This is a genomic window from Pseudomonas sp. C6002, from assembly GCF_013385805.1.
In the GTDB taxonomy this organism is placed as follows: Bacteria; Pseudomonadota; Gammaproteobacteria; order Pseudomonadales; family Pseudomonadaceae; genus Aquipseudomonas.
In genome coordinates, this window is the sequence record NZ_JACAPH010000027.1 from 1 (window position 1) to 57,671 (window position 57,671).

Below are 57,671 nucleotides of genomic sequence, written 5' to 3' on the forward strand. Positions count from 1 at the left end.
TATGCAGTCAGGGGTTTTGTTTATGTAGAAGTCCATGATTTTCACCAGCACGTTGCGAACGCAACGGTCTGGTACACAGAATTTCTTGACGACCATAGAGCATTGGAACCACCTGATCCCATCCCGAACTCAGCAGTGAAACGATGCATCGCCGATGGTAGTGTGGGGTTTCCCCATGTGAGAGTAGGTCATCGTCAAGATTGAATTCCGAAACCCCTGTCTGCTAGCGCAGACAGGGGTTTTGTCGTTTAAGGGCTGGGCAAACAACTGGAATCGACTCACCCTTTGCGTGCCTTGCTGCTTCGCCTGGCCATTAACTTGCGCCACCATATATAGATCCCGGTAGCAGACAACATCGCGATCACAGCTCCCAGCAGCGCAATCAGCACCTGACCCGCCACCCCGATGATCCTGCCCCCATGGATCGGCAGTTGCAGCCGATAAAAGCGCTCTCCCAACGTACCTTGCCCTGCTATTTCCTGCCCCAGTAAACGCCCATCCGTCCCGTGGAAAAACAACCAGGATTTCCCATGGGCCTCGGTATCATGTTGTCCAAAACCCGCCCCATAAAAGTTGTACTCAAAGCTGTAGTAAAGCTCTCCAATCACCGCCGTCAGTCCCAGCCGCTTGCCTTCCTCCAGCGCCCGCTCATAGGCCTGTTGATAACTCAGTTGTGTCACGCCCAATTGCTCGGCGGGTAACCCGCCACGGGCCTCATAGACGCTAGGCTCAACCGGTGAGAACAGCGAGACAGCAGGCTTGAACACCTGGCTCGGCAAATTCATCGCGACGCTGCTGACTGCAATCGGCAGCAACAACAGCCAAAGCCATAACCCGCCTGCACGATGCAGGTCGAAGTTCAGCCGGTAAGCGTGGCCGCCCTTGATCTTCCACGCCGTGGACCACTTCTTCCAGAACGGTTTACCTCTCGGCAGGGTCAGCCACAGCGCGATAAAACAATCGAACACCCATGCGATCGCCACCAGTCCCATCAGCCACAAACCCCAATTACCCGGCAGTGTCAGGTTGTAGTGAAATTCCAGAATGAACGGAATGAAGTTCTCGCGCTGAAAGCAGCAAGCCCCCCAAACACGCCGGCCCATTTCTTCGCCGCTGACCGGATCCAGGTAAAAGACCTGGTTGGGCTCCTCAAAGGGTTTGCCCGTCGCCGGATCGTTTCTCGCAACTGCCGCCAGCATCGCGGTATGACCGGCCTCTTGTGGATACTCCATGTACCAGACTTGCAGTTTGGGATGCTGCCCCTGCAACGTGTCCACCAGTTCACCTGGCGGCAATGCCGAACCTTTGGCCGTTGCTCCATAAAAGCCGGGATTGAGCCATTCATCCAACTCATGGTTAAACGCCAGAAGGCTGCCCGTGAGTCCCGCCATCATCAGAAACAACGCCGTTGCCAACCCGATGTAGCGATGAAGTAAAACCAGCAATGCGCGCATAAAAATTTCCTGCAAAGACGACAAAGCCAGCGCCTGGAATCAGGAACTGGCTTTGTATGAATCGAGAGGGATCAGAACTGGTAGCTCACCGTCGCACTGACGTTGCGCTCTTCACCCAGGTAGCAGAAGTTCAAACTGGCACACGACGCCACGTACGACTCGTTCGTCAGGTTGTTGGCATTCAGGCGTACATCCACACCCTTCAGTCCAACCTTGCCAAGGTCATAACCCATCGAGGCATCAAACAGCGTGTAGGCGGGCACCTTCATGGTGTTCTCCGCATCTGCCCAGCTGTAGCCGACATAACGAACACCACCACCGAGTCGCAGGCCATCCAGTGCGCCGCTATCGAACTTGTAGTCTGCCCATACCGACGCCATATGACGCGGCGCCTGCGTCGGCGAGTTCCCCTTGTTCTCGATCACGTTGTCCGCAGTACTCAGCGTGCTGACCATCGACTTCGAATACTCGATATCGGTGAAGGTATAGCTGCCCAACAATTTGAGATGGTCGGTCAACTGCATATGCGCCTCCAGCTCCAGGCCCTGGGAGCGCACAGCGCCGACCGCGCGATAGAAGTTTTCCTGCGGCAGTTTGGTCGCCAGGCTTTCCTGGTCGATGCGGAACAGCGAGGCCGTGAACAAATTGTCGGTACCCGGCGGCTGATACTTCAAGCCGACTTCCCACTGGGTGCCGTCGGTAGGTGCAAGGGGATTGCCGGCACTGTCCGAATAGGAGTTCGGGTTGAAGGATTCGGAATAGCTGACGTAGGGCGCGAGACCGTTATCAAACAAGTAGAGCGCTCCGGCCCGGCCGGTCAGTTTGGTACGTTTATCACTGATCTCTGTGCCCAGCGGTCGTCCCGCTTCGGCAATGCGATTTTCATCGGAGGTCTCAACCCAGTCCTGACGCAGCCCGAGGGAGAACCGCCACTTGTCCATCTCAATCAGGTCTTGCAGGTAAACGCCGGTCTGCTCGAGCCGGCGCAGATAACTGGTTGGGCTGTAATAGCTGATCTCGGAATTGCCATACACCGGGTTGAACGCATTGATTGGCGCAAGAGAGCCGCTGCTCCAGTCCACGACGGTTTTGCGCCGCTGATAGTCCGCCCCCATCAACACCGTATGCTTGGTCGCGCCGGTAAAAAATTCAGCCTGCAGCATGTTGTCGATGATGAACGCATGCAGCTTTTCGTCACCGCCTGAGTAGTAGCGATTCAGCTCATTACTGGTGGGCGTGGTCCAGCCATAGGCATACACCTGGTCCAGCCGGACCTTGGAGTCCAGATACCGAAAGTTCTGCCGCGCCGTGAAAACATCATTGAAGCGATGCTCGAACTGATAGCCGAACGACTGTTGATCACGCTTGTACCCATCAATGCCCGGCTCGCCTTCGAAGAAGTGATTGGAGATCCGCTGGCCGTTGCGCTGGTGCAACGCGCCATCTGCCGGCATGCCCCCGTGGTAGCCACCGTCGGGGTCATGCTGCAGGTAAGCCTGGAGTGTGAGGGACGTGTCATCGGTAAAGTCGATGCTCAAGGTGGGTGCCAGCGCGTAGCGTTTTTCCTTGGCATGGTCGAATTGCGTGTCGGACTTGTCTGCAAGCCCGGTCAGTCGGTAAGCAATGCGCTTGTCGTCATCCACCGGGCCGCTGAAGTCGAAACCCATGCCTCGCTGCCCTTGGGAACCTATCGTGGCCTGGACCTGATGGTATGGCTCAAACAATGGCTTCTTGCTGGTCAACGCCACCAGCCCACCCGGCGAGCTGCGCCCGTAGAGCACCGATGACGGTCCTTTGAGGATATCTACGCGCTCGAGGAAATACGGGTCCACCTGCATGGTGCTGTAGGTTCCGCTGTCACCCATGGATTTCAAACCGTCCAGGTAGATGTTATCCACCGAACCGTCGTTGAAACCACGCATCGCCACATAGTCATAGCGGTGAGTGGCGCCATAAGGGTTGGTCAGCACGCCAGGGGTGTAACGCATGGCCTGGGCAACGGTTTGCGAGCCTTGGTCGTCCATCTGCTCGCGGGTCACCACTGAAACCGTCTGAGACGTTTCCAGCAGCGCGGTACTGGTCTTGGTGGCGATCTGGCTGTGGGTCGCGTTGTAGCCTTCCATGCTGCCCAGGGCATTACCCAGGGCGAAGCCTTTGATGTCGGTGGTCGGCAAGGTCAGCGCCTCGCTCTCGGGCTGGACCTGCAACACGAAACTCACGTCGTCCTGGGCCTGCGCCTGCAAGCCTGAGCCGTTGAGCAATTGGCTCAGGCCCTGTTCGGCCGAGTACTCCCCGTGCAGTCCGGGAGACTGGCGGCCCTGAGTCTGCGCAGGCGTGCTGGAAAGGGTGATGCCTGCCTGACGGGCAAACTGATTGAGCACATCGTTCAGCGCGCCTGCCGGGATGTCATAGCGCTGGCTGATACGTTCGACCCCGCTATCAGCCGCGACACCGGCCACTGGCAGCAAGCCGATGCCCATCGTGGTCGACAGCAATGCTGCGCGTACGGCTTTGCCGAGCAAAGGGTAGGAAGAGGGAGAGTTGCTGAAAAAACGCACAGTCATTATCGAGATCCGTAGAGGTCGCTGAAGGCAGATTGAATTGCTTACTGTCTAAGCCGGACTCACGGAAAAAAGCCGCCAAAAATAAATCAGGCACGCCAAAAATAATCAGGCCTGACGCTCCAGGCTCACCCACCAGCGGGTGCGATAGCGCAGGCGCACAGGCAGCGTCTGCGGAAGGATCGCCAATAGTTTCTCGGTGTCCTCCAGGCGAAAAACACCAGACAAGCGCAAATCTGCGATATCGCTCGAGCAGCCCAGATAACCATGGCGATAGCGCCCCACCTCCGCCAGGAAATCGGCAAGACGCATGTTGCGGGTGACGATCAATCCGTCGGCCCAGGCCCCTGTATCCATATCCGAAGGCGGTGCCAGAGCGGCCGCATTCTGACGCACCAGGTAGCTTTCTCCTGCATGCACTTGAGTAAAAAGCCCGTCGGCGGTATGCGGTGAATGAATCGCCACGTTGCCTGACGCGACGCTCAGGCGTGTGCAATCGCTGTCCTGGCGCACCACAAATCGCCCGTCTATTCCTTCGAACAAACCATGGCGGGTGCGAACCAGCAGGGGGGCGGTCGCCGTGGCGCCGCAGGTCACCAGGATTTCCCCACGCACCAATGTGATCAAGCGTTGTTGCGGGTTGAAGTCGAGGTCCACTGCGCTATCGGTATTGAGCTGCAGGCGCGTGCCATTCGGTAGTTGCACGCTACGGCGTTCGCCAGTGGTGGTAGCCAGGTCAGAGGTCCAACGCTGCCAGCCGGTGAGGTCTCGGCTGACCCAGGCCGCTGAACCCATCAACAGCACGCCGGACAATACCTTCAATGCCTGCCGGCGCCCAAGGCGCTGGGCACTGTTCTCCAGCGCCACATGGGCCCCGGGAATCGCCGCCAACTGGCTGCTTAATTCATGCTGCAGTGCCTGCACGCGTTGCCAGGCCAACTCGTGTTCATGATGAGCCTCGCGCCAGTGCTCGCACTGCGCCTTCAGGCGGACATTGGCGCGATTGTTACGCAGACGCAGCATCCAGCTGATGGCCTGCTTGACCACCTGCGGGTCGATTCCTGCGCGCGCTGTGTTATCCATCGAGGTCATGCCTCATACCGCAGCACATAACAGTGATAAAGCGCCTCGGCGACATAGCGCTCCACCGAACGCAGTGATACACCCATCTGCTGCGCAATCTGCTTGTAAGTCAGGCCGTCGCATTGAGCCAGTAGAAACGCCTTGCGTACCTTGGGCTTGAGTCCGTCCAGAAGCCGGGCGATGGACTCCAGCAATTCCAGAATCAACGCACGTTCTTCAGCACTCGGCGCCAAGGCTTCGGGCAAATGCGCGATGGACTCCAGGTAGGCGCGCTCGATTTCTTCGCGACGCCAATGATCGATCACCAGGCCCCGCGCGATAGTGCGCAGGAAAGCGCGAGGGGCCTTGAGTTCGAAACGTTCGGTTTTTTGCAGCAGCCGCACGAACGTGTCCTGGGCCAGGTCCGCCGCATCCGCTGCGTTACCCAGTCGGCTGCGCAGCCAAGTGTTCAGCCAGCCATGATGGTTGCTGTAAAGCGTCTGTACTGCGTACTCGGATGAGGGCATTCACACGGCCTGGCAAAGCGTCACAAATGATAATTAGTCGCATTGTCGGCAAGCCTGAAAAATTTTGCAACTCCTGACGTTAGAGCGCTACCACTGGTCGGTTTCTGACATTAAAAGCAGATGCTTCTCACAAATTCCTAAGATTTATCCTGCCTTGGCCGAAAGCCTGACGAGCCATGCGTGCACCGAAATAGAGCAGTCGCAGAGTCTGCCTATACCGTTACATGGAATGTTGCATCCGGCACGCTCACCCCCTTTTGGCAAAAAGAAGTCAATGAAATGAATCTCAAGTTCAGTCATAAAATTCTGTTGGCCGCGTCAGGCGTAGTGGTTCTGGCCTTCGCGTTATTCACGTTCTACAACGACTACTTGCAGCGCAATACCATCCGGCAAAACCTGGAGTCGTCCATTCAGCAATCCGGTGAACTCACCGCCAGCAGCGTGCAGAATTGGCTCAGCGGGCGGGTGCTGGTACTGGAAAGCCTCGCGCAAAACGTGGCCCATCAAGGCAGCTCTGCCGATCTTCCGGGGTTGGTCGACCAGTCGGCATTTACCTCCAACTTCCAGTTCACCTACGTCGGTTCCACCAACGGCGTGTTCACCCAGCGTCCCGACGCCAAAATGCCCGATGGCTACGATCCGCGTCAGCGTCCCTGGTACAAGCAAGCTGTCGCAGCCGACAAGACCATGCTTACACCGCCCTACATGGCTGCGGTAGGCGGGCTGATCGTGACCATCGCGATGCCGGTGAAAAAGAATGGCGAACTGCTTGGCGTGGTCGGCGGTGACCTGAGCCTGCAAACCCTGGTGAAGATCATCAACTCGGTGGATTTCGGCGGCATCGGCCATGCATTCCTGGTCAGCGGTGATGGTCAGGTGATTGTCAGCCCGGACCAGGACCAGGTGATGAAGAACCTCAAGGACATCTATCCCGGCACCAACGTGCGCATCGAGAAGCTCAGCCAGGAAGTGGTCTTGAATGGCCAGGAACGGATTTTGTCCTTCACCCCTATCAGCGGGTTGCCGAATGCCGACTGGTACATCGGCCTGTCGATCGACAAAGACAAAGCCTACGCACCGCTGGGTAAGTTCCGTACCTCGGCATTGATCGCCATGTTCATTGCGGTTGCCGCCATTGCCGTGTTCCTGAGCGTCCTGATCCAGGTCTTGATGCGCCCGCTGACCACCATGGGCCGCGCCATGCAGGACATCGCCCAGGGCGAGGGTGACCTCACCCGCCGCCTGACAGTGGAAAGCAAGGACGAGTTCGGTGACTTGGGCAGTGCCTTCAACCAATTCGTCGAGCGTATTCACGCGTCAATTTCCGAAGTTTCCTCGGCGACGCGCCAGGTGCACGACCTGTCCCAGCGAGTAATGGCCTCGTCCAACGCGTCGATCATCGGTTCCGACGAACAAAGCGCGCGCACCAACAGCGTGGCCGCAGCGATCAACGAACTGGGGGCCGCCACGCAGGAAATCGCGCGCAACGCTGCTGATGCTTCGCAACACGCCAGCGGTGCCAGTGAGCAGGCCGATGATGGGCGCAAGGTGGTTGAGAAAACCATCCTGGCGATGTCGGAGCTTTCGCAAAAAATCAGCCTGTCCTGCACGCAGATTGAAACCCTGAACGCCAGCACCGACAACATCGGCCACATCCTGGACGTGATCAAAGGCATCTCCCAGCAAACCAACCTGTTGGCCCTCAACGCCGCGATTGAAGCGGCACGTGCCGGTGAGGCCGGGCGTGGGTTTGCCGTGGTGGCGGATGAAGTACGCAACCTGGCGCACCGCACCCAGGAGTCGGCAGAAGAGATCCACAAAATGATCACCTCGCTGCAGATTGGCTCGCGTGAGGCCGTGACCACGATGAACGCCAGCCAGACCTCCAGCGAAGAAAGCGTCGAGGTCGCCAACCAGGCCGGTGAGCGCCTGGTCAGCGTGACGCAACGGATCGTCGAGATCGACGGGATGAACCAGTCGGTAGCGGCCGCCACCGAGGAACAGACCGCCGTGGTGGAAACCCTCAACGTCGACATCAACCAGATCAACCTGCTGAACCAGCAGGGCGTGGCCAACCTCAACGAAACCTTGAAGGATTGCGACGCCTTGTCTCAACAGGCCAACCGCCTGAAGCAGTTGGTCGACAGTTTCAAAATCTGATCGATGAACACACAGGAGCGAGCCTGCTCGCTCCTGTCTCCTTTAGCCAAACATCGCTCGCACATTCGCCAGCGCACCGTCGGCGAATGCCTGCACAAACGGCTCAAATCCCTCCACGCCAGGTTCAACCGGCTCGGCGATGATCGTCCAGGTCACCCGTGAGGATCCTGCTCCCAACGGTTCGACATCCATGGCGGCCCACAACCGTGCTACGCCCAAGGTGTTGTAGATCGTGGTCCAGGTCATGCGCATGGCCTGCTCGTCGCGGCTGTTGAGTTGCTCCACCACCAGGTGTCCATCGTGGAAGAACTTCTTGCGCAGCGATCCCGCGCCCGCACCAGTGATTTCGATGTGGGACAAGGCGGGGATGAATCGATCAAATCCGCCAAAGTCACCGACCACCGCCCACGCACCGGCGGCATCACAGGCAACCACAACTGAGGACACCACAGGTTTGGCGCAAGGGTTGCGAATCAACGTATCGGGTTTCATAAGGTCTTCCTTCAATTGAGAGCCTGGTCACAGGAAACCGGTGCTGCGCAGGTACTCGCAGCCCTTGCGTAACAGCGCCGGATTTTTTTCGGGGTAGCGTCCGCCCATCTGCTCGACGCCGCGTCGTGCGTTGTCATGGCGGATCATCGAGGTATCGCCGATGTCCTCGCCCACCCCGTTGAGGTAGAAGCCCAGTACGCCGAACAGCGCATTGCGGCTGTCCACTGTGTGCAGGTGACGTTGCCAGTGAGCCACGCTCACCAGCTCGAATGCGTGGCCTGCCTGGCGAAAGGCGTCGACGTAGGTTTCCCAGCTCAGGGGCTGCGGGTTATGCAGGTTGAACACCGTCCCTCCAGCACGGCAGCGGCTGCTGTGGAACGCAATAAACCGGGCGAGAAAGTCCACCGGCATCAGGTCGAAATTCAACTCAAGGTGCGGCACCAGGCCCAGTTGGAGTGAACCTTTGAGCATCAACATCAGGCGATTCTTCTGTGGCTCGCAGACTCCGCTGCGGCTGTTGAAGCTGATGTTCCCCGGGCGATGGATATTGACCCAGGCACCTTGCGCTGCGGCGCGTCCCAGCAAGCGTTCGGCAACCCATTTGGACAGGTTGTAGCCATTCTGGATGTAGAGCGGCGGGGTGGCCGCGGCGGGGTTTTCGAGTACCTGGCCATGTGCGTCGATAGTGCTGGCGGCAGACAGCGTCGAGATAAAATTGAAGACCTTCTTGCACCGGGTTTCACACAGGCGCAGGCATTCCAGCACCGGTTCGACGTTGTCCTTGGCCAGGGTGGCGTAATCCATCACATGATTGACGTGGGCGGCGTTGTGCACCAACACGCCGAACTCCCCGGCGAGGTAGTCATACACCTCACTCGACAGGCCAAGACGCGGCTGGCTGATGTCGGCGGCATACACCTGCACCCGGCTCAGGTCCAGGTGTTCCAGACGGTACTCTCGCAGGGCCTCGGCAAACCTCGCGGTCGCCGAATGTCCGGGCCGTTCGCGCACCAGGCACGCCACTTCAAGTGCACCCTCGGCCAACAGTGCCTCGACGATATGCACCCCGAGAAAACTGTTGGCCCCGGTCACGATCACCCGGCGACGTTCGCCCGCCTGTTCAGCCGGCAATGTCTGCACATGCAGCTCACGCAGCGCATCCCGGGTAGCCTGGCCGGTCGGTGCTTCGGGTGGTGCGTCGTCCCCCATCAGCGTAGCGAGGGTACGAACCGTGGGGGTTTCAAAAAACCGACTTAGGGATAGGCTGCGCCCGAACTGCTCGCGGATACGCAGCAGCATCGTCGACAGCAGGATGGAATGGCCGCCAAGATTGAAGAAGCTCTCGTCGGCCGACAGCTGCGTGACCGGCATGCCCAGCAACTCGCTCCACAGGTTGAGCAACTGCACTTGCATGGGCGTGTGCGGTTCGCCGTGAATGATGGCCGGCAGCGTTGGAGTCGGTAACGCCAGCAATGCCTGGCGGTCGACCTTTCCGTTGGGGGTGCACGGCATGCTCGCAAGTTCCGTGCACAGGGTTGGGCGCAAATAGTCCGGCAGTGTTTGCCGGGCATGCTGCGTCAGTGCAGGCAGGGCGTCTTGTGTTTCGGGCTGAGCAACAAAAGCCAGGATTCGCCGCTCACGGTCAATCACCACCGCCACTTGGCGAAACAGCTGACTGCTGCGCAGGCAATGTTCGATCTCTTGCGGTTCGACCCGGAACCCACGGATCTTCACCTGCTGATCCCGGCGCCCGGCCAACTCGATGCCGGCAGCGGTCCACTTCGCCAGGTCGCCTGTGCGGTAGGCCCGCAAGGTCTGGCCGTCGGGCAACTCCAGGGGGACGAAATGCTCGGCGGTCTGACGCGGCTGGTTGAGGTAACCCAGGCTGACGCCGGGACCGGCGATGTACAGTTCGCCCAACACCTGCTCATCCACCGGTTGCAGGTGCTCGTCGAGGATCAGTACCTGGCTGTTGGCGATGGGCGTGCCGAGGTTGCGATTGCTGTCGCCCGGCTGCAACGTGTGGCTGGTCACCAGCACGGTGGCTTCGGTGGGCCCGTAGAAATTGTGCAGGCGGCACTGGCCTGCCAACTGCTCGATGACATAGGGCTCGCACACGTCGCCTCCGGTCATCAGGTGCGCCAGGCCCAGGGGTTGATCCAGCGGCAGGATGCTCAGCAGCGCCGGCGGCAGGAAGGCGTGGGTGACGCGCTGTTGTCGGATCAACTCCACCAGTTGCTGCGGGTCGCGTCGCTGGTCCTCACTGGGCACGATCAGCTCGGCGCCCGCGATCAGGCTCGGGAAGATATCGATCAGGGACGAGTCAAAACTCAAGGGCGAAAACTGCAAGACCCGGCTGTGTTCGCTCAGCTGCACATGACCCCCGAACCAGGCGCTGAAATGGGCCAGGTTGTGCTGGCTGAGCAGCACGCCCTTGGGGTGGCCGGTAGTGCCCGAGGTGTGGAACACCATGCAAGGGTCGTCCATGGCGGGGCGCTGGCGCATTGGCAGCGAGGTGTCGGGAGTGTCGACGGCACTCACATCCAATGCACAAAACCCGTCCCGCAGTGGATGTTTGCCATCATCCAGCAGCACCGAGACGCCGGCGTTTTCCAGCATCGCTTGCTGGCGTTGCAGCGGGTGGCCCGGCTCCAGGGGCAGGTACACCGCACCGCAGGCGAGTACCGCGAGAATGCTGGCGTACAGCTCCAGGGATTTGCCCAGGCAGACGCCGATTACCGGCGGTGTGTCGTGGGGCCCAAGCAGAGGTCGCAGACGGTGCTGGATAGCCAGGCTCTGGCGATGCAACTGTCGGTAAGTCAGCCCGCTGCCGGCAATGTTCAACGCTGGCCGGTCGGCGAAGGTTTGCAGACTGTTTTCCAATCGTTCGATCAGGGGTACCTGGGCTTGCTGCTGCAGAGCCAAATCGGCCGTCAGGTTAAAACGATGCAGGTACGCCAGGGATGCGAGCGCTTGCAGGCCGTGTTCCGGATCATCAGAGGCGACGGCCGCCTGCGAGAAATAGCCCGGGTCCCGGGAGAACCCACTCACCTGTTGGGCTACCCACTCCACCAGGCTGCGTACTGCGTGTTGACGCAGCCGTTGACCATTGCCACAGGCTTCTCCGGCAACCTCCAGGGTTGTCAGGAGTCGCCGTGAGTGGGCGTAACACCTGAGCTGCAGGGCCGGCAATCCACAGTCGGTCAACGCTCCCATACCCACGCGCAGGCTCATCAAGGCTGTGCACGTCACGCCGGGCGGAACCTCCTCGCTACCGTCATCAATCAGCAGGTCTACTAGGTGGGTGACATCCTGTGCTCGCACCACCCCATGACCGTATTGCGCCAATGTCTCACCCAGTTCATTCAGCGCCGCGCTGAAGCCCGCCAGCCCAATCTTCAGGTGCCTCATGGGTGCCCTCCTGGCGCCGCAAGAAAGGCATCCAGCGCCCCAACCACACTCGGCGTTTGCAGCAGGCCGCTGTGGTTCAGGAAGCCCATGATATTGCCGATCAACGGGTGCTGGCGGGTAATGGGAAAGCCCATCGCCTGCACTTCAGTGCGCAGCGCAGAGCGCGTGCCGTCACTGACATCCAGGTGCTCGATCAAGTGCAGGTCGAAGTTTTTCTGCAGGTCGTGGGTCAGGTAATGCTGGAGAAAAACCGGCAGGATCCGGGCGATACAGTCGCGGTCCGCGGCGTCTGCAGACTGCCAATAAATACGCACCAGGCGCGTCCAGAAAAGCGCGTGGCGGCCCTCGTCAAACAGGTGGTCGGCCATCAACCCACGGATGGACTGCTTGACACTGTCGTCCTTGGAAAACGCTGCCACGTCATGGGTCACGGTGTTCTCGGCGATGGCCACGGCAATCAGTTCCACGGCATCGCGCAGGTGTTCGGGCGCCAGCGCCAGTGCGGCAGGCAAGGCGCGGCTCAGCTCGATTTGCGCGGGTAGTTCAAGGGGTGGGATCCCGGTCATCTCGATGGTCTGTTGCATGAAATCGAGGGCGACGAGGGCGTGGTAATCCTCGTCCACCACCACGGTCATGGCGTCGTAGCGACAGGCAAGCGGGAAGGGCACCGAAAAGCGATTCTTGGCGATGCTGCGGGCGGTCTTGTCGACGATCTCGGTTTCAAAGATCACCACGTCGTTGATGAACTTGTAGAACGTCTGCAGCAAGACAACATCACGGCACTGCGGGCATTGGTCGATAAAGGTCGCGCTCAGCACCAGGGGCTGTCGGCTCAGGGGGTAGATCAGTTTCTGATCGTTTTCCAGCCGCCGCCGCGGGCGTGTGCGGATGGTCGCGCGGCGCTCCCAGTCGTCGGCAAATGAGCGGTAGTCGGCAGGGTTCATGCGCTCATCTCCGGCAGGCACCTATGCAACCCATCCCATAAGGCCAGGCGGCTTTCCACGGCGCCGAGGGCGCAACTGTCGGCTTGCTGCTCGCGGCTTGGGTCGCCGAGGGTAAGGCGTTGCAGCAATTGCGTTGCCGCCGGTCCATGCTCCTGGGCGTCGATCTCCATGTGGCGCTTGAGGTAGTAGCAGAAGGTGGGCGCCTGGCGATGGAGCACCTCGCACTCCTCCAGGATGCGCTTGAACATCGCCGGGATGACGCTCTCGCGCCCGTGGAGAAAGGCAGCCGCCACGCAGTGCGTCGGGGCGTCCAGGGCAACCTGCAGGGTACTTCTGACGAACCGGGCCACGGACGGGTGGATATCGATTTTTTGCAGGGCCGTTTCTGCATCGTTGCCGTCACGCTGCAGGCTGACGAACCGCTCGATGTTCGCCGTGCTCGCGCCGACTTCACGCATGGCTTCCAGGTACAACTCGAAGTGGCTGCCGTGCCCATGGCCGGGATACGCGTCCGACTCTTCGCCCAATACGATCTCATTGATCAGGCGAGCCGCTTGCGGGTCCGTTGGCGGTAACCAGGGCAGGCGCATACCGGTGAGGTCATGTTGCAGGCGTTTGGTGAGTGTCATGAAGTCCCACACGGCGAATACGTGGTTTTCCATAAAGTACTGCAACTTTGGAAGAGTATTTATTTGTTTGAATATTGGATGGAGATGTAACTTCTGCTTTTTTTGTTTAAGCAGGTGTGAGTGCTGGAACATGTTGATGCCTATAAGTCGTTGTCTCTTCCCTGATAAAAGCGTTGTGCTTTAGCGACAAATAAACATTGGTTTTCACGGATGCGCGGGTGCCTTGATAACAGGCAGCCCTGTACGAGGCTGACACTGTTACTGGCGAGCAGCATGCTGTGACAAAATACCAAGGCTTTATTTAAAGGAACGCCACGCGCAGTGACGCACCGAGCATGGATTCACGCTGTCGATTGGGAGAATTGGAGTGTTGGTAATAATCTGATTAAGTATTCAGGTGTTTTTAGTTTTATAAGTTTTTCGAGTTGGAATATTGCGGTAGTTGGATCGCTCTGCGGAGTGTGTGAAGTTTTCTTTGGGCTTAATGGTTTAACGGGAGTAATGGTGGTGCGCTGGCCTCCGTCGGCCAGCGTCACTTTGCAGCGCTTTGTGGTCGAGGGAGGCGTTTCAGTTCCACGCGGAATTTACAGCGCAGCGTTCTGTTCAGTCTCTTCAAGAGTTTTGAGGTAACCCGTAATCACCTCCATGCCGCGGGTAAGGTGGTTACGCAGGGTCAGGATGCTTTCGTCGACCTTCTTTTGCGCCACGAGGTCGAGCAGTTCGCGGTGATCTTCCTGGGACGTCTTGCCCAGGCCCATGGCCTCGAGGTTGAAGCGCAGGAAACGTTCCTCTTCGTTCAAGCCGTGTTCAACCAGCTTGAGCAACCGCTGATTGCCCGCCTTGCCATATAGCGCCATGTGGAACAGGCGGTTGAGGCGGCCGATTTCGGTGTAGTCGCTTTCCCGTTCCAGCGCGTCGATAAAGGCGCCAGCCTGGGTGATGTCATCGGGCGTGAGCAGGGGAATCGACAAGCGCAGCGCTTCGGATTCGAGGAGTATGCGCAGGGCGTAGGTTTCCGCCGAGTGGTCCTCGATCAGTGGCGCCACCACCGCGCCTTTGTGGGTGACCACATGCAGCAGCGATTGGGCTTCCAGTTGACGCAATGCCTCGCGCACCGGCATCCGGCTGACCCCGAACAAGCTGGCCAGCTCCTGTTGACGCATGGCGGTGCCACAGGGCAAGCGGCCATCCAGGATGGCGTTGCGCAATGTTTCTTCAATCACGGAGCGGGCGAGATGGGCGGGGATAGGCCCGCTGATCTGGATGCTGCTCAAAGGGTTCGGCTTCTGCGTCACGACTACGCTATCCTCCTTTTCAAGGTGAGGTGGCTAATTGGATCCAATGCACACTAGAGATTGTCCACAAGCTTGTCAAACGGGCAAGGTTTCGGCTTGTAAGCGACTCAACAGCGTGTTCTTCGGGCCCACAGCTCCCATTTGTCAGGTCTTACAGGCTAAAGGTCCGTCGTGCACATTTTATTCCCGGGAGTCGGGCCAACAGCGGTATTGCTGCATATCGATATTCACTAACGGTATTTAAAATGCGGTTCTTATGACTATAAAGTCACTCTCCTGACTGCACGGGAGTGAACTCATGTCTGCCACCTCTACTGTTCCAACAGCGACCGACACCACACAAACCTTCGAGATCCGTCCATTTCCCGGCAGCGTCGGCGCCGAAATCATAGGCCTGGACCTGGCCCGCCCGTTCAGCGACCAGGACTTCGCACGCATTCACCGCGCGCATCTGGACCATCACGTCGTGGTCTTCCGCGACCAACGTATCACCCCCGAGCAACAGATCGCCTTCAGCCGCCGTTTCGGCGTGCTGCAAATCCATGTGCTCAAACAATTCCTGCTGGCCAACCACCCGGAAATCCTGATCGTCTCCAACATCATCGAAAACGGCCAATCCATCGGCCTGGGAGACGCCGGCAAGTTCTGGCACTCGGACCTCTCCTATAAGGAGCTGCCGAGCCTGGGCTCGATGCTCCATGCCCAGGAGCTGCCGTCCGAGGGTGGCGACACATTGTTCGCCGACATGCATAAAGCCTGGGACAACCTGCCCGAGCCCTTGCGCAAGGCGGTCGAAGGCCGCAGCGCCGCGCATTCCTACACCGCACGCTACAGCGAAACCAAATTCGAAGGCAATTGGCGCCCGACCCTCACGCCCGAGCAACTCGCTCAAGTGGCGCAAGTGGTACACCCGATTGTGCGCACCCACCCGGAAAACGGCCGCAAGGCGCTGTTCGTCAGCGAGGGCTTCACCACCCGTATCGTCGGCCTGCCTGAGGATGAAAGCCGCGACCTGCTGGCCCAGCTGTACGCCCACAGCGTGCTGCCGGAAAACATCTACCGCCATCAGTGGCAGCCCCACGACATGGTGTTCTGGGACAACCGCTCGCTGATCCACCTGGCGGCCGGCTGCCCCAGCCACCTGCGGCGCAAGCTGTACCGCACCACCATCCAGGGCGACGCGCCTTTCTGACCCGGAGCATGACCATGTCCAAGAAAACCCCATTTGCGCGCCTGGCCGCGACGGTTGGCCTGGGCGTCAGCCTGCTGGCCGGCAGTCTTGTGGCGCCTGCCGCCGCCCAGGCCGAAGGCGAGATTCGCATCGCCGAGCAGTTTGGCATCGTCTACCTGTTGCTCAACGTGGTGCGCGACCAGAACCTGATCGAAAAATACGGCAAGCAGGAAGGCATCGACATCAAGGTCGACTGGACACAATTGTCCGGCGGCGCAGCCGTCAATGATGCGCTGCTCTCCGGTTCCATCGACATCGCCGGGGCCGGCGTTGGCCCGCTGCTGACTATCTGGGACCGCACCCACGGCAAGCAGAACGTGAAAGCCGTCGCCTCCCTGGGCAACTTCCCCTACTACCTGGTGAGCAACAATCCCAAGGTCAAGACCATTGCCGACTTCACCGAAAAAGACCGCATTGCCGTACCGGCAGTGGGCGTTTCCGTGCAGTCGCGCTTCCTGCAATACGCTGCCGCCAAGCAATGGGGCGACAAGGAATTCAATCGCCTCGACAAGTACACCGTCGCCGTCCCGCACCCGGATGCCACGGCTGCGCTGATTGCCGGTGGCACCGAGCTGACCGGGCACTTCTCCAACCCGCCGTTCCAGGAGCAGGCCCTGACCAACCCGAACGTGCATGTGGTGCTCAACTCCTATGACATCCTCGGGCCTAACTCGCCGACCGTGCTGTTCGCCACCGAGAAATTCCGCAACGACAACCCGAAAACCTACAAGGCGTTCGTCGAGGCACTGACCGAAGCGGCGCAGTTCGCCCAGAACGACAAAGGTGCCGCAGCCGATACCTACATCCGCGTGACCAAGGCCAAGATCGACCGCGCCGAGCTGCTGAAAATCATCGAAAACCCGCAGTTCGAATTCAGCGTCACACCGAAAAACACCTACCCGCTGGCGGAATTCCTCTACCGCGTCGGCGCGATCAAAAACAAACCCGAATCGTGGAAGGATTACTTCTTCCAGGACGCCAAGCCGCTGCAAGGGAGCTGACATGAACGCGCCCTTGCAAGGCCACACGGCCAGCAACCCGACCACCACCGAAGCACTGCTTTCGGTGGATAAAGTCAGCCTTGAATACCGCACGCCCGAACGGGTGGTGCGGGCCACTCACCAGGTCAGCTTCGCGATCGATCCGGCAGACCGCTTTGTATTGCTGGGGCCTTCGGGCTGCGGCAAATCCACACTGTTGAAATCCATCGCCGGCTTTATCAAGCCGTGTGAGGGCGAGATCCGTCTGCTCGGGCAAAAAGTCGAGCAGCCAGGGCCGGACCGTATCGTGGTGTTCCAGGAGTTCGACCAACTGCCGCCGTGGAAAACCGTCAAGCAGAACGTCATGTTCCCGCTGCTGGCGTCCAAAACCCTCAAGCGTCGCGAGGCCGAAGAGCGCGCGCTGTACTACCTGGAAAAAGTCGGCCTTACGGCCTTTGCCGATGCCTACCCGCACACCCTGTCCGGCGGCATGAAAGCCCGCGTGGCAATCGCCCGGGCGTTGGCCATGCAGCCGAAAATCCTGCTGATGGATGAACCCTTCGCCGCCCTCGACGCCCTGACCCGGCGCAAGATGCAGGAAGAACTATTGCTGCTCTGGGAAGAGGTGCGTTTCACCCTGCTGTTCGTCACCCACTCCATCGAGGAAGCGCTGGTGGTGGGCAACCGCATCCTGTTGCTGTCGCCGCACCCGGGGCGGGTGCGGGCGGAAATCCACAGCCATCAATACGACCTGCACAGCCTCGGCGGTGTGGAGTTCCAGGCTTCGGCGCGGCGCATTCATCGGCTGTTGTTTGATGAAGCGCCCGAGGCGGAAACCGAACTGGGTTTCGCCGATATCCGCATCGCTTATTGAAGGGTTTGCACCATGCGCCAGGAATATGAAATCACTCTCGAACCGTTGCCCGGTGTTCGCGTAGAGCGCGAGTTGCCGTGGCGCCAGCGCCTGTGGCAACAAGGCTGGCTGCGTAAAAGCCTGATCCTGATCGTGCTTGCGATCCTCTGGGAAGCGGCTGCCCGTTATCAGAACAATGACCTGCTGCTGCCGAGCTTCCTGCAGACACTGAGCGCGTTCTACGACGGCATGGCCAGTGGCGAGTTGTTGAGCAAGGTCAGCATCTCGCTGGTGGTGCTGATCAAGGGTTACCTGATCGGCATTGTGCTGGCGTTTGCCCTGACCACGCTTGCGGTGTCGACCCAACTGGGGCGTGACCTGCTGAGCACCCTGACCTCGATGTTCAACCCGTTGCCGGCGATTGCCCTGCTGCCGCTGGCGCTGTTGTGGTTTGGCCTGGGGCAGAACAGCCTGATCTTCGTGCTGGTGCATTCAGTGTTGTGGGCGCTGGCGCTCAACACCTATTCAGGGTTCCTCGGTGTCTCCGAAACCCTGCGCATGGCCGGTCGAAATTATGGCCTCAAGGGTATGCGCTTCGTGTTGTTCATCCTGATCCCGGCTGCGCTGCCGTCGATTCTCGCCGGGTTGAAAATCGGCTGGGCGTTCGCCTGGCGCACGCTGATCGCTGCCGAGTTGGTGTTCGGTGCTACCAGCGGCAAAGGCGGTTTGGGTTGGTACATCTTCCAGAACCGCAACGAACTGTACACCGACAAAGTGTTTGCCGGCCTGGCGGTGGTGATCCTGATCGGGCTGCTGGTGGAGAACCTGGTGTTCGACACCCTGGAGCGGGTCACCGTGAAGCGCTGGGGCATGCAACGCTGACTGAAACACCAACCCTGTGGCGAGGGAGCTTGCTCCCGCTGGGCCGCGAAGCGGCCCCAATAACATCACCGCGTTCTTTCAGAAAAGTCTCGATTGCAAATTTTGGGGCTGCTTCGCAGCCCAGCGGGAGCAAGCTCCCTCACCACAGTCTGCTACGATTGCGCCAAGTTCACTCCCAACCCATCACGAGTGCTTGGCATGCAATTACCGGACATGAACCTGCTGGTCGCCCTCGACGCCTTGCTGGACGAGGGCAGTGTGGTAGGTGCCGCGCGGCGGATGAACCTGAGCCCGGCCGCCATGAGTCGCACCCTCACGCGCATCCGCGAGGCAGTGGGCGATCCGATCCTGGTGCGCGCCGGTCGCGGCCTGGTACCGACGCCCAAGGCCCTGGAGTTGCAAGGCCAGGTGCGCAGCGTGGTGGAACAGGCGGCGCTGCTGTTCCGCTCGGCGGACGAAGTGGACCTGCGCACCCTGCGCCGGCGCTTCAGCGTGCGGGCCAATGACTTTTTTGTCGGAGTGTATGGCGGTCGGCTGTTCGACACCATGGAACGCATGGCACCGCTGTGCGAACTGCGCTTCGTGCCGGAAGGCGACACCGATGACGAGGCCCTGCGTGAAGGCCGTCTCGACCTGCGGGTGGGCAACACCATGCCGATCACCCCGGAAGTGAAGGTGCAGAACCTGTTCACCACCACCTTCGTCGGCCTGGCACGGGAAGGGCACCCGTTGTTCGATGGAGAAATCACCGCCGAACGGTTTGCCAGCTATTCCCATATCAGCATCTCCCGCCGCGGCATTGCCCGGGGGCCCATCGACACCGCCCTCAACGCCCAGGGGCTGGAACGCCGAGTCGCGATGATCGCCCCGGGGTTTCACGGCGCGATGTTCATGCTGCCGGACTCCGACCTGATCCTGCCGGTGCCCAAGGAAGCGCTCTACAGCGCCAATCGCCTGAAGCTGCCGTTGCGAGCCTTCACCCTGCCGATCTCCCTGCCGACCCTGGTGCTGACCCAGGCCTGGCACCCGCGCTTCGACAAAGACCCGGCCCATAAGTGGCTGCGCGAGACCATGCGCGAATGCTGCGAGGCGACGTGGCGGGAAGCGCAGCCCAAGTGAGTCGCAAGTGAGCCCGGTCAATGTGGGAGCTGGCTTGCCTGCGATGCGGGCGACACGGTTTTTCAGGCATAGCGAGGTGATGCAATCGCGGGCAAGCCCGGCTCCCACAGAGATCGCCTACATTTTGATCATTGCGTCTGGTGCACTTATAAGCTTCCGATAAGTCACTTTTTGTCATGTCTAAGCCTTATTAAACTGCTCGGGTATTTCCTATTCCGAGTTGTAGTTCATGACGTCCCTCGCTGCTCCCGCACCCCTGGCCGCAGCCAAACCGACCGCTATTACCCCGCCCGTTTTCGGCCCGCGCATCATCATCGGCCTGGTGGGCGTATTGCTTGCGGTACTGGTGTCCGGCCTCAACGAGATGGTGACCAAAGTCGCTCTCGCCGATATTCGTGGTGCGATGTACATCGGCTTCGACGAAGGCACCTGGCTGGTGGCTGCCTACACCGCCACCTCTGTCTCGGCGATGGCCTTTGCACCCTGGTGTTCGGTGACGTTCTCTCTGCGCCGTTTCACCCTCTGCGCCATCGGCCTGTTCACCATACTTGGCGTGCTGTGCCCGTTCGCACCGAACTACGAAAGCCTGCTGATCCTGCGCACCGTGCAAGGCCTGGCCGGTGGCGCCTTGCCGCCGATGCTGATGACCGTGGCCCTGCGGTTCCTGCCGGCCAACGTCAAGCTGTACGGCCTGGCCGGCTATGCCCTCACGGCCACTTTCGGCCCTAGCCTCGGCACACCGCTGGCGGCCATGTGGACCGAATACGTCGGCTGGCAATGGGCGTTCTGGCAGATTGTCGGGCCGTGCCTGCTGGCCATGGCGGCCGTGGCCTACGGCTTGCCCCAGGACCCGCTGCGCCTGGAGCGCTTCAAGCAGTTCAACTGGCGCGGCTTGCTGTTGGGCTTCCCGGCGATCTGCATGCTGGTGATCGGCCTGTTGCAGGGCAATCGGCTGGACTGGTTCGAGTCGCCGCTGATTACCTCATTGTTGATCGGCGGCCTGGTGTTGCTGGTGCTGTTCATGATCAACGAGTGGTCGCACCCGATGCCGTTTTTCAAGTTGCAGATGCTTGGGCTACGCAATCTGTCGTTCGCGCTGATTGTGCTCGCCGGGGTGCTGATCGTGCTGCTGGCGGTGACGATCATTCCGTCCAGCTACCTGGCCCAGGTCCAAGGCTACCGCCCGCTGCAAACTGCACCGGTGATGCTGATCATGGCGCTGCCGCAGTTGATCGCACTGCCGTTGGTGGCGGCGTTGTGCAACTTGCGCTGGGTCGATTGCCGCTGGGTATTGGGCATTGGCTTGAGCATGTTGATCCTGTCCTGCGTGGGCGGGGCGCAACTTACGTCGGCATGGATTCGCGATGATTTCTACGTGCTGCAACTGCTGCAAATCTTCGGGCAACCGATGGCGGTGTTGCCGCTGCTGATGCTCTCCACCGGCAGCATCACGCCCCAGGACGGGCCGTTCGCCTCGGCGTGGTTCAACACCGTCAAAGGCCTGGCCGCCGTGGTCGCCACCGGCGTGCTCGATGCCCTGACCACACACCGCCTGCATTTCCACTCGACCATGCTGGTGGACAGCCTGGGCAACTCGCCCCTGGCCGACAGCGATGCCGCCGGCCTTGCCCATCGGCTGCACGAGCAGGCCGTGGTGCTCACCTCTTCGGATCTCTACTACGTCATGGCCGGTGTCGCGGCGGCGTTGATCCTGCTGATTTTCTGGATGCCGACGCGGATTTATCCGCCCCGCGCGCCGACTTGATTGCTCACTGAGCCAAAGGGATTGTTATGAAACGCAAAGACAAAATCGCTGTAACCGTCATCACCGTGTTTGCCGTAGGTGTGCTGGTTTACCTGCTGGCGCCGGGTGTGTTCGGCAGCAAACGCCAGAGCACCAACGACGCCTTCGTCGCCGCTGACTACACCCTGGTGGCGCCGCGTGTGGCCGGCTTCATCAAGGAAGTGCTGGTGGAAGACAACCAGCGGGTCAAGGCCGGGCAGTTGCTGGCGCTGATTGATGACCGTGACTTCCGCGCCGCTGCCCAGGCGGCCGATGCCGATACGCTGGTGGCCCAGGCGCAGCTGAAAAATGCCACGGCAACCCTGGAGCGCCAAAGCTCGGTGATCGCCCAGGCCCAGGCGACTGTGGCGGCGGATCGCGCCGAAGTGGCGTTTGCCGAACACGAACTGAACCGCTATAACCACCTCGCGGGTGTAGGCGCCGGCACCGTACAGAACGCCCAGCAAGCCAAGACGCGTATTGACCAGGCCACCGCACGCCTGGCGAATGCCACGGCGGTGCTGGCCGCTGAACGCAAGCAGGTGGAAATTCTCAGCGCCCAGCGTGATGCGGCAGAGGGCGGCCTGAAACGTGCCCAGGCCGCGCTGGAAATGGCCAGCTATCAGCTGTCGTACACCCGCATCGTCGCGCCGGTGGACGGCATGGTCGGCGAGCGCGCGGTGCGGGTCGGCGCCTATGTGACGCCGGGCAGCAAGATCCTCGCCGTGGTACCGCTGGCCGAGGCCTACGTGGTGGCCAATTTCCAGGAGACCCAGTTATCCCACATGCACGCTGGCCAAACGGTGGACGTGAAGGTCGACAGCCTCGACGGCGAAGTGCTCAAGGGCCACCTCGAAAGCCTGGCGCCAGCTACCGGCGTGACATTTGCCTCGGTCAAACCCGACAACGCCACCGGCAACTTCACCAAGGTGGTGCAGCGTATTCCGGTAAAAATCATCCTGGAGCCCGGCCAGGCGTTGACCGAGCGCCTGCGGGTCGGCATGTCGGTGGAAGCCAGCGTCGACACCCACGCCGCCGCCCAGCAACGTGAGGTGGCGCAGCAATGAGACGTCTTGCCTGGTTAACCTTGAGCCTGCTCACCCTGAGTGCCTGCACCGTCGGCCCGGACTTCCAGCGCCCGCAGAATCCCGTCGGCCAATGGACCGAGCCCCATGGCCGACAAGCCGCCAGCCACGCGGTCAACGACCCGCTGGAAGAGCGCTGGTGGGAAGTGTTCCACGACGCGCAGCTCACCGCGCTTACCCATCGCGCGCTGACCGATAACCTTGACCTGAAACTCGCCAGCAGCCGCCTGCAACAAAGCCGCGCAGCGCGCCAGGTGATCACCGCCGAGCGCTACCCGACCGTCAACGCCACCGGCGATTACCTGCGTCAGCGTAACAGCGCCGATGGCTTGAGCGATGCCTCGGGCAAGAACGGCCGCTCGGCGTTCAACCAGTGGGACATGGGTTTCTCCGCCGCCTGGGAACTGGACTTCTGGGGTCGGGTAAAACGCGAAACCGAAGCCGCCGACGCCACCCTGCAAGTCGCCGAAAACGACCGCCGCGCGGTGCTGTTGTCGGTGCTGGCGGAAACCGCCCAGGACTACATCCAGCTGCGCGGCGTGCAAAACACCCGCGCCGTCACCGAGCAAAACCTCGAGGTGGCGCGCCACAGCCTGAAGCTCTCGCAACTGCGCCTGGCCGACGGTGTCGCCACTGACCTGGACGTAGCCGAAGCCGCTGCTCAAGTGGCCGCCATCGAGGCGCGCCTGCCGGATTTGCAGCAACGCCAGGACCAGTTGATCAACGCCCTGAGCCTGCTGATGGGCGAGCCGCCACAAGCCTTGTACGCCGAACTGTCCAAGGACGCTGCGGTGCCGCAAACCCAACGCCAGGTCGCCATCGGCCTGCCGTCGCAACTGGCTGAGCGCCGCCCGGATATCCGCCAGGCCGAAGCTCGCTTGCATGCGGCCACCGCCTCCATTGGTGTGGCCAAGGGCGACTTCTACCCGCGCATCACCCTGTCTGGCAGCGTGGGCTCCCAGGCGTTGCAGCTGGCGGATTTCGGCTCGTGGAGTTCGCGTGCATTCGCCTTCGGCCCGCAACTGAGCTTGCCGATTTTCAACGGTGGCCGGTTGCAAGGCATGCTCGATCTGCGCGAAGCCCAGCAACAGGAGGCGGCCCTGGCCTACCAGCAGACCGTGCTGCGGGCCTGGCATGAAATCGACGATCAACTGACCCGCTACAACGCCAGCCAACTGCGGCGCGACAGCCTCGCCGAAGCCGTGCGGCAGAACCAGATCGCCCTCAGCACCGCGCAGCATCAATACGTCGAAGGCGTGGTGGATTTCGTCAACGTACTGACCGTGCAAAGTGCGTTGCTGGCGACCCAGGAGCAGTGGGTGGAAAGCTCCACCGGCGTGTCCCTGGCCATGGTCGGGTTGTACAAGGCATTGGGCGGGGGCTGGGAATCGGTGTACCCGTTGCAGACCGCCGGACGCTGAATGACAAAGAACTTTGCCAGCCACGCAACAAGGTGTAATGATAATTGCTCTCAATAACGTATCCGAGCTTTTCATGGACACCGCGACTGACGGCCGGCAACAGCTTCATCTCCTGTATCGCGACCATCATGGCTGGCTGCAAGGCTGGCTGCGCAAACGCCTGGGGGATCGCGAACACGCCGCCGATGTGGCGCAGGACACCTTCCTGCGCTTACTGGTATCGGGGCGCTTTCCCGGTGACAAGGAAAGCCGCAGCTACCTGACGCAGATCGCCCGCAACCTGGTGATTGATCAATGGCGACGCCTGCGCATCGAGCGTGCCTACCTGGAAAGCATTGCCCACCTGCCGGAGCCCGAATCCCCGTCCCTGGAAACCCGCGCACTGATCCTCGAAACCCTGATGCAGATCGACGCCATGCTCGACCGCATGCCCGACAACGTGCGCCGCGCATTTCTGTTGTCGCAGTTCGAAGGGCTGAGCTACGCACAGATTGCCGAGCGCCTGGAGGTCACTGTCAGCTCGGTGCAGAAGTACATGACCCGGGCGATTCTCGCCTGCTACCAGGTCGTCTACGAAGAATGAGAACCCGGCACGAAGCGCCGATTGCCCCGGCCATTGTCGAGCAGGCCAGCGAGTGGTTGATGCTGCAATGGGGCGGCGAGATGGACGGCGATCAGCGCCAGGCCTTCGCGCGCTGGCAGGAGGCCGATCCGGAACACCGGCGCGCCTGGAAGCGCTTGCAGCAGTTACAGCAAACCCTCGGCGGTGTGCCTGTCGACAGTGCCCGTGCGGTGTTACGCGATACACCGGACACCCAACGCCGCGCCGCATTGAAACTGCTCGGGCTGTTGCTGGTGGCCGGTGGCAGCGGCTATCTGGTGCAAAGCAGCCAGCCCTGGCAGGCGGCGTTTGCCGAATACCGCACCGCCACCGGCGAGATTCGTCACCTGACCTTGAGCGATGGCACGCGCCTGGACCTCAACAGCAACAGCGCGGTCGACTTGCGCTTCAGCGCCAGTGAGCGGCGTATCCGCCTGATACGCGGCGAGATCCTGCTGACCAGCGGCCACGATCCGTCCCGGCCATTGATCGTCGAAACCCCGGCCGGAGATGTGCAGGCCTTGGGCACCCGGTTTGCCGTGCGTGAAGTGGACGATGGCAGCCGCGTCGACCTGTATGAAGGACGTGTGCAGGTACGTCCGGTGCGCGGTGCGGCGGTGCAGATGAATGCCGGGGACAGCCTGTGGTTCAGCGCCAGCCGGACTTCGACGCTGGTGCCGGTGGATGCCAATGCCAGCAGTTGGACCGAGAACCGCTTGATCGCCGAGCGCCAGCCGCTGGGGCAGTTCGTTGCCGAGTTGAGCCGTTATCGCCCGGGGCTGTTGCGCTGCGATGCGGCAGTGGCCGGCTTGCTGTTGACCGGCGTGTTTCCGCTGAATGACACCGACGCAATTCTCCACGCGCTTGAGCGTTCGTTGCCGGTACAGGTACAGGCGGTGACGCGCTATTGGGTCACGATCAAGGCGCGGGGCTAAAAAAATTTTTTGCCTGCGGCTTGTCGGTTTTCCAACCCCGTCCGGGATACCTCTTGAAAGCCAATCAAGAAGCGTTCTCACGGGGAGCCCTGCAATGTCGCACCACCCAATCCAACCCCTGGCCCGCGCCCTGCGCCGTGGCCTGTTTGTCAGTCTGCTGGCGACGGCGCCTGTGGTGCCGAGCGTGGTCCAGGCCCAGGAGAGTGCTGAAGCCCTGCGCCAATACAACATTGCGGCGGGCAACCTCGACCAGGCCTTGAACCAGTTCGCCAGCGCCTCGGGGATTCTGTTGTCGGTGGACGCCTTGCTGACCCAAGGCAAGCGCAGCGCCGGCTTGCAGGGCCGCTACGCCACCGGGCCAGGGTTGGAGCGTTTGTTGGCCGGCAGCGGATTGGTCGCGGTGCAATCCCAGGGCGGCTGGTCATTGCAGGCCCTGCCCGCGAGCGGCGCGCTGCAACTCGGTGCGACGCAGATCAGTGGTCAACAGGATCAGGAAACGGCCTGGGGCCCGGTCGACGGCATCGTTGCCAAGCGCAGCGCCACCGGGAGCAAGACCGATTCGGCGCTGGTGGAAATCCCCCAGACCATCAACGTCATCACCGCCGCCGAGATCAAGGCGCGGGGCGCGCAAAGCGTTACCCAGGCGTTGCTCTATACACCGGGCATGACGGCCGGCGGTTTTTCCGATCGGGTCAAACTGTTTGATGAGCCTACTTCCCGTGGCTTTACGCCGACGCCGCTGTACCTCGACGGTTTGCACTTGCCCTACGGCGGCGGCAGCACCGGCGGTGCTTTGCAGATCGAGCCCTATTCCCTGGAGCGCATCGAAGTGCTCAAGGGGCCGGCCTCGGTCTTGTACGGGCAGAACCAACCGGGTGGCATCGTCAACATGGTCAGTAAGCGCCCCAGCGAAACCCCGGTGCATCAAGTGGTGCTGGAGGCCGGCACCTACGAGCACAAAAGCGCCGCCATCGACCTCGGAGGACCGCTGGATGAGCAGGGCGAGTTTCTCTATCGCCTCACCGGCCTGGCCAAGGACGAACAGGGCGAGATCAACTACGTCGAGAACAAACGCCAGTTCATCGCTCCCAGCCTGACCTGGCAGCCCAATGACGACACGCGCCTGACCGTGTTCGCCCAGTACCAGAAAGACAAAGGCGTGCCCGAGGCCCAGGGGTTGCCCGCGTCCGGGACGATCTGGGACAACCCCAACGGCAAGATCAAGCGTGATGTGTTCATCGGTGAGCCAGGCGTCAACCAGTACAACCGCGAGCAGTACGTGTTGGGCTATGAGGTGTCCCATCGCCTGAACGACACCTGGACCCTCAAGCAAAACGCTCGCTACGCCGAAGTGGACGACCGCTACACCGCACCGTTGCACGGCTACAGATTTGTGCCCAACCCGGTAACTGGCGTGCAAGACCAACGCTATCTGCAACGCTTCGGTGTGGACTGGTCGCAGCACAACAAAGTATTCGGTGTGGATAGCATCGCCCAGGCGGAGTTCGACACCGGCGCCCTGTCCCACACGTTGATCGTTGGCCTGGATTACTACCACTTCAACTCGCAATTCCACGGCCTGTACGATCGTAATCCGCCGGTGATCGACCTGTTCAAGCCGGTCTATGGCCAGCGGCTGAATTTCGGCCAGCCTTATCGCTGGGACCGCACCGTGACCCAGACCGGCTTGTACGTGCAGGACCAGATCAAGTTGGACAAGTGGGCGCTGGTCCTTGGCGGGCGCTACGACTGGGCCAACGTGGTCAACAAGGAGCCACTGGCCGACACCCGCACCAGCAGCAAAGACCAGGCGTTCACCGGCCGGGCCGGTCTGGTGTACCTGTTCGATAATGGCCTGGCGCCGTTTATCAGCTACTCCGAATCCTTCCTGCCGCTGTCGGGCACCGATATCAGCGGCAAACCGTTCGATCCTTCTACCGGCAACCAGTACGAAGTCGGCCTGAAATACCAGCCGCCGGGCCAGAAGAGTTTTGTGCAGGTTTCGGTCTATCAACTGGATCAGAAAAACGTGCTGACCACCAACCCGGTAGACACCACCTTCAGCACCCAGAGCGGTGCCATGCGCTCACGTGGCGTGGAGCTGGAAGCCAAGGCCTCCCTCAGCGATGCCTGGGACGTGGTCGCCTCGGCAGCGCGCAACGACATCAAATACACCAAGGACAACGACGGCCGCCAAGGCCGACACCCGGCAGGCATCTCACCGCTTACCGCTTCGGTGTGGGTCAATTACACCGTCCTCGGCGACACACCCCTGGCCGGTGTTGGCGCAGGCTTGGGCGCGCGTTACGTTCGCAGCAGCTTTGGTGATTACTACGCAGGGGCGTTCAGCATTCCGTCCTATACCGTCTACGACGCCAGCCTGAGCTACGACCTGGGCCGCTCGGCGTTCAAGCTCAAAGGCGTGAAGCTGGCAATGAACGTGCAGAACCTCACCAACAAGACCTACGTGTCGCAATGCACCAGTGACCTGGATTGTTACTACGGGGAAGGGCGCACGGTGGTGTCGAGCTTGACTTATGACTGGTAGATAGCGGTCATTCGCGGGCGTTTTTTAGCCCTGAGTGCCCACAGTCCAAGGACCGTGGGCACTCAGGGATTCTGCAAAAACACCACATACCCGCGAAACCACTCACTCCCCTTCAAATACCCCGGCTCCTCCCATGCCCCACCCTGAATCAACCCAATCTTGAACGGCACCCCCAACCGGTTCATCCGTGGCAGATACGCCGCGTAGTCCGGGATGCTGTGGCGGCCCTGGTAGGTCTGCACCACCACTTCATCAATCACGCCCTTGAGTTGTGCGATGGCGGCCGGGTCGGCATTGCTGCTCCAGTCCATCAGCCCGGTGATGCTCAGGCGTAGATCCTTGGGCAAGCGTTGGCGCAGGTCGCGCAGGAAATCCGCGTATTCGTCGAGGTATTGCGTGCGCGCATCGAAGTCGATCTGGATGCCCACCACCGGGTTGCCCGCATCCCGCCAGCGTTGCACCTGGCCGAGCATCTGGCTGTACACCGACTCGGGCCAGTGCAGGGTGTGGGCGCGGTACACCACCCAGATTTCACCCTGGGTGATGCGCGGCACACTCATGCCCTGGGCGATGAATTGCACGCCACGCCGGGGCGCGCGGCGGGTCGAGTTGATCTGGCCCTGGAGGATGTACAGGGTTTTCGCCTGCTTGAGCACCGGCTGCGGCGCGACGCCGCTCCACAGCCAGAATGCATCATGGTCGCGGGCGTCCACCGCGCCGAAGGCCGGGCTTGCCAGCAGGAGCAGGGCGAGCCAGAAACGCTTCACGGCTTACCAGTAGTACTGCAGCGACTTGCCCCACTGGGTGTCGGCGAACCCGGTTTTCAACTGGCGGAACCAGCCTTTGCGCACGTTCTTGTCGACGTCTTCGCCGCCGCAACTGTTGTAGCCCGAAGGTCCGTAGCAGTTGATGGCACGAAACAGCGCGTAGGCCTTGTCGTTTCGCGGTGCCTTGGGATTACCGATTACCCGCTTGTAGCCCTCCAGTCGCGAGAAGGTTTCACCCTTGAAGGGCGAGGCAGTGCTGCCCAGGCTGCCGGCGGAGCGCGCCTGTTCCAGGGGCATGCCGTCCAGGCCGTTACGCAGGACGAATTCCCCCAGGCAGTTCAGGCCCTGCGGGTTTTTCGGATCGGCCTGCAAGGTGCTGGCGATTTGCGCGATGCTCGGGCAGGTGTAGCCGGACTCGGCCTTGTCACCGTTCCACTGGAACAGTCTCAACGACTGGCCGCCGCTGTAGACGTAGCCCAGGCTGGTGCCGAGCTTGTCATCGGGAACCGAGGCGGGCAGTTGCTTGAGGTCCTCGGCAAAGGTCTCGAACTGGCCGCGCAGCAGGTCTTTATAGAGCAGCGTGAATTGCGCAGTCTGGCGCTCTACCGGGTCTTCGGCATGGGCAAGCTGTTGGCGCAGCAGGTCGGGACCGGCGACGTTGCGCAGCAGGATATAGCGCACCTGCTTGGCACTGATCGGCGAATCGGCGGCGAATACCTTGGCCAGCTGGCCGCTGCGTTCGTAGTTCATCGCCAAGGCCAGCTCCAGCTGGTCACGTTGCAACGGTTGCTTGGCCAGCGGCAGCAGTTGCAGCCACAGCGCCTCGGCGGCTTTCCAGTCTTCCTTGGCTTCCAGCGCGAGGCCACGCAGGGTCTGTTGGCTGAAAGCGAAGTAGTCGAGATTCGACGGCACGTCTTGCGGCAGCAGCTTCAAGGCACGGTCGGGCTGATGCTCGACGTTCAGGGCAAACGCCGCCTGCACGTAGGCATACAGCGCGGGCTCCTGCGCGAACACCGCTTTTTGTGCATCGAGCGCTTCACGCGTGAGCTTCGGCGGCTCACCGGCACGCATCCACATCAGGTCGTTGAGGGCCAGGATCAGCGGGTTGCCCACAGGTGCCGTGGTGCTGGTCAGCAGCTTGGTGTCCGCTTCCTGCACCAGTTCATCCAGCGACACGTTGCGCTGGGCATCGGTGGCCTGGGTCAGTTGCCAGGCAAAGTCGTCCGCCAGTTTGTCGGGGTTGGGCGCCAGCCAGTGCACCCGGCGCAACAGGCCACGGGCGGAGGCGGCGTATTCGCCCTGTGGATAAGTTTTCAGGTAGTCGTCGAAAGCGCTTTCGGCCCGTTGCAGGGCAGACTTATCCACATGTTCAAGCGACGGCGTGCCGTATTCATCGAAGGCATTTTGCTGGGCGTCGTTCAGCGCGGTGCGGGCGGTCATGTACAGCGCTGTTTCCTTCAGCCAGGGCAGCGAGCTGCTCGTCAGCCCGGCAAAACCTTTTTGCGCATCGCTGAAGCGTCCGCTGTAAAAGTCCCCGGCGGCTTTCAGGTAGGTGAGCAATGCCTGGCCGTCTGCCGATTTGATTTGGTCGGCCTCGCCTGCCGCTACGCCGTCCGAGGAACAACTGCCGAGCATCTGCAGCCGCAGCTTGGCCAGTAACTGGCGCTCGGCCTGCGGTACATCGGCCTTCACCACCTGGCTGATAAACGCGGCGGCGCTGTCATCGGCGTTGCTGCGGCAGCGGCTGCCTTCGCCGGAAAGGAAGGCTTCACCGGCGGTCTTGGCGTCGTCGCGGGTGATGCCCAGCGGGCTGAGCAGTGCATCCAGTTCGGCGGTGCGCGAGTCGTCGGGTTTGTTGTCGGGCTCATCCGCAGCCGGCATAAGCCGATACACCGGAAAGGGCACCGGGCCAAATCCTTCGGACACGTCCTGCTCGCCCAAGGCATTCGGCGCCAGCGGCATGACGTTTTTGTCCGCCAGCAACAGCCGCAGGTTGACCCGGCTGTCATTGCCGGGGCTCAGGAAGGGCAGGTTGCTGCACACGTCCAGGCTGTTGCGCGACACCCGCCAATCCGGGTAGCAAGAGTCATCGCCGCTGGCGTGGGCCTGGAAGGGAAGGGTGGCGAGCAATGCCAGTGCCAGGGGTGACAGAAGACCGATGCGCATGAAATGTCCTTGATCCTGAATCCATGGAAGGCAGCAATCATAGCGTGATCCGATGAAAGCGTCGGAGACGTCCTGCGCAAAATTCAGATTTGTCCGATTGGCGGATGGTTGGTCAAATCCATGCAAAACAGCGGGCGAATCAAGGCCTTTTGACCTAGAGTGGCGGGTGTTCGCGCAAGCGCAGGTTCAGTAGTGGGTGAGGAAGTAGAGGTGCGACGCTCTGTGGCGGAACAAGACAACAAGGCCGGGGCATTGCCCGTGCTCAATCCTGGCCTTTGGGAGAATGCCGGCTGGCTGGCTCGGTTGTGGTGGGTACCGCTGGTGGCGTTGGCCATGGCCGTGCGTTTCTATGGCCTGACCGCCTCCGCCATCTGGGGCGATGAAGGTTCAAGCCTGCTGCTCGCCGAGTATTCCCTGGAAGACCTGTGGTTTCACGCCGCACATGACGTTCACCCGCCGCTGTATTTCTGCATGCTGCGCGGCTGGATCGAGGTGTTCGGCGACAGCATTTTCTCCCTGCGCAGCATGAGTGCGATCCCCGGTGTGGTCGCAGTCGGCCTGGGAGTCTGGCTGACAAGGCTGATCGCGACCCGTCGCGCGGCGGTGCTGGCCGGGATTCTGTTGGCGTTGCTGCCCACGGCAGTGCGCTACAGCCAGGAAGTGCGGATGTATTCGCTGCTGGGCGTGTGGCTGCTGGCCGCCACCCTGGCCTTGGTGTATTGGGTCCGCCAGCCTGAGCGCAAGCGCTATCTGGTGGCCTATGCGCTGTTGATGACGGCAGCCTTCTACACCCACTATTTCACCGCGTTGTGCGTGCTGGTGCATTGGTCATGGCTGCTGTTGCTGCGCCAGCCACGGGCCGGCGGCATGCGCCTGATCACGCGTGCGGGCTGGTGGTTGGCCAACGTTGCCATTGTGTTGCTGTACTTGCCCTGGCTCCCGAATCTGCTGGGCCTGGTGCAGCACACCGAAGAACTCAAGGTGGGCGGTGATATTGGCTGGGAAGACCCGGTCAACCTGTATTCCGTGCCGTCGATGGTGTGGCAGTTCCTCATTCAGGACCCGGGCGACCACTTGTGGCGACCGCTCTTTGTGGTGTTTCCGTTATTGCTGATGGCGCTGGTCGGTATGACTGCCTGGCGCGATCAAAGCCGCTTTCGCTTTGGCTGGCTGCTGGGGCTTTTTTTCATGCTGCCAGTGCTGCTGGTCTATGGGGTTTCGTTTATTTCCCCGGTGTTTATCGAGCGTTATCTCACCGCCTACGCGATGAGTTTGCCGATCATCGTGGCGTTGGCCGTCGACCGTCTGTCGCCGCGCCTGCCGCTCGCAGCGGCGGCAGTCTTCGTGTTGTTTGTCGGGGTCGATCTGGTGGGCGTGAAAACCAACTCCACCGTCGATGAGCATGATCAATTCAACGTGGTGGTGGAGTTCGTCAATCGCAACTACCAGGAAGATGACCGCATCGTCATCAGCGACATGCTGTGGTACCTGCCCTACGTCTATTACGACGAGACCGACGCCCAGTTGCAGCTTTTCACACCGCCGACCGCCGCCGGCAAGTCCACCCGGCCTAATGCCTATGGTTTTGGCACCCTGGTGGACCAGGATGGCGGGCGCATCTACCTTGATCGCTTGTCGGCGTTACCCGCCGAGATCCAGCGTGTATGGCTGATCAGCGCCGCGGAGCCGCCGGATGAGTTTGCCCCGTTGCCGGCCGGATGGCGTCAGCTCAGCCAGCAGGACGGCGGCGGCGCGCGGGCCCGGCTGTTCGTGCTGTGTAACGCGCCAGCGGGCGTGCACCGTGAGGGCTGTGATTAATCTGCGCAATACCCGAGAGGTTTATGTTCGCCTGGGGGGCTAGACTCAGGTGAACACTCTCTCCAGGAACGCCTCATGGAATCCCCAGTCCACAACTTGCCATCGTTGTTCAAACAGCTCGGTTTGCCCGATGACCCGGTCAGCATCGAGCGGTTCATCGCGGTCCACTCCCCACTCAAGCCCGAATTGCATCTGGCGGAAGCGTTTTTCTGGACGCCGCCCCAGCGGGCGTTTTTGCGTGAAGAGATTCTGGAGGACGCGGATTGGGCGGAGGTGGTGGATGAGTTGAATTTGCGGTTGAGAGAGGGGCGAGGAGTCTAGGCCGTCAAGAGGCGGTTGCTTTCTCTGGTGGCCATTGGCGAGCGGTGTGCACAAGCGCCACGACCCTTTCTACGTCGGGCTCAAGTTGGTAAGCAAGGCGGTAGCTTGGATGAGGAATGACTTCGCGTGTGCCTGTGATCCTGCCGAGTGGGCCGATTTCTGGGTGTTTTGCCAGCCCCAGCACTGCACTGCTGAAGCGTCGATCCATATCGGCTGCGGCTTGTGGGTTTTTCTCAAATAAAAAGTCCCAGATATCCCTACGGTCCTGCGCCGCTTCCGGCGTCCAGGCAACCCTCATTCCTGATTATCTACGTGAGCACGTTTCGCAGAAAACTCAGCTTCCAAATCCTCATTGGAAATCTCTCTGCCTGCCTGTATCGAGGCGCGAGAGGCGTCTACTTTACGCTGCAAGAACGCGTCGTACTCCCGTGATTCCTGCTGGGCCTGGACAAACTGACGCATCATATCTCGCACGATTTGCGATGCAGGACGGTGGGTAGCCTCGCACTCGGCCATGAATTGGTCGCGTAGTTCCGACTCAAGCTTCAAGGTGAAAACGGCTAGTTTTGACATAAGTGAATGCTCTAGATTGGTATGTACGAAGTATATACAACGTGCATACCTGACGACGCATGTGAGCTGAGTGAGGCGACTGATGGTTGCTGACAGCAAACCACCTTTCCCCAAACCAGCTTTACTTAGCCCACGGGCCATCCACCCATCCGCAAATTTGTATCAAAACTTGACTGCATTGGATCCATCGACCATATTGATAGTTAGCAAACTAACTGTATGCGAATAATCCAGTGTCCCAGACCCTCGAACAACTCCAGATGAACATCAGCAGCAGCATGGTGGTAGGTGCCAGGACCTGGCGCAAAATCTGCCAGACCACGCTCGTCAGCTATGGCATCTCCGAAGCCTGCGCCGTGCCGCTGCTGATGATCGGCCGCCTCGGCGACGGTGTGCACCAGGTCAAGGTAGCCCAGGCCGCCGGGATGGAAAGCCCGTCCCTGGTGCGCCTGTTGGATCAGCTGTGCAGTTCCGGCTATGTGTGCCGCACCGAAGACATCCACGACCGCCGCGCCAAGGCCTTGAGCCTCACCGCGCGTGGCCGCGAGCTGGTGCAGGCAGTGGAACAGCAACTGGTGCGCCTGCGCCGCGAGGTGCTGGCGACAATCGACCCCGATGACCTGGAAGCTGCTTTGCGTGTACTGCGGGCCTTCGAAGGTGCCAATCAACATCCCATGGTTGTGAGTTCTTGAACGGATTTTTTACCGGCATGCCGCCGGCCAGGGATTGGTTCTATGGCGTAAGGACATTCGCCGCTTCAATGATCGCGTTGTACATCGCCATGCTGATGCAAATGCCGCGTCCGTATTGGGCGATGGCCACGGTGTATATCGTGTCCAGCCCGTTTGTCGGCCCTACCAGCTCCAAGGCGCTGTACCGGGCGGTCGGTACCTTCATGGGCGCGGCCGCTGCGGTGTTTTTTGTGCCGATGTTTGTGCAGACGCCTTACGTGTTGGTGGTGGTGATCGCGCTGTGGACCGGGATTCTGCTGTTCCTGTCCCTGCACCTGCGCACCGCCAACAGCTATGCGCTGATGCTGGCCGGCTACACCTTGCCGCTGATCGCCCTGCCGGTGGTGGATAACCCGCTGGCGGTGTGGGATGTGGCCGAAGCGCGGACCGAAGAGATCTTCCTCGGCATCGCCGTGGCGGCGGTGGTGGGGGCGATGTTCTGGCCGCGACGCCTGGCGCCGGTGTTCGATGACTCGGTGAGCAAGTGGTTTGCCGACGCCCAGATCTACAGCCAGCGCTTCCTCAGCCGCAACGTGCAACCCGAGGAAATCAGCACCCTGCGCGGCGGCATGGTCGCTACCTTCAACACCCTGGAATTGATGATCGGCCAACTGCCCCACGAGGGCTCCCGGCCGCAAACGGTGCGCAATACAAAGGAGCTGCGCGGGCGGATGATCCACCTGCTGCCGGTGATCGACGCACTGGACGACGCCGTGTACGCCCTGGAACACCGCGCGCCGGAATTGCTCGAGCGCTTCACGCCGCTGCTGACCGCCGCCAACGAGTGGCTGGCCAGCACGCAAAAGGATGCGCCCCTCGAACGCTGGCGTGTCCTGCGTGACCAGATCGAAGCCCTGCAACCCGATGCCGACGCCCTGGATGACCGCCATCAGTTGCTGTTCTCCAACGCCCTGTATCGCCTGGGCGAGTGGGTGGATCTGTGGCAAGACTGCCGCAGCCTGCAAGCCGCCATCCAGTGCGAAAGCCAGGACAGCTGGCGCGCAGTTTACCGCCACTGGCGCCTGGGCCGGCTGACGCCATTCCTCGACCGTGGCCTGATGTTCTACTCGGCGTTTTCCACCGTCACCGCGATCATCGTCGCCTCGGTGTTGTGGATCCTGCTGGGCTGGACCGACGGTGGCAGCGCGGTGATCCTCGCGGCGGTGGCCTGCAGCTTCTTCGCCTCCATGGACGACCCGGCGCCGCAGATCTACCGGTTCTTTTTCTGGACGGCGATGTCGGTGCTGTTCGCCAGCCTCTACCTGTTTCTGGTGCTGCCCAACCTGCATGATTTCCCGATGCTGGTGCTGGCGTTTTCGGTGCCCTTTATCTGCATCGGCACGCTGACGGTACAGCCGCGCTTCTACCTCGGCATGCTGCTGACGCTGGTCAACACCTCGTCGTTCATCAGCATCCAGGGTGCCTACGACGCGGACTTCCTGGCCTTTGCCAACTCCAACCTGGCGGGCCCGGTGGGCCTGTTGTTCGCCTTTGTCTGGACCCTGATTGCCCGGCCGTTCGGCGCTGAGCTTGCGGCCAAGCGCCTGACCCGTTTCAGCTGGCGCGACATCGTCACCCTGACCGAGCCTGCGACCCTGGCCGAACACCGCAAGATGGGCGTGCAAATGCTCGACCGCCTGATGCAACACCTGCCGCGCCTGGCCATGACCGGCCAGGACACCGGCATCGCCCTGCGGGAAGTGCGGGTGGCGCTGAACCTGCTGGACCTGCTGGCGTACTCGCCGCGCATCCTCGGGGTGCCGCGTGTGTTGTTGAACCAGGTGGTGGAAGGCGTCGGCGGTTACTTCAAGGCCTGCCTCAAGGCCGGTGAACGTCTGCCGGCCCCCAGCGGTCTGCTGATGACCCTCGACCGTACCCGCCGCGCCCTCAACGGCCAGGGCCTGCAAGGCGAGGACGAAACCCGCCTGCATTTGTTGCACGCCCTCAGCGGCTTGCGCCTGGCGCTGTTGCCCGGCGTGGAATTTCTTGGCGGCACAGAGATGGAAGCGCCGTTACCCGATGGAGCGCCTTTATGATCGGTGATCTGGATATCAGCGGGGTGTTCCTGCCCACGTTGCTGGTGCTGATGGGCATTACGTATGTGTTGTACCTGGTGGTGCACGGGCTGTTGACCCGCGTCCACTTCTATCGCCTGGTCTGGCACCGGGCATTGTTCAATGTGGGTCTCTACGCTCTGTTGCTGGGCGCAGTGGATTCACTCAGTCGATACCTCATGACATGAAAAAACCTTTTTTGACCATTGGCCGTGTAGTCCTGACGTTACTGGTGGTGACCTTCGCCTGCGTCGTGGTGTGGCGCATGGTGATGTACTACATGTTCGCGCCGTGGACCCGTGACGGCCACATCCGTGCCGACATCGTGCAGATCGCCCCGGACGTGTCCGGGCTGATCCAGCAAGTGGACGTGCGCGATAACCAGTTGGTGGTGCGCGGCCAGGTGCTGTTCTCCGTCGACCAGGACCGTTTCAAGCTGGCCCTGCGCCAGGCCCAGGCCGCCGTGGCCGACCGTCAGGAAACCCTGGCCCAGGCCGTGCGCGAGAACAAGCGTAACCGTGGCCTCGGCAACCTGGTGGCCAGCGAGCAACTGGAAGAAAGCCAGTCCCGCGTCGCCCGTGCCCAATCGGCCCTGGCCGAGTCGCAAGTGGCGGTGGATGCCGCGCAACTCAACCTGGACCGCTCGGTGATCCGCAGCCCGGTGGACGGCTACATCAACGACCGTGCGCCGCGTAACCAGGAGTTCGTGACCGCTGGGCGTCCGGTGTTGTCGGTGGTGGACAGCAACTCCTTCCACATCGACGGCTACTTTGAAGAGACCAAGCTCGACGGCATTCATGTCGGCCAGAGCGTCGACATCCGCGTGATCGGCGACAACGCTCGCCTGCGCGGGCATGTGCAGAGCATCGTCGCCGGTATCGAAGACCGTGACCGCACCAGCGGCTCCAACCTGCTGCCCAACGTCAACCCGGCGTTCAGCTGGGTGCGCCTGGCCCAGCGGATTCCGGTGCGCATTGCGTTTGACGATGTGCCGGCGGACTTCCGCATGATTGCCGGGCGCACCGCCACCGTGTCGATCATCGACGACCAACCCAAGTCGGAGAACAAGCCATGAAACGGCTTTTAGCAACCGCCGGGCTGGGGTTGTTGCTGTCGGCCTGCCAAGTGGTGGGGCCCGATTACAAGCTGCCGGACAAGGCGGCCGTGAACCGCGGTGACCTTCAGGGCCAGTTGGCCGGGGAGGGCAGCAATGTGGTGTCGGCGCCGGTGCCGGCGGACTGGTGGAAGCTCTACCAGGACCCGCGCCTGGATAAGCTGGTGGAGCAGGCCATGGCCTCCAACACCGACCTGCGGGTGGCTGCGGCCAACTTGCAGCGCTCGCGCTATCAGGTGCAGCAAGCCGAATCGGCCGGCGGCTGGAGTGCCGGCGCCAAGGCCGAAGCCCAGCGCCTGCAAGAATCGGGTGAGGCCTATTTGCTGACGGAAAAAGTCCCGGTGGCGAATATCGGCAGCGCCAGTATCAGCACCTCCTATCAATTCGATTTGTTCGGCACCTTGCAGCGCGGCATTGAAAGCTCCCAGGCCACTGCCGATGCGGCCCAGGCGGCGTCCGATATCGCCCGTATCACGCTGGTGGCGGACGTGGTGCGCTCCTACACCCAAGTGTGTGCGGCCAACGAAGAGCTGGCGATCGCCAACGAGTCCCTCGACCTGCAAGCCCAGAGCACGCACCTGACCCAGCGCCTGCGGGATGCCGGGCGCGGTGATGAAACCCAGGTCACCCGTTCGCAAACCCAATACAAATCCTTGCGCGCCGAAATGCCGCGCTATGAAGCACTGCGCCAGGCCGGGCTGTTCCGCCTGTCGATGTTGCTGGCCAGGCCGCTGGATCAACTGCCGGCCGGCACTGCCCAATGCGCCGAGCTGCCGCACATCGCGCAGTTGTTGCCGGTGGGCGATGGCGCCACGCTGCTCAAGCGCCGCCCTGACGTGCGCCAGGCCGAACGCCAACTGGCGGCGGCCACCGCGCGCATCGGTGTGGCCACCGGCGCGCTGTACCCGGACATCAGCATCGGCGCCACCGTGGGTACCGTCGGCATCCTGGATGACCTCGGCACCCCGGCCACCAACCGTTGGGGCTTTGGCCCGCTGATCAGCTGGACGCTGCCGACCAACGGCGCCCGCGCCCGCATCCACGAAGCCGAAGCCGCGACCCAGGGCGCCCTGGCGCACTTCGACGGGGTGGTGCTCAACGCTATCCGTGAAACCCAGACGGGCCTGGCGCAATACACCGCGCAACTGCAACGCCGCGATGCCCTGGCGGATGCCGGCGCGTCGGCCAAAGAGGCGGCGGAGCAGACGCACCGGTTCTTCCAGGCCGGCCGCGCGTCGTTCCTGGCCGACCTGCAAGCCACTCGCACCTACACCGACGTGCGGGCGCAATTGGCGGCGGCGAACACCCAGGTTGCCATGAGCCAGATCGATTTGTTCCTGGCCCTGGGCGGTGGCTGGGAAAGTGGACGAACGCAAGCCACACAAGCCAGCAAACCCTGAGCTGATTGCTATGCTTTGACAGGCGGACTTACGTGATGGTCCGCTGGTCACTGCTCGCGTTTGCTCATGGGGATTCCAATAATGAAAAACCCTTATGCTCCCGCTTTCTGGTGCGTGTTCTTCGCACTGGTGTTGCTATCGGCGACTTACTTCTACGGCATCATGCTGGCCCATCAAATCGACAAGGCCATGGTGTTCCTCGACAGCGCCAGCGCGCTGATCGCGGTGCTGTCCATCGGCGTGGTGGCCTGGGCCTCCTACCAGGGCCAGCGAATCAAGCGAAGACTGCTCGAACAAGGCAAGACCCGCGTGGCGATCTGGGATACCAAGGTTGCCCTGCGCCGGGTCGAGACGGTGTTCGACCGCTACTTCTGGGGCAGCTACTGGCAGCCGGGGCGCACCTTCCAGGAAGTCATGGGCGAACTGACCGGCACACCGCTGGAAAAAAGCCTCGAAGCCCTGAAAAAACAATGCGTGATGCTTGATCGGCAAGTCGCCGACGGACGGCATTGGCTGAATAACGCCCGGGAATTATCCGATGTGGCCACTGCGATGGCGCGAGAGCGTTACCAGCTGGATTTTTATGATCCCAAGTCGGATACGCCGGGCAATGCGGTGATTCACCGTGAGTTTGAGGTGCTGGTGTATACGTGGACGGCGCGCCTGAAAAGCTTCGACCATCAACTCGATGAGATCGAAACCGAGTATTCCTGAAATCTGTGGTGTCTGTACTGACGCCTTCGCGAGCAAGCCCGCTCCCACATTCGATCGAGTTCCATCTTTGGAATGCAGTCGAATGTGGGAGCGGGCTTGCTCGCGAAGGCACTTTACCGTTCAGCGCTGAAGTCTGCGCCTATTGAAAAATTGGGCTGCATACGCCAGCCAATGCTAATCTTCCCCGGATTTCGGCGGGCTTGAGCCGACACCCTTCGGGGTTCAGGGAAGACAGCCCACTTCACAGGATTTGATCAGGTCACTACATGAATAAGCCAGCAGTCGTTCTCTTGGGTATCGTCGTCGCCATTGGTGCAATCAGCGCAGGCGGTGCCTGGTACACCGGCAAGCAACTGGAGCCGGTGCTGCAAACCGCCATCCAGGACGCCAACAAGGAACTGCAGACCTCCATGGCCGGTGTCGACGGCACTGTGACCCTCGAACTGGTCTCCCTCGACCGTCAGCTGTTCAGCAGCACCGCCCACTATCGCCTCAAGGCCCAGGGCGCGGTGTTCGGCGAAAACCATCAGGACACCGAACTGCTGTTCGTCGACCATATCGAACACGGCCCGCTGCCGTTCTCGCGCCTGGTGTCGCTGAAGTGGCTGCCGGTCATGGCCACCAGTCACTACGAACTCGAGAAAAACCCCACCACCGAAAAATGGTTCGCTGCCAGCAAGGACGTGTCGCCCCTCAAAGGCGTGGCCAACATCGGCTATGACCGCTCGGTGACCGGCAACGTTGAACTGCTGCCCCTGGAACTCAAGGACGACAAGTCGGCCGTGAGCTTCTCCGGCGCCAACCTCGATTTCGACTCCACCGCCGAAGGCAAGAAGGTCAAGGCCAGCGGCTACATGGACAGCCTCAAGGTCTCGGTCATCGATGCCAACAACGCCAAGCTGGATGCGGAGCTGAGCGGCCTGACCATCGCCAGCAACCTGGAAAAAACCACCTTCGGTTTCTACACCGGGCAAAACACCGTCGAGCTGACCAACACCAAGGTCACCTTCGGCCCGCAGCAAGCAGTGCTGACTCTCAAGAACTTTGAGCAGAAAGACAGCAGCGAAACCAAGGACAACAACCTGGCCGGCCGCGTCGACTACAAGATCGACGAGATCGGTTACCAGGGCAAGCCCGTGGGCTCGGCGGCCATGGCCGTCAGCATGAAGAACGTCGACATCCCGTCGATGCTGGTACTGACCAAGCTCTACCAGGAAAAAGTACAGCCGGCCCAGGCCGCTGCCGCTGCTGGCCAGCCCGTGCCTGAGTTGCAACTGACCGAAGCCGAGCAGACCCTGGCCCAGGCCAACGTCGACCAACTGCTGGCTGCCAAGCCGCAAGTGGCGGTAGAAAACCTGTCGCTGAAAACCACCAATGGCGAGAGCCGCTTCAACCTGGTGGCGGACTTCGCCAAGCCGTCGAGCATGGACCTGCCGCCGGTTGAACTGGGCAAGCAAATCGTTGCGCTGCTGGACGCCAACCTGACCCTGTCCAAGCCGATGATCCAGGACGTTGCCGGCCTGCAGGCGCAGATCGGTGGTGTGACCGACCCGAAAGCCATCGAGCAGCAATCCCAGATGGCCAGCGAGATGATCAGCGGCATGGCCGTGGGTACTCAACTGGCGACCCTGGTGGGTACCGATATCGTGTCCAAGCTGCACTACGCCAACAATGAAGTGACCTTCAACGGCCAGAAAATGACCGTCGAGCAATTCATTGGTTTTGTGCTGGGCAAGTTCGGCGCGGTCAGCGGCGCTCAATAAGATTCGGCTCAAAGTGATGTAGGCCAATTCTGAACAATTGTTCTGAATTGGCCTTTTTTGTACCCCCCTCAAGGATATTGCGCCCCGGGAAAGCTTGGCCGCGTCATCAGATGCCGGCCGCCTGGAGTGTCGTGCAGGTGAACTTATCGCTACAGCTTTCCCTGGTGAGGAAGCTGACGACATGTCGCGTAATATTCATCCGTTTATCCGCCTGGCCCTGTGCAGCCAACTGCTCTGGCCCGTCGTGGCATCGGCCGATGCGGCCTATGATTCGCTGATCAACCAGGCCCGCAGTGGCAACTATGGTCCGGCCCTCAACCTGTTGCGCCAAATGCCCGCCGAGCGCCAGACGCCGGGGCAGGTCAGCGATCACCTGTTGATTGCCAGCTGGGCGCGCCAGGACGCCGAGGTGCTGACGGTCTACGAGGCCCAGGGCCGCTCACGCACCCTCACCACCCAGGCGCTGGCCACCGTCGCCCGCACCTATCGCAACCAGCAGCGTTGGGAACCGGCGATTGCCGTGTATCGCCAGGCGTTGCTGCGCGAGCCGAATAACCCGGACTTGCAACTCGGCCTGGCCCTGACCCAGGCGGACGCCGGCCAGACCGCTGAAGCGGTGCAGCGCACCCGCGCCCTGGTGGCCGCCAAGCCCGACGACGCCGACCGCCGCATGGCCCTGGGTTACGCACTGACCCGTGCCGGTTCTACCTATGACGCGCTGTTCGAATTCGACCAGGCGTTCATGCGTGCTGGCAACAAACCTGAAGTCGCCCGCGAATACATCGTCGCCCTGCAACGTGCGCGCCTGCCGGAACCGGCCCTGCGCCTCGCTGCCCGGCGCCCTGGCCTGTTGGACCCGGTCACTCAACGCCGCCTCGAAGGCGACCTGGCCGCCGAGCGCGTGCGCATGGCCGAGTTCGCGACCCGCAGTGAAAAAGAGCGGTACGTCATCGCCGACCGTGCCCTCAAGGATTACGACCAACTGCTCACCACCTGGACACCGGATGCCAACGCCCATGATGACGTGGTGCGCTGGCGCATCGACCGTCTGGGCGCGCTAAAAGCCCGGGCGCGCACCGCCGAGGTGATCCGCGACTACGAAGTGCTGAAGGGCGAAGGCGTGCAACTGCCGACCTACGCCCTGCGCTGGGTCGCTGCCGCCTACCTCGACCAGCGCCAGCCGGAAAAGGCCGCGCCGCTGTATCGCCAGGCCCTGGCGGCAAGCGATGCGGACGCCGGCGATCACGTCGAAGACAGCACCGCGCTGTTCTACGCCCTGCTCGAAAACGATCAAGTGGTGGAAGCCCGCGAAGTCGCCGACAACCTGGCGAGCACCCAGAAACCCCGGGTCGAGCTCAAGGGCTTGCCCATCGGCAACCCCAACGACGCCTGGATGGACGCCCAACAATTGGCCGCCCAGGCCGGCACCTATGGCGCCGACCTGCCCGCCAGCGAAAAAGGCCTGGAAGCCCTGGTGCAACAGGCCCCGGGCAATATCGGCCTGCGCCTGGCCCAGGCCGATATGTACCGTGCCCGCGACTGGCCACGGCGCGCCGAAAACACCCTCAAGGAAACCGAAGCCCAGGCCCCGCGCGACATCGGCCTGGAGGTTTCCCAAGGCCACACTGCCCTCGATCTGCAGGAATGGCGTCAGCTCGATGCACTCACCGATGACGTGGTCGACCGCGCCCCGGACAACCGCCAGGTACAGCGCCTCAGCCGCCTGCGGGATGTGCACGACATGGCCGAATTGCGCGTCGAGGCCTACACCGGCAAAAGCAACGGCGGCGGCGATAACGGCGCGGGCGCGGTGTCCGGCAGCCGCGATTTCGGCATCGAAACCTTGCTCTACAGCCCGCCCATCGATGAAGACTGGCGCGTGTTCGGCGGGGCCGGCTACGCCACCGCCGATTTCGAAGAAGGCACCGGCCAACACCGTTGGCAGCGCCTTGGTGTAGAGCGGCGCACCCGCGACATGACCCTCGAAGCCGAGGTCTCCAACCACTCCTACGGCTTTGGCGACAAGCAGGGCGCACGCATCGCGATTGCCCGCGACATCAATGACCAATGGCAGTACGGCGGCAGTCTCGATTACCTCTCCGCGAGCACCCCGCTGCGGGCACTGAATGCCGACATTACTGCCAACGGCGGCAGCGGGTTTATCCGCTGGCGCGCCAACGAAAGCCGCGAATGGAAACTGGCCCTGAGCCCGTCCCACTTCAGCGACGGCAACAACCGCCTCGAAGCGCTGCTCACCGGTCGCCAGGGCGTGTACAGCTCGCCGGGGGTGCAAGTCGACCTGGGCCTGGAAGTCGGCACCAGCCGCAACACCAAGGAAGACACGCCGTACTTCAACCCGCGCTCGGACTTCAGCGTGCTGCCCACGGCCACCGTCAACCACGTGCTCTACCACCGCTACGAAACCCAGTGGAGCCAGCAGTTCCAGGTGGGGGCGGGCACCTACAGCCAGCGCGACTACGGTACCGGCGGCGTTGCACTGGTGGGCTACGGCCAGCGGTTTCGCTGGAACGACGTGCTCGAAACCGGAGCCAACCTCAGCTGGATCAGCCGACCTTATGACGGTGAGCGCGAAAGCGACCTGCGCCTGATCGTCGACCTCACCTACCGCTTCTAGAAGAGTCCGATCATGCCCGTCTTGTCCCGTTGCCTGTTGGCCCTGGGGTTAATGCTGAGCAGCGCTTGCGCCCAGCAACCCGCACCTTTCACTCCACCCGCCGAGCGGCTCAAGCCTGCCAGCGAAGCGGCGTGGCCGAAGAACCATTTCCTCGGTATCGCCTACCACGACATCGAGGACCGCGACCCCGATCAGGCCGTCGTGGCCGTGCGCACCGAACGTTTGATCGAGCAGTTGGCGTGGCTGCGGGAAAACGGCTACCAGCCCGTCACCGTCGACCAGATTTTGGCGGCCCGCAACGGCGGCCCGGAGTTGCCGGCGAAGGCGATCATGCTCAGTTTCGATGACGGCTACGCGAGCTTCTACACCCGTGTGATGCCGATCCTGCGCAGCTACAACTGGCACGCGCTGCTGGCGCCGGTGGGTTCGTGGGTGGATACGCCGCTGAACCAGCCGGTGGATTTCGCCGGTACACCTCGGCCGCGTTCGGACTTCCTGACCTGGCAGCAGGTGCGCGAAATCGCCCAGTCCGGCCTGGTGGAAATCGCCGCGCACACCGACGCCAACCACAAGGGCGTGCTGGCCAACCCACAAGGCAACCTGCAACCGGCCGCCACCACCCGACGCTTTGACCCGGCGACCCATCGCTACGAAACCGAAGCCCAGTTCCAGGCGCGGATGCGCACCGACGTGACGGCGATCTCCAACAAGATCCGCGCCGTCACCGGCAAGGCGCCGCGCGTGTGGGTGTGGCCTTACGGCGCTGCCGATGGCACCTCGCTGGCGGTGGTGGGCGAGCAGGGTTACCAGATGGCCCTGACCCTGGAAGACGGTCTCGACAGCCTCGGCAACCTGATGAGCAGCCCGCGCTTCCTGGTGGCCTCCGACCCGGACGGCGAACACTACGCCAACGCCATCGTCGCGACCCAGACTGAAGCCCCGCTGCGGGTGCTGCATGTGGACCTGGACAACGTCTACGACCCGGACCCGGAACAGCAGGTGCGCAACCTCGACAAACTGATCCAGCGCGTGGTCGACATGGGTGCCAGCACCGTGTTCCTGCAGGCTTTCGCCGACCCCAAGGGCGATGGCCTGGTGCGTTCGCTGTACTTCCCCAACCGCCATTTGCCGGTGCGCGCCGACCTGTTCAACCGCGTCACCTGGCAACTGCGCACCCGGGCCCACGTGAACGTATTTGCCTGGATGCCGGTGCTCAGTTTCGCCCTCGATTCGAAGCTGCCCCGCGTTACCCGTTGGGACCCGCAAACCGGCAAGGTCGCCATCGACCCGGACCAGTACCAGCGCCTGTCGCCGTTCGATCCGAAAGTGCGGCAGGTCATCGGTGAGATCTACGAAGACCTGGCGCGCACCAGTGCCATCGACGGCGTGCTGTTCCACGACGACGCGGTGCTGTCGGACTTCGAAGACGCCAGCCCGCTGGCGCTCAAGGCCTACGCCGCCAATGGCCTGCCGGACACCATCGAAGCCCTGCGCGCCGACCCTGCGGTGATGCAGCGCTGGACGCGTTTCAAGAGCCGCTACCTGATCGACTTCACCCATGAGCTGACGGCCAAGGTCCGCAAGCTGCGCGGCCCGCAGGTGCAGACCGCACGCAATATCTTCGCCGAACCGATGCTCAACCCGGGCAGCGAAGCCTGGTTCGCGCAGAACCTTGACGACTTCCTCACCAGCTACGACTGGACTGCGCCGATGGCCATGCCGCTGATGGAAGGCCAGGACCTCAAAGGCTCCAACGCCTGGCTGGAAAAGCTCGTGGCCACCGTCAAGGCCCGCCCCGGCGCGCTGCAACGCACAGTCTTCGAGTTGCAAGCCAAGGACTGGCGCACCTCGGCCGCCCCCGATCTGGACGGTGCACAAATGGCCGAGTGGATGGGCGTGCTCAAGCGTCAGGGCGTGACCAGTTTTGGCTACTACCCCGACAACTTCCTGGAGAATTCGCCGGATCTGAAAACCGTGCGTCCGGCCCTTTCCAACCAGTGGAATCCTTGACTCATGTTCGACAGAATCCTCGCGCTTATCGTCTTGTCATTGGTATTGGGTGTGCCCCTGGGCCTGATCTTTCTGGTCACCGGGCAGTTCCTGATGGACTTCGTCTTCTTCTATCCACTGTTCATGTCCGGCTTGTGGATCGCCGGCGGCCTGTACTTCTGGCTGCACTGGGAGCGCCACTGGCCGTGGGCGGATGACACGCCGGCGCCGGTGCTGGCCGGTGAGCCGCTGATCTCGATCCTGATCCCTTGCTACAACGAAGGCGACAACGCCGCCGAGACCATCGGTGCCGCGTTGGCCCAGCAATACCGCAACATTGAAGTGATCGCGATCAACGACGGCTCCAGCGACAACACCGCCGCCGTGCTCGATGCGCTGGCGCTGAAAGAGCCGCGCCTGCGGGTGCTGCACCTGGCGCAAAACCAGGGCAAGGCTGTGGCCTTGCGCATGGGCGCGGTAGCAGCGCGCAGCGAATACCTGGTGTGCATCGACGGCGATGCGTTGCTCTCGCCGAACACCGCGGCGTACCTGGTGGCGCCGATGCTCGACAACCCGCGCCTGGGGGCGGTCACCGGCAACCCGCGGATTCGCACGCGCTCCACCTTGATCGGCCGGGTGCAGGTGGGCGAGTTCTCTTCGATCATCGGCTTGATCAAGCGCACCCAGCGGGTCTTCGGGCGGATCTTCACCGTCTCCGGCGTGGTGGTGGCGTTTCGGCGGGCGGCCCTGGACCGGGTCGACTACTGGAGCACCGACATGATCACCGAAGACATCGACGTGAGCTGGAAGCTGCAACTGGACCACTGGAGCATCTTCTACGAGCCCCGCGCGCTGTGCTGGATCCTGATGCCGGAAACCCTCGGCGGCCTGTGGAAGCAACGCCTGCGCTGGGCCCAGGGCGGCGCTGAAGTGCTGTTCAAAAATATTCGTGGCATCTGGCAATGGCGCCATCGCTACCTGTGGCCGCTGCTGTTCGAGTACTGCCTGTCCACCGGTTGGGCCTTCACCTTTTTGCTCTCGGTGATTTTCTGGGCCGTGGGCAAGGTGGTGACGCTGCCCGCCGCCATCGCCGTCGACTCGCTGATGCCGCCGGCCTTCACCGGCTTGCTGTTGGCAGTGGTGTGCCTGGTGCAGTTCGCGGTGAGCATCATGATCGACCGGCGCTATGAAAAGGGCCTGTGGAAAACCCTGTTCTGGACCGTCTGGTACCCGCTGGTGTTCTGGTTGGTGAGCCTGTTCACCACCCTGGTCAGCTTCCCCAAAGTGTTGTTCCGCCAACACCAGAAACGCGCGCGCTGGGTCAGCCCGGATCGCGGTATCAAAGCCCCCACTACGGATGTGCAGCCATGAACCTGATCCGAACCCAACAGCGCCCGGTGATGTGGGCCATCGACGTATTCCTGACCCTGCTGGCCTGGGCCGGGCTGATTATCCTGCTGGTGCGCGGGCTGGTGCCGATGCTCGACAGCCACGGCGGTCCGCGGATCGATGCGCCGATTTTCGCGGCGCTGGATACCTTGCAGATCTACCTGTGGATTGCCGTCTTCAACGCGATGGTACTGATCAGTTGGGCACGCTACCAGCAGCGACGTGGCAAGCACTTTGCCCAGCGGCGCTCGGCGGCCAAGGCCTTGAGCGACCAGCATTTGAGCGACAGCTTCAGCCTGGGGGAAGGGGACCTGGAGCAACTGCGCCGCCCGGGTGTGCTGGTGATTCATAACGACCACGAAGGGGGCGTGCAGGAAGTGACAGCCCATGTGTCCCGGCATGTGGAGCGGCCAGGGTTGAAGTTGGTAGCGGGGCAGGAGCGGACCAAGGAGGTTGGTTAACCGGGATATCGAAAAATGGGATCCAATTCACAAAATAACCGCGAACTTTTCTCATCTTTTGGCTACTAACCAGTCTTGATACCGCATTGATGGCCAAGTAATGGCAATTGTAAGCGCCATCATTGGAGGTGTATCAAAACTGTTACCGCTTGTCGGAATAAAAATTCCAATTGCAAGCGATTAAGCGTTGCATGATTTATTTATTGTTAATAATCAGCAACTTAAAGGCCTATTAAACATAACTTCCAACTAAGTCAGATTCTTGGCCGACTGGAAGTTCGATGTTAGTTTGCCGGCCCCCGCTTTTTCGACGGATCGAACATGTCTTTATTATTGCCACGGACTCGGCTGCTGCTGGGCGTTTGCCTGCTGACTTGCTTCGCACTCAATAGTGCGGTGGCGGCGCCTACGCCTGGCGACCAGGACCTGATCCGCGACCGGCAAAACCGTCTGCTGGAAGAACAGCGCCGGCGCCTTGAAGACCTCAAGGAACTGCCCGGCAAAGAAGCCAAGCCCGAAGCGCCTGCCACCCCGGCCGACACCCGTTGCTTCCCGATCAAAGACATCGAACTCAAGGGTGCCGACAGCCTGCCTGCACCGGACCGCGAGCGCCTGCTCAAGCCGTATATCGGCCAGTGCCTGGGCGTCTCCCAGCTCAACCAAGTGCTCAAGTCGATCACCGACTACTACATCGACAAAGGCATGGTTACCAGCCGTGCTTACTTGCCGCAGCAGGACCTTTCCACCGGCCACCTCCAGGTGTTGGTGGTGGAAGGCAAGCTCGAAGGCTTGAAGGGCGCCGACGGCAGCAACCTGTCCCCGCGCGAGCTGGCCATGGCCTTTCCCGGCAAGGTCGGCGAGCAGCTCAACCTGCGGGAAATCGAGCAGTTGGTGGACCAGTTGAATCGCTTGCCGTCCAAGCAGGCGCAAATGGAACTGACCCCCGGCAGCCAGGTGGGCGGCAGTGAAGTGCAGGTCAGGAATGTCCCGCAGAAGCCCTGGCGCGCCAGCCTGTCGCGCAATAACGACGGGCAGAAAAGCACCGGCGAACAACAGTGGGGCGCCGGCCTTGAGTGGGACAGCCCCCTGGGCCTGGCCGACCAGCTTGTGTTGCGCGGCGGCCACGATGCCGTCAGCGACCACCAGAAAACCTCGAAAAACACCATGCTCTACTACAACGTGCCGTGGGGCTGGTGGAACTTCAGCTACACCTACAGCGAGAGTGATTACCGCACCTTTGGCGTAACCAACGACTTTAAATTCAAGCAGAACGGCGACAACGAAAACCACCAACTGCGCGCCGAGCGGGTGATCCATCGTGACGACGTGAGCAAGACCTCGGTGAACGTCGGCCTGTCGCACCTGCGCACCAACAACTACATCCTCGACGTGCGCACCGAGCCCAGCAGCAACCGCCTCAGTGAACTGCAACTGGGCATCAACCACGGTCGCCGCATCGGCAATGCCTTCGTCAACCTCGACCTGGGCATGCAGAACGGTATCGGCGCCTTCGATGCCCAAGCTGAAAACGAGCGCGATCAGTACGGCAATCGCCTGCCCAACGCGCGCTACCGCAAATACACCGCCACCGTCAGCTACCTGCAGCCATTCACGCTATGGGGTGAGTCGTTCAGTTTCTCCAGCCTGGCCACCGGCCAACGCAGTGAAGACATTCTGTTCAGCCCCCAGCGCATGAGCCTCGGCGGCTCGGCCTCGGTGCGCGGTTTCAAAGACCAGCAGCTCACCGGCGACAGCGGCGGCTACTGGCGCAACGACGTGCGCTGGGCGCGCCCGGTGACCTGGGACTGGATGCGCCCGGCCTTTGCCGAATACGGCGCCAGCGTCGGCTACGACCAGGGTGTGATCAGCAATGGCCGCTACAACGACAACGTGCACGGCCGGGTCTCGAGCAACTCGCTGGAGTTGTTCGCCCGTGGCAAATACGTCAGCACCAGCGTGACCTTTGCCCATTCCCTGGAACGCCCGGCAGTGATGAGCGAGCGCGAAGCGCCGATCTACTTCCGCATGGATTTCTTCCTGTAATTCAACGCCCCGTTACATCGAGAATATGACAATGGATGTTCGCCACTTTGCCTTCCTGGCCCGCCAACCTTCTGCTGCGCTGAAACCGCGAGACTCGTTCTTCGGCCTGCCCAAGCGCGGGTTGGTGCTGATCCTGGCCAACGCGCTGTTCTGGCAGCCGCTGCTGGCCCAGGCCGGAGGCATTGTGGTCAGTGCGCCGGGCACCACCGTCGGCCAGGCCGGCAATGGCGTACCGGTGGTGAACATCGCCACCCCCAATGGCAGTGGCTTGTCCCATAACCAATTCAAGGACTACAACGTCGGCCCCAACGGCGTGATCCTCAACAACGCCAGCGTCCCCATGACGAACACCCAGCTGGGTGGCTACATCGTCGGCAACCCCAACCTCAAGGGCGGCGCGGCCAGCGTCATCCTCAACGAAGTCAACGGCGGCAGCCCCAGCCAACTGCGCGGCTACACCGAAGTGGCGGGCCAGTCGGCCAAGGTCATCGTCGCCAACCCGTACGGCGTTACATGCAGCGGCTGCGGCTTCATCAACACCCCCAACGTGACCCTCACCACCGGCAAACCGGTGCTCGACGCCAGCGGCCAGTTGCAGCGCTACCAGGTTGACGGCGGCGCCGTGACCATCGACGGCGAAGGCTTGAATGCCAGCAACGTCGACCGCTTCGAAATCATCACCCGCTCGGCCAAGATCAATGCGCAGATCAACGCACGAGAATTGACTGTCATTGCCGGGCGTAACGACGTCGATGCCAACAGCCTGAAAGCCACCGCGCGCGCCGATGACGGCAGCGCAAAGCCCGAGCTGGCCATCGATTCCTCGGCATTGGGCGGCATGTACGCCGGTGCGATCAAACTGGTGGGCACCGAGGCCGGCGTAGGGGTGAAACTCGACGGTACGCTGGCCGCCAGTGGCGGCGATATCCAGCTGGATGCCAACGGGCGCCTGAGCATGGCGCAGACGGCGACCACCGGTAACCTCAAGGTCACCGCGCAGAACGTGAACCTGACCGACAAGGTCTACGCCGCCGGCAATGTGCAGGTGAGCAGTGCTGAAGAACTGGTCAACCAGAAGAGCCTGGCCGCTGGCCAACGCATCGAACTCAACGCCACCACCGTCACCAACCCGGGCATCATCGAAGCAGGCGTGCAGGCCGATAACAGCCGCAATGCTACCGGCGATGTGGTGGTGAATACGCAAACCCTGAACACCAGCGGCAACGTCCTGGCCAGCCGCTCGCTGAGCGCCACGGCCACCCGGGAACTGAACAACCAGGGCGCAGTGATCCAGGGTAAAACCGTCACGCTGAACAGTGCCAGACTGACCAACCAGGGCGCCACCGCGCGGGTGTATGGCGAGCAAGCGCTGGCGATCAACGCGCCGGCCATCGTCAACCTCGGCGGGCTGATTCGCTTCGGTGCCGATCAGGCGGCAACGCTGCAAACCGATTCGCTGGATAACCGCCAGGGCCATATCCAGGTCGCGGGCGGCAGCTTGACGCTCAACAGCGGCACGCTGAATAACACCGGCGGGCAGATTGTCGCGGGCAACCTCGGTGTAACAGCGGACACAATCAACAACCAGAACGGTTTCCTGGTTGCCGACGCCGTGACGGTCAACGCCGCCCGCCTCGACAACAGTGCCAAGGGCTTGATCAGTGCCGAGAAAGGCGCGCTCAACCTCACCGTCACCAACACCTTCAACAACAGCCAGGGTCATGCCCAGGCTGGCACTGACTTGAACCTGCGCGCCGGTGACGTCGCCAACCAGGACGGCAAGCTGGTGGGTGGTCAACTCACCGCTACCCTCGGCAGCCTCAGCAACAACGACGCAGGTGTACTCAGCGCGGATGCCGGCAAGTTGACCTTGACCGTCGCCCAACAGTTGAACAACGCCAAAGGTCACTTGCAGGCCGCCCAGGGCGACATCGAACTGCACGCCGCGAGCCTGGATAACCAGGGCGGCGCCATCATCGGCAAGCAGTTGCTGCTGGATGCGCGAAGCGGGCAGATCGACAACCGCGCCGGGCGTATCGTCGGTGACCAACTGGACGTCCGCGCCGGCAGCCTCGACAACCGCAGTGCCGGGTTGCTGGCCGGTGGTGTGCCGGGTGTGAGCGTGGTGCTGAACGACCAATTGCTCAACACCCAGGGCCGTATTCAAAGTGAGGGTGACCTGCTGCTGACCGGCAAGCGCCTGGGCAACAGCGCCGGGATCCTGCTCGGCAAGGCCCTCACTGTCACCGCGCAAGACCTCGACAACAGCAGCAAGGGCGCGCTGGTCAGCAATGACGGCGACATCACCCTCAACATCAGCAACCTGCTGACCAACACCAACGGCGTGATCGACGCCGCCGAACGCAGTGTGCTGGTCAAGGCCTTGACCACCCTCGACAACCAGGGCGGCACCTTGCGGGGCAAGCGCCTGGATATCGCGGCGCAAACCCTCGACAACGACCAGGGCCAACTCCTGGCCGGCAATCAGGGCGTGAGCTACCGCGGCCAGGACCTGAGCAATCGCCAGGGCATGATCCTCAGCGGTGGTGCGGCGGTCGACCTGACGCTGGGCACCTTGAACAACCAGGGCGGCACCGTGCAAGGCGACAGCTTGACGGTGACAGCCGACAGCGTCGACAACAGCCAAGACGGTACCAAGGCCGGCGCGTTGACCGCCTTGAAGAGCGACCTGCAACTGACGGTCGAGGCCTTGACCAACCGGGGCGGCAAACTGTTCGGCAAGGAGCACGTCACCGTCTCCGGCGCCACCCTGGACAACAGCGCCAACGGCCAGATCAGCGGCAATCAGCTCAGCCTGACCTCGCGTACCCAACTGACCAACCAAGGCGGCCTGATTGAGTCCAACCAGGGCCTGACCTTCAATGGCGGCAACCTCGACAACAGCGCGGGCGGCCAACTGCGGGCGATGGAAGGCGCCAGCAGCACGCTGACGGTCACCGACCAACTGAATAACCAGAACGGCATTCTTGAATTCGGCAGCCAGGCCTTCAGCCTCAGCGCCGGGCATCTGAATAACCAGGCCGGGCAACTGCAGCACGCTGGCACCGGCGTGTTCAGCCTCAATACCAGCAGCCTCAGCGGCAGCCAGGGCAGCATCAATGGCCTGGGCACCGCCGACTGGTCGTTCGGCCGGGTCGATGGCCTCGGCCGTGTGCAACTCAATGAAGCCTTGCACTACACCAGCACCCAGGGCCTGAGCCTCAAGGCCGGCGACCGCCTGGCCAGCGCCAAGGGGCTGATCCTGGATGTCGCCAGCCTGGATAACGCGGGCGAGTTGCTCAGCGACGGTGACCTGACTGTCAACCTGACCGGCGACATGACCAACAGTGGCCGCCTTTCGGCCCAGCAAAAACTGAGCGTGGTCGCCAACAACCTCAGCCAGAACGGCGGGCGTTTGGCCGGCGGCACCACCACCCGCATCACCCTGGGCGGTACGCTGGATAACCTCGGCTACCTCACCGCACGCCAGCAACTCGACATTGCCGCCGCACAGATCAACAACCGCGGCACCCTCGGTTCACAAGGCAACGTCAACCTCAGCGCCAGCAATGGCATCAGCAATAGCGCGGACACGCTGCTGTTCAGCGGCGGCGATCTGACCCTGCGCGGGAACAGCTTCAGCAACCTGTACGGCGACGTCTACAGCAAGGGCAACCTGAGTTTCGCGGCGCTCGATGGCGGCATGGCGGCGGGCTTCAGCAACCTTTCCGGTACGGTTGAAAGCGAAGGCAATATCGGCATCAGTGCGCGGAATGTGGAAAACGCCAAGGCTGAATTCGAGTTGGGCCAGACCGTCACCACCGGCAGCCTCAATTGGCAGTGCGGCCAGCACTGCGGCGGGCACGACTCGTTCAAGCGCGGTCAAATCACCATCAACCAGACCTACCTTGAATCCGCGATCAAGGACTCGGCCTCTGCGCGCCTGGTGGCGGGCAAAGACCTGCTGATCCAGGGCGACAACGTCCAGAACCGCTATAGCCTGCTGGCGGCGAATGGCAACCTGAGCATCACCGCCAACGACCTGCTCAACCAGGGCGCCGCGACTCGCACCGGGCAGAACACCATCGTCATCGGCACCCCGCAGCGCATCGACACCGATGAGTGGGACCGGATGGAATACATCGACGTGCCCGCCTTCAACGCAGCAGTGGCAGCGGGTAATTTCGATGAAGCACGCTTTGAGGTGCTCAAGGCCCGGTCGAGCGACTGGCGTTTCTCCGAACAAAGCAACGTCACCACCTGGACCGACAACGGCGGCCCGGGCTACACCGCGACGATACAGGCCGGTGGCGCGGTCAACCTCAACGTTGCGCGCACCCTGCAAAATGGCACGTTGCACACCAACACCCTGGAGCAACTGACCGGCACCCTCGGTGACGACCAGACCGGCATCCCCGTCGGCGGCATCAACATCAACCTGAGCAAGCACGTCAACGACGCCACCGCCCAGGCGCCGAGCAGCGTATTGCCGGTGACCAGCATCGCGCCCGACGGCCGCTACGTACCCGTGGACTACACCGGCGAGTCCTTCACCCCGGTCGATCCCACCACCGCGCCCGGCTTCCAGTTGCCCAAGGGCGACTACGGCCTGTTCATCAAAAACGCCGACCCCACCAGCCACTACCTGATCGAGACCAACCCGAACCTCACCACTGTGGCGGGTTTCTTCAGCTCCGACTACATGCTCGGCAAGCTCGGCTACAGCCCCGACAACGCCTGGCGTCGCCTGGGTGACGGGCAATACGAGTCACGGCTGATCCGCGATGCCGTGCTGGCGCAAACCGGGCAACGCTTCCTCGCCGGTGGCCTGACCAGCGACTACGACCAGTTCCGCTACCTGATGGACAACGCCCTGGCCAGCAAGGACGCCTTGCGCCTGAGCGTCGGCGTGTCCCTCACTGACCAGCAAGTCGGCGCCCTGACCCACGACATCGTGTGGATGGAAAACCGCGTGGTCGACGGCCAGACCGTGCTCGTGCCGGTGCTCTACCTGGCCCAGGCCGACTCCCGCAACGTGCGCGGCAACAGCCTGATCCAGGGCCGTGACCTCAACCTGATGACCGGCGGCGACCTGATCAACGTCGGCACCCTGCGCGCCAGCAACAACCTCTCGGTGGCCAGCAGCGGCAGCCTCTACACCGGCGGCCTGATCGAGGCCGGCAACAACCTCAGCCTGCTGGCCCAGGACAGCATCCGCAATTCCATGGCTGGCGAGATACGCGGCACCCAGGTCAGCCTCACCACCCTGAAGGGCGACATTACCAACGACAACACCGCCATCCAGGTGCGCCAGGGCGCCGGCATGCGCACCCTCACCGACAGCAGCGTCAGCACCATCACCGCCCGCGAAAACCTGGCCATCGACGCTGGCCGCGACCTCACCAACCACGGTGCACTCACCGCCGGCGGCGATGCCGACCTGAAAGCCGGGCGCGACCTCAACCTGATCGCCGTCAGCGACACCAGCGAGATCCACGCCTTCAGCGACGGCGGACACAAATCCACCATCACCACCGACGTGAAAAACCAAGCGGCCACGGTCACGGCCGGCGGCAACCTGAGCATGGTGGCGGGGCAAGACGTCAACATCATCGGCAGCAACGCCACCGCGGGTAAGGACCTGAACATTCAGGCCGGGCGCGATTTCAACGTGGCGTCTGTCAGCGATGTGCACAACGTCGAAGGCAAGGAAAAAGACGGCAAGAAACGCATTAAGACCGCGGATGAGCAGACCACGCAGTTAGCCAGTGTGCTGACGGCGGGCAGGGACTTTACGAGCCAGGCCGGGCGCGACACCACGCTGGTGGCGAGCAAGATCAGTGCGGGGAATGAGGCTTATCTGTATAGCGGGGATAAGTTGAATTTGCTGGCGGCGCAGAACAGTACTCATACGTTGTATGACATGAAGGAGAACGGTGGCTGGGGCGCGAAGAAAGAGCAGCGAGACGAAGTAACCCGCACCACGAACGTTGGGACCGAGATCAAGACTGGCGGCAACCTCACGTTGATCAGCGAAGGTGACCAGCGTTACCAGGTCGCGAAGCTTGATAGTGGTAATGACATCATTCTTAACAGTGGCGGGGCCATCGTCTTTGAAGGCGTCAAAGACCTTCATGACGAGAGCCATACCAAGAGCAAGGGTGACCTCGCTTGGTTCAGCGCCAAAGGTAAAGGCAACACTGACGAAACGCTGCGCCAGAGTGAAATGATCGCTCAAGGGCAGGTCGTTATCAAAGCTGTCGACGGATTGAAGATTGATGTCAGGCAGATCGATCAGCAAACCGTTAGTCAGACCATCGATACCATGGTCAAAGCCGATCCGAATCTGGCTTGGCTCAAGGATGCTGAAAAGCGCGGTGACGTGGACTGGCGCCAAGTCAAAGAGATCCACGATAGCTTCAAATACAGTAACTCCGGTTTAGGTGCGGGCTCGCAGATTGTAATAGCAATTCTGATGGCCGCATTTGTCGGGCCGTTGGCAATGACTGCGGCTGCAGGTGCTGGAGCAGGCGTCGCTGTCGCGGCAGGTGCGGGAGCCGTAGCGGCAGGCGCTGCGACCAATGCGACGGTTAGTGTCGTTAATAATCGTGGCAACTTAGGGGCGGTGTTCAAGGATGTCACCTCTTCGGATGCTTTGAAGGGGTATACGATTTCCGGTGTGACCGCTGGATTGACCGCAGCTTATTTTGATGGCTGGACCGGAACTCATACTGATCAGGCGACTAAGCAAATAACGGGGCCACAGCTCAACACATGGACTGGTGTAGGGCAGTTTGCCGCGAACCAGACATTGCAAGGCGGTACTTCAACGCTGTTGAGTAAAGCATTGGGGCAGGGCGGCAGTGGGAGTGAGGCGCTGAAAACTGCGCTATTCAATACCCTGGCAGCGGCCAGCTTCAATGCCGTCGGCGACTACACGAAAAAGTGGAACATCGAAAACGGTTCAATTCCCAAGATCGCGATTCATGCGATGGTCGGTGGCCTCTTGGCCGAAGCAACGGGTGGAGATTTCCGTACAGGCGCATTGGCAGCCGGCGCCAATGAGGCACTGGTCGTACAGCTTAACGACATCGTGAAGGGCGACAAGACATTGTTGTCCATGAGTTCTCAACTGGTCGGTGTTTTAGCTGCGGCCACACAAAAAGATGCAGATGCTAGCAAATTGGAGAAGGGTGGCTGGGTGGCGAAAAATGCCACGCAGTACAACCACCAGCTTCACAAGTCTCAAGCCGATGCGTTGGATGAACAGCGACGGTTCCATCCGGAAAAGGCTGATCGTTTGAATGCGGCGGCCTGCGCTTTGGTTAGTTGCGCAGAGTCGATCCCGACCAACGATGAAACCTATAAGGACTTCAAGGCACTTCAGGATCGCGGCGCCACTTTTAGTGAGGAGATCGCGTTACTTGAGGCGACCGGCCAGTTTGGTGGCCGTAGTTGGCAGGATTGGAGCGACGATACGCTCAATGCTCACGGCAAGGCGGTGCAGGTCGTTGGAGCAAGCAAAGACACTGCCCTTGGCCTAGTCGGAGGGGCTACTGCATATACCGGGATGGTGATGTCGTCACCCGCATGTGTTGGCGTTGTTACCTGTGCCTTACCCATCGGCTTAGGAGCGCTTGGCACCACCTCGATGGTGGGGGCATGGGATTCTGCTAGCCGGATTACGGCGGATTTTAAATCCAATGAGCCCGACCGAGTGCTAGCTTCTTTCTTTCCGGAAACCTTTCCAGGAGAGTCGA

The 57,671-nt window shown here is 61.7% G+C and carries 40 protein-coding genes and 1 rRNA gene (1 of these 41 running past the window's edge); 28 read left to right on the plus strand and 13 right to left on the minus strand.

From position 1 onward, the window contains the following. The first annotated feature begins 84 nt into the window (after positions 1 to 84). Positions 85 to 200 (plus strand): 5S ribosomal RNA (gene rrf / locus HX817_RS17260). Positions 201 to 278: 78 nt separating this feature from the next. Here the strand turns inward: rrf and HX817_RS17265 are convergent. The 4 genes from HX817_RS17265 to HX817_RS17280 form a co-directional block, all read right to left on the minus strand. Next, on the minus strand, positions 279 to 1,454 hold the full coding sequence (locus tag HX817_RS17265; RefSeq protein WP_177040664.1) for a PepSY domain-containing protein: 1,176 nt from the start codon (positions 1,452 to 1,454) through the stop codon (positions 279 to 281). A gap of 71 nt (positions 1,455 to 1,525) precedes the next feature. Then, positions 1,526 to 4,018: a TonB-dependent siderophore receptor gene (locus HX817_RS17270; RefSeq protein WP_177040666.1), complete on the minus strand. Its 2,493-nt coding sequence runs from the start codon at positions 4,016 to 4,018 to the stop codon at positions 1,526 to 1,528. A gap of 105 nt (positions 4,019 to 4,123) precedes the next feature. Further along, entirely contained in the window at positions 4,124 to 5,107 is a 984-nt protein-coding gene (locus tag HX817_RS17275) for a FecR domain-containing protein (protein WP_177040668.1), read from the minus strand. Beyond that, positions 5,104 to 5,604 carry a sigma-70 family RNA polymerase sigma factor gene (locus tag HX817_RS17280; protein WP_008433614.1) on the minus strand — a complete coding sequence of 167 codons (501 nt, stop codon included), beginning with the start codon at positions 5,602 to 5,604 and terminating at the stop codon, positions 5,104 to 5,106. Before HX817_RS17280 ends, HX817_RS17275 begins: the two co-directional genes overlap by 4 nt. Before the next feature lie 279 nt (positions 5,605 to 5,883). Between HX817_RS17280 and HX817_RS17285 the strand changes: the two genes are divergently transcribed. Further along, positions 5,884 to 7,764 carry a methyl-accepting chemotaxis protein gene (locus tag HX817_RS17285; protein WP_003218243.1) on the plus strand — a complete coding sequence of 627 codons (1,881 nt, stop codon included), beginning with the start codon at positions 5,884 to 5,886 and terminating at the stop codon, positions 7,762 to 7,764. Between the two features lie 42 nt (positions 7,765 to 7,806). Here the strand turns inward: HX817_RS17285 and HX817_RS17290 are convergent, their stop codons facing one another. The 5 genes from HX817_RS17290 to HX817_RS17310 all read right to left on the minus strand — a co-directional run bounded on the left by HX817_RS17290 (position 7,807) and on the right by HX817_RS17310 (position 14,535). Beyond that, the gene (locus HX817_RS17290; RefSeq protein WP_177037318.1) at positions 7,807 to 8,256 is read right to left on the minus strand and encodes an SRPBCC family protein; all 450 of its coding nucleotides are present in this window, start codon (positions 8,254 to 8,256) and stop codon (positions 7,807 to 7,809) included. A gap of 27 nt (positions 8,257 to 8,283) precedes the next feature. After that, complete coding sequence (locus HX817_RS17295) at positions 8,284 to 11,667, minus strand: amino acid adenylation domain-containing protein (protein WP_177040670.1); 3,384 nt, start codon at positions 11,665 to 11,667, stop codon at positions 8,284 to 8,286. Beyond that, positions 11,664 to 12,611 carry a diiron oxygenase gene (locus HX817_RS17300; protein WP_177040672.1) on the minus strand — a complete coding sequence of 316 codons (948 nt, stop codon included), beginning with the start codon at positions 12,609 to 12,611 and terminating at the stop codon, positions 11,664 to 11,666. Before HX817_RS17300 ends, HX817_RS17295 begins: the two co-directional genes overlap by 4 nt. Then, a complete protein-coding gene (locus tag HX817_RS17305; RefSeq protein ID WP_177037323.1) occupies positions 12,608 to 13,372 on the minus strand; it encodes a DUF3050 domain-containing protein in 765 nt (254 codons plus the stop codon). The genes HX817_RS17300 and HX817_RS17305 overlap by 4 nt, the downstream gene beginning before the upstream one ends. A gap of 452 nt (positions 13,373 to 13,824) precedes the next feature. After that, a complete protein-coding gene (locus HX817_RS17310; protein ID WP_177040674.1) occupies positions 13,825 to 14,535 on the minus strand; it encodes a GntR family transcriptional regulator in 711 nt (236 codons plus the stop codon). Between the two features lie 298 nt (positions 14,536 to 14,833). Between HX817_RS17310 and HX817_RS17315 the strand changes: the two genes are divergently transcribed. The 11 genes from HX817_RS17315 (at position 14,834) to HX817_RS17365 (ending at position 27,973) form a co-directional block, all read left to right on the plus strand. Further along, a complete protein-coding gene (locus HX817_RS17315) occupies positions 14,834 to 15,727 on the plus strand; it encodes a TauD/TfdA family dioxygenase (protein WP_177040676.1) in 894 nt (297 codons plus the stop codon). A 14-nt stretch (positions 15,728 to 15,741) separates the two neighbouring features. After that, the gene (locus HX817_RS17320; RefSeq protein WP_003218229.1) at positions 15,742 to 16,767 is read left to right on the plus strand and encodes an ABC transporter substrate-binding protein; all 1,026 of its coding nucleotides are present in this window, start codon (positions 15,742 to 15,744) and stop codon (positions 16,765 to 16,767) included. Between the two features lies 1 nt (position 16,768). Further along, positions 16,769 to 17,620 (plus strand): ABC transporter ATP-binding protein, encoded by an 852-nt coding sequence (locus HX817_RS17325; protein ID WP_102605411.1) that lies wholly within the window; start codon positions 16,769 to 16,771, stop codon positions 17,618 to 17,620. A 12-nt stretch (positions 17,621 to 17,632) separates the two neighbouring features. Beyond that, the gene (locus HX817_RS17330) at positions 17,633 to 18,481 is read left to right on the plus strand and encodes an ABC transporter permease (RefSeq protein ID WP_003218225.1); all 849 of its coding nucleotides are present in this window, start codon (positions 17,633 to 17,635) and stop codon (positions 18,479 to 18,481) included. Between the two features lie 198 nt (positions 18,482 to 18,679). Continuing rightward, the gene (locus HX817_RS17335; protein ID WP_177040678.1) at positions 18,680 to 19,600 is read left to right on the plus strand and encodes a LysR family transcriptional regulator; all 921 of its coding nucleotides are present in this window, start codon (positions 18,680 to 18,682) and stop codon (positions 19,598 to 19,600) included. A 229-nt stretch (positions 19,601 to 19,829) separates the two neighbouring features. Next, positions 19,830 to 21,365, plus strand: coding sequence for an MFS transporter (locus HX817_RS17340; protein ID WP_087693599.1), 1,536 nt, complete (start codon positions 19,830 to 19,832; stop codon positions 21,363 to 21,365). 26 nt (positions 21,366 to 21,391) lie between these two features. Continuing rightward, complete coding sequence (locus HX817_RS17345) at positions 21,392 to 22,450, plus strand: HlyD family secretion protein (protein WP_003218219.1); 1,059 nt, start codon at positions 21,392 to 21,394, stop codon at positions 22,448 to 22,450. Next, entirely contained in the window at positions 22,447 to 23,889 is a 1,443-nt protein-coding gene (locus tag HX817_RS17350; protein WP_177040680.1) for an efflux transporter outer membrane subunit, read from the plus strand. The genes HX817_RS17345 and HX817_RS17350 overlap by 4 nt, the downstream gene beginning before the upstream one ends. 73 nt (positions 23,890 to 23,962) lie before the next feature. Then, a complete protein-coding gene (locus HX817_RS17355; protein ID WP_008433639.1) occupies positions 23,963 to 24,472 on the plus strand; it encodes a sigma-70 family RNA polymerase sigma factor in 510 nt (169 codons plus the stop codon). Then, entirely contained in the window at positions 24,469 to 25,425 is a 957-nt protein-coding gene (locus HX817_RS17360) for a FecR domain-containing protein (protein ID WP_008433641.1), read from the plus strand. The genes HX817_RS17355 and HX817_RS17360 overlap by 4 nt, the downstream gene beginning before the upstream one ends. A gap of 94 nt (positions 25,426 to 25,519) precedes the next feature. After that, on the plus strand, positions 25,520 to 27,973 hold the full coding sequence (locus tag HX817_RS17365) for a TonB-dependent siderophore receptor (RefSeq protein WP_177040682.1): 2,454 nt from the start codon (positions 25,520 to 25,522) through the stop codon (positions 27,971 to 27,973). 62 nt (positions 27,974 to 28,035) lie between these two features. Here HX817_RS17365 and HX817_RS17370 read toward each other — a convergent pair whose 3' ends face one another. Together HX817_RS17370 and HX817_RS17375 are read right to left on the minus strand one after the other, a co-directional pair. Beyond that, positions 28,036 to 28,740, minus strand: coding sequence for a DUF3142 domain-containing protein (locus HX817_RS17370; RefSeq protein ID WP_008433644.1), 705 nt, complete (start codon positions 28,738 to 28,740; stop codon positions 28,036 to 28,038). A 3-nt stretch (positions 28,741 to 28,743) separates the two neighbouring features. Continuing rightward, positions 28,744 to 30,906 carry an outer membrane assembly lipoprotein YfiO gene (locus tag HX817_RS17375; RefSeq protein WP_087693601.1) on the minus strand — a complete coding sequence of 721 codons (2,163 nt, stop codon included), beginning with the start codon at positions 30,904 to 30,906 and terminating at the stop codon, positions 28,744 to 28,746. A 222-nt stretch (positions 30,907 to 31,128) separates the two neighbouring features. Between HX817_RS17375 and HX817_RS17380 the strand changes: the two genes are divergently transcribed. Both HX817_RS17380 and HX817_RS17385 read left to right on the plus strand, forming a co-directional pair. Continuing rightward, positions 31,129 to 32,724 carry a glycosyltransferase family 39 protein gene (locus tag HX817_RS17380; RefSeq protein ID WP_177040684.1) on the plus strand — a complete coding sequence of 532 codons (1,596 nt, stop codon included), beginning with the start codon at positions 31,129 to 31,131 and terminating at the stop codon, positions 32,722 to 32,724. A 75-nt stretch (positions 32,725 to 32,799) separates the two neighbouring features. Next, positions 32,800 to 33,045, plus strand: a complete 246-nt coding sequence (locus tag HX817_RS17385) for a DUF2789 domain-containing protein (protein WP_177020625.1) — start codon at positions 32,800 to 32,802, stop codon at positions 33,043 to 33,045. Between the two features lie 4 nt (positions 33,046 to 33,049). On the opposite strand, the gene HX817_RS17390 is transcribed toward HX817_RS17385, so the two are convergent. Next, entirely contained in the window at positions 33,050 to 33,343 is a 294-nt protein-coding gene (locus HX817_RS17390) for a type II toxin-antitoxin system RelE/ParE family toxin (protein ID WP_177027844.1), read from the minus strand. After that, complete coding sequence (locus HX817_RS17395) at positions 33,340 to 33,618, minus strand: hypothetical protein (RefSeq protein ID WP_003218199.1); 279 nt, start codon at positions 33,616 to 33,618, stop codon at positions 33,340 to 33,342. Before HX817_RS17395 ends, HX817_RS17390 begins: the two co-directional genes overlap by 4 nt. 260 nt (positions 33,619 to 33,878) lie before the next feature. On the opposite strand from HX817_RS17395, the gene HX817_RS17400 reads away from it, so the two are divergent. The 13 genes from HX817_RS17400 to HX817_RS17460 form a co-directional block, all read left to right on the plus strand. Next, positions 33,879 to 34,310 carry a MarR family winged helix-turn-helix transcriptional regulator gene (locus HX817_RS17400; protein ID WP_008433651.1) on the plus strand — a complete coding sequence of 144 codons (432 nt, stop codon included), beginning with the start codon at positions 33,879 to 33,881 and terminating at the stop codon, positions 34,308 to 34,310. Next, on the plus strand, positions 34,307 to 36,385 hold the full coding sequence (locus HX817_RS17405; RefSeq protein WP_177027843.1) for an FUSC family protein: 2,079 nt from the start codon (positions 34,307 to 34,309) through the stop codon (positions 36,383 to 36,385). Before HX817_RS17400 ends, HX817_RS17405 begins: the two co-directional genes overlap by 4 nt. After that, positions 36,382 to 36,591 carry a DUF1656 domain-containing protein gene (locus tag HX817_RS17410; protein WP_003218193.1) on the plus strand — a complete coding sequence of 70 codons (210 nt, stop codon included), beginning with the start codon at positions 36,382 to 36,384 and terminating at the stop codon, positions 36,589 to 36,591. The genes HX817_RS17405 and HX817_RS17410 overlap by 4 nt, the downstream gene beginning before the upstream one ends. Beyond that, positions 36,588 to 37,478: an efflux RND transporter periplasmic adaptor subunit gene (locus HX817_RS17415; protein ID WP_003218191.1), complete on the plus strand. Its 891-nt coding sequence runs from the start codon at positions 36,588 to 36,590 to the stop codon at positions 37,476 to 37,478. The genes HX817_RS17410 and HX817_RS17415 overlap by 4 nt, the downstream gene beginning before the upstream one ends. Further along, complete coding sequence (locus HX817_RS17420; protein ID WP_008433656.1) at positions 37,475 to 38,917, plus strand: efflux transporter outer membrane subunit; 1,443 nt, start codon at positions 37,475 to 37,477, stop codon at positions 38,915 to 38,917. The genes HX817_RS17415 and HX817_RS17420 overlap by 4 nt, the downstream gene beginning before the upstream one ends. An 81-nt stretch (positions 38,918 to 38,998) precedes the next feature. After that, entirely contained in the window at positions 38,999 to 39,631 is a 633-nt protein-coding gene (locus tag HX817_RS17425; protein WP_003218188.1) for a hypothetical protein, read from the plus strand. 266 nt (positions 39,632 to 39,897) lie between these two features. After that, the gene (locus HX817_RS17430) at positions 39,898 to 41,394 is read left to right on the plus strand and encodes a YdgA family protein (RefSeq protein WP_023659325.1); all 1,497 of its coding nucleotides are present in this window, start codon (positions 39,898 to 39,900) and stop codon (positions 41,392 to 41,394) included. 181 nt (positions 41,395 to 41,575) lie between these two features. Continuing rightward, the gene (gene pgaA / locus HX817_RS17435; protein ID WP_177022636.1) at positions 41,576 to 44,029 is read left to right on the plus strand and encodes a poly-beta-1,6 N-acetyl-D-glucosamine export porin PgaA; all 2,454 of its coding nucleotides are present in this window, start codon (positions 41,576 to 41,578) and stop codon (positions 44,027 to 44,029) included. Between the two features lie 12 nt (positions 44,030 to 44,041). Beyond that, the gene (gene pgaB / locus HX817_RS17440; RefSeq protein ID WP_008433662.1) at positions 44,042 to 46,039 is read left to right on the plus strand and encodes a poly-beta-1,6-N-acetyl-D-glucosamine N-deacetylase PgaB; all 1,998 of its coding nucleotides are present in this window, start codon (positions 44,042 to 44,044) and stop codon (positions 46,037 to 46,039) included. A 3-nt stretch (positions 46,040 to 46,042) separates the two neighbouring features. After that, positions 46,043 to 47,389 carry a poly-beta-1,6-N-acetyl-D-glucosamine synthase gene (gene pgaC, locus HX817_RS17445; protein ID WP_003218180.1) on the plus strand — a complete coding sequence of 449 codons (1,347 nt, stop codon included), beginning with the start codon at positions 46,043 to 46,045 and terminating at the stop codon, positions 47,387 to 47,389. Next, positions 47,386 to 47,868 (plus strand): poly-beta-1,6-N-acetyl-D-glucosamine biosynthesis protein PgaD, encoded by a 483-nt coding sequence (gene pgaD, locus HX817_RS17450; RefSeq protein ID WP_008433665.1) that lies wholly within the window; start codon positions 47,386 to 47,388, stop codon positions 47,866 to 47,868. The genes pgaC and pgaD overlap by 4 nt, the downstream gene beginning before the upstream one ends. Positions 47,869 to 48,189: 321 nt before the next feature. Then, complete coding sequence (locus tag HX817_RS17455) at positions 48,190 to 49,911, plus strand: ShlB/FhaC/HecB family hemolysin secretion/activation protein (RefSeq protein ID WP_177040686.1); 1,722 nt, start codon at positions 48,190 to 48,192, stop codon at positions 49,909 to 49,911. 31 nt (positions 49,912 to 49,942) lie between these two features. Continuing rightward, a protein-coding gene (locus tag HX817_RS17460) for a DUF637 domain-containing protein (RefSeq protein WP_177040688.1) crosses the window boundary here: on the plus strand, positions 49,943 to 57,671 show its 5' portion. 656 nt of this gene lie beyond the right edge of the window; the window shows 7,729 of its 8,385 coding nt (coding positions 1-7,729); the start codon lies at positions 49,943 to 49,945; its stop codon lies beyond the right edge, outside the window.

Excerpts from the sequence above, each read along its gene's own strand:
- HX817_RS17395 (WP_003218199.1), bottom strand. The coding sequence starts at position 33,618 with ATGTCAAAACTAGCCGTTTTCACCTTGAAGCTTGAGTCGGAACTACGC.
- HX817_RS17345 (WP_003218219.1), top strand. The coding sequence starts at position 21,392 with ATGAAACGCAAAGACAAAATCGCTGTAACCGTCATCACCGTGTTTGCC.
- pgaD (WP_008433665.1), top strand. The coding sequence starts at position 47,386 with ATGAACCTGATCCGAACCCAACAGCGCCCGGTGATGTGGGCCATCGAC.
- HX817_RS17415 (WP_003218191.1), top strand. The coding sequence starts at position 36,588 with ATGAAAAAACCTTTTTTGACCATTGGCCGTGTAGTCCTGACGTTACTG.
- HX817_RS17315 (WP_177040676.1), top strand. The coding sequence starts at position 14,834 with ATGTCTGCCACCTCTACTGTTCCAACAGCGACCGACACCACACAAACC.
- HX817_RS17350 (WP_177040680.1), top strand. The coding sequence starts at position 22,447 with ATGAGACGTCTTGCCTGGTTAACCTTGAGCCTGCTCACCCTGAGTGCC.
- HX817_RS17265 (WP_177040664.1), bottom strand. The coding sequence starts at position 1,454 with ATGCGCGCATTGCTGGTTTTACTTCATCGCTACATCGGGTTGGCAACG.
- HX817_RS17280 (WP_008433614.1), bottom strand. The coding sequence starts at position 5,604 with ATGCCCTCATCCGAGTACGCAGTACAGACGCTTTACAGCAACCATCAT.
- HX817_RS17330 (WP_003218225.1), top strand. The coding sequence starts at position 17,633 with ATGCGCCAGGAATATGAAATCACTCTCGAACCGTTGCCCGGTGTTCGC.
- HX817_RS17375 (WP_087693601.1), bottom strand. The coding sequence starts at position 30,906 with ATGCGCATCGGTCTTCTGTCACCCCTGGCACTGGCATTGCTCGCCACC.
- pgaA (WP_177022636.1), top strand. The coding sequence starts at position 41,576 with ATGTCGCGTAATATTCATCCGTTTATCCGCCTGGCCCTGTGCAGCCAA.
- HX817_RS17325 (WP_102605411.1), top strand. The coding sequence starts at position 16,769 with ATGAACGCGCCCTTGCAAGGCCACACGGCCAGCAACCCGACCACCACC.
- HX817_RS17300 (WP_177040672.1), bottom strand. The coding sequence starts at position 12,611 with ATGAACCCTGCCGACTACCGCTCATTTGCCGACGACTGGGAGCGCCGC.
- HX817_RS17275 (WP_177040668.1), bottom strand. The coding sequence starts at position 5,107 with ATGACCTCGATGGATAACACAGCGCGCGCAGGAATCGACCCGCAGGTG.
- pgaB (WP_008433662.1), top strand. The coding sequence starts at position 44,042 with ATGCCCGTCTTGTCCCGTTGCCTGTTGGCCCTGGGGTTAATGCTGAGC.
- HX817_RS17390 (WP_177027844.1), bottom strand. The coding sequence starts at position 33,343 with ATGAGGGTTGCCTGGACGCCGGAAGCGGCGCAGGACCGTAGGGATATC.
- HX817_RS17360 (WP_008433641.1), top strand. The coding sequence starts at position 24,469 with ATGAGAACCCGGCACGAAGCGCCGATTGCCCCGGCCATTGTCGAGCAG.
- HX817_RS17365 (WP_177040682.1), top strand. The coding sequence starts at position 25,520 with ATGTCGCACCACCCAATCCAACCCCTGGCCCGCGCCCTGCGCCGTGGC.
- HX817_RS17355 (WP_008433639.1), top strand. The coding sequence starts at position 23,963 with ATGGACACCGCGACTGACGGCCGGCAACAGCTTCATCTCCTGTATCGC.
- HX817_RS17430 (WP_023659325.1), top strand. The coding sequence starts at position 39,898 with ATGAATAAGCCAGCAGTCGTTCTCTTGGGTATCGTCGTCGCCATTGGT.
- HX817_RS17285 (WP_003218243.1), top strand. The coding sequence starts at position 5,884 with ATGAATCTCAAGTTCAGTCATAAAATTCTGTTGGCCGCGTCAGGCGTA.
- HX817_RS17335 (WP_177040678.1), top strand. The coding sequence starts at position 18,680 with ATGCAATTACCGGACATGAACCTGCTGGTCGCCCTCGACGCCTTGCTG.
- HX817_RS17340 (WP_087693599.1), top strand. The coding sequence starts at position 19,830 with ATGACGTCCCTCGCTGCTCCCGCACCCCTGGCCGCAGCCAAACCGACC.
- HX817_RS17270 (WP_177040666.1), bottom strand. The coding sequence starts at position 4,018 with ATGACTGTGCGTTTTTTCAGCAACTCTCCCTCTTCCTACCCTTTGCTC.
- HX817_RS17400 (WP_008433651.1), top strand. The coding sequence starts at position 33,879 with ATGAACATCAGCAGCAGCATGGTGGTAGGTGCCAGGACCTGGCGCAAA.
- HX817_RS17425 (WP_003218188.1), top strand. The coding sequence starts at position 38,999 with ATGAAAAACCCTTATGCTCCCGCTTTCTGGTGCGTGTTCTTCGCACTG.
- HX817_RS17290 (WP_177037318.1), bottom strand. The coding sequence starts at position 8,256 with ATGAAACCCGATACGTTGATTCGCAACCCTTGCGCCAAACCTGTGGTG.
- HX817_RS17320 (WP_003218229.1), top strand. The coding sequence starts at position 15,742 with ATGTCCAAGAAAACCCCATTTGCGCGCCTGGCCGCGACGGTTGGCCTG.
- HX817_RS17295 (WP_177040670.1), bottom strand. The coding sequence starts at position 11,667 with ATGAGGCACCTGAAGATTGGGCTGGCGGGCTTCAGCGCGGCGCTGAAT.
- HX817_RS17420 (WP_008433656.1), top strand. The coding sequence starts at position 37,475 with ATGAAACGGCTTTTAGCAACCGCCGGGCTGGGGTTGTTGCTGTCGGCC.
- HX817_RS17305 (WP_177037323.1), bottom strand. The coding sequence starts at position 13,372 with ATGTTCCAGCACTCACACCTGCTTAAACAAAAAAAGCAGAAGTTACAT.
- HX817_RS17455 (WP_177040686.1), top strand. The coding sequence starts at position 48,190 with ATGTCTTTATTATTGCCACGGACTCGGCTGCTGCTGGGCGTTTGCCTG.
- HX817_RS17410 (WP_003218193.1), top strand. The coding sequence starts at position 36,382 with ATGATCGGTGATCTGGATATCAGCGGGGTGTTCCTGCCCACGTTGCTG.
- pgaC (WP_003218180.1), top strand. The coding sequence starts at position 46,043 with ATGTTCGACAGAATCCTCGCGCTTATCGTCTTGTCATTGGTATTGGGT.
- HX817_RS17385 (WP_177020625.1), top strand. The coding sequence starts at position 32,800 with ATGGAATCCCCAGTCCACAACTTGCCATCGTTGTTCAAACAGCTCGGT.